Raw genomic sequence first — 45902 nt, forward strand, 5'->3', positions numbered from 1 at the left:
CGAGAATCAGGCGGCGCGGAAAAAAGGTCGTCTCAGCCATGCCTCGCTTGTAGGATGGGCGAGGGCGATCGCGCAAGCGGATCGCGGACGGGATTGATTGGGACAATGCAGGTTTCGGACGCGCAGGCCGTCGCGGCCACGAGCTACGCCTACAAGGCATCGCTGATCGGCTCGGCGCACCGCTTCGAGCTGAGGGAGGAGGGCCTCTCCTGGCACATCGCCGGCCGCTCCGGCCTGTGGCGCTATGACGAGATCAGCGCGATCCGCCTGTCGTTCCGACCGGTGTCGATGCAGCAGCACCGCTTTCGCGCCGACCTCAGCCACAGCGGCGGCGGCCACATCAGGATCCTGTCGACGAGCTGGCAGACCGCCGCCCTGATGGCGCCGCAGGACAATGGTTTTCGCGATTTCATCGTCGCATTGCATGCGCGGATGGCGAAAGCGGGCAGTCGCGCCGAGTTGACTGCGGGCCTCGGCCGCAAAACCTATGCGGCGGTGCTGGCGTTCCTGGCGGTGCTGACGGTGGCGATGACGGGCCTGTTGATCCGCGCGCTGCTGATCGGCGAGTTCGCCGGCGCGCTGTTCATCCTCGGCTTTGCCGCGCTGTTCGCCTGGCAGGTCGGTGGCTTCGTCCGGCGCAACCAGCCGCACGCTTACGACTTCGATCACGTGCCGAAGGCCCTGCTGCCTTAACGCTACTCCGTCGAGTCGAAATCTTCTTCCTTGGTGCCGAGCAGCGAGACGATCGTACGCAGGCCGGAATCGAGCTGCTCGAATGTGGGCGGGGCGAGGGCGAGGCGCACCGCATTCGGGGCGTGACCATGCGCGATCGCAAAGGTCGAGGACGGCGTCAGCGCGATGCCGCGACGTGCGGCTGCGGCGACGAAGGTCTGGGAGCGCCAGTGCGGCGGCAGCGTCAGCCAGAGATGATAGGAGCGTGGGTCGGCGGCATGCTGGTAGCCGGTCAGCAGCCTCGCCGCGGTTTGCTGGCGGCGCTGGGCGTCGATGCGTTTGAGCCGCGTCAGTTCGGCGACGGTGCCGTCGGCCATCAGCCGCTGTCCGGCGGCGAGCGCGTGGCCGGAGGCGATCCAGCCGCCGGTGCGCACCGCACTCATCACGCTCTCGCGCAAATGCGGCGGCGCGACCAGGATGCCGAGCGCAAGCCCCGGCGCGACCTTCTTGGATAGGCTGTCGAGCACGATGCAGCGATCCGGCCCGAGGGCTGCCAGCGGCGTGTCGTCGGCGAGGAAGCCGTAGACGGTGTCCTCGATGATGGTGAGATCGAGCTTCTCGGCGACGCGCATGATGTCGGCGCGCCGCGTCGCGTTCATGGTGACGCCGAGCGGGTTCTGGATGATGGGCTGCAGATACAGCGCCGACAGATGCGCTTCGCGATGCGCCTTCTGGATCGCGTCGGGACGCGCGCCGAACTCGTCCATCGGAATCGGCACCAGCGTGACGCCGAGCCGCGCCGCGATGCTCTTGACGTAGGGATAGGTCAGCGCCTCGACACCGCAGCGGCCGCCGGTGGGCACGAGTGCTGCGATCGCGGCCGCGAGCGATTGCTTGCCATTGGCGGTGAAGACGATCTGCTCCGCCTGCGGCGCAAAATCCTTGCGCGCGAGATAGGCCGCAGCCGCGTTGCGCGCGCTCTTGGTGCCGGTGCTGGTCGAGACGCGCAGCGCGGATTCGAGGGCGTCGACGCGCTCGAGGCCGGCAAGGCTCTTGGCGATCATCGCCCATTGCTGCGGCAATAACGGATAATTGACCTCGAAATCGATCCGAGCATCGCGCGGCTCGCTCAGCGCTTCGACCTCGCGTCTGATGTCGCCGGAGATGAAGGTGCCGCGGCCGACCTCGCCGATCACGAGGCCGCGACGAAGCAACTCCGTATAAACCCGGCTCGCAGTCGAGACTGCAATGCCGCGGTCATATGCAAAATTGCGTTGCGGGGGCAGCCGGTCGCCGGGCCTTAACGTGCCGTTAGAGATGTCTGCGGCAATGGCATCGGCAAGCTTCACGTACTCGAACTTGGACATTATTGCACCGAGAGCAATGTTTTACTTGCTCCGAGGAGTGTACTGGAGCATTTAAGTTCCATCAAGTTCCGCGATTGAGCCGAGGAAAGCGAGAGCAATCCGACGGCAGATGAGGTGCAGGCGCTGAGTGCGTCGGCGCCAACGGCACCTGCTTCGCCGCGCGGAACACACGCCGGAGAAGAACAATGACCACGATCTCACAAACTGCCGGGCGGAGTTTACGCCCCACCTCCTCGAGCGGATTTTTTGCCACGCTCGTCAACGCTGCCTACGCCCTGTTCGACCGCCTGGAGCGCCGCTCCGCCGTCAAGACGCTGAACGAACTCGACGACCGCGCCCTGCGTGACATCGGCATCAACCGCAGCCAGATCGAGGACGCCGTGTACGGCCAGTTCAAGGCCGAGCTGACGCGGTATCTGTAAGCGCACTTGTCCCGGACGCGCTGCAGCGCGCGAGCGCTGCTGCGCCGAGCCGGGGCGCGAGAGTGGAGTTTGGCGCACCGCTGCATCATCCTCGTCATTGCGAGTGAAGCGAAGCAATCCAGAATCCCTCCGCAGAGGGACTCTGGATTGCTTCGTCGCTTCGCTCCTCGCAATGACGGAGTACGTGGGTGGCAGCGCGTAGGATGGGTAGAGCGCAGCGAAACCCATCGACTTTTCCTCCGCTGACCCATGATGGGTTTCGCTGCGCTCTACCCATCCTACCCCCCGAGACACGCCTTCGCATCCTCGCGGCGCATCTCGCCCGAGCTTTGCTTCTGCACTTCACCCTCCATTGAAAGAGGGCGCAGGGAAGGCCGGGAGCCGGCTGGCTCCCATTGACCGCCATGCCCAAAGTAGGTTGCGCTACAATGCACAGCGGGAAACAGGGCAGCCGGAGCATCCCGGCCTTCCCTGCGCGATGGTTGGAACGGCTTATGTCGTGCGCTCCCCGGGGAGCGATGCACTATTGCCCCCGTCGCCTTGCCGATGGCTGATGCGCGTATCCGGTTGGACAGCACGCATCACCACAAGGCTTGACGCACAGACCCCGGGCGTCAGGACCACACGATTTTGCCGTACGCGAACCGCATCTGTCGTTGGCGCGAGTCTTCGCTCACGGTTGCCCGCCCTGCGAAGCTTTTTCGCGCCGATGTGGCCCACGTCCACCGCCGTCCGGCCCGCGTTCGTGACGATCGCGATACGCCCCTCTTCCTTGGGCCGGGTTGCGGCGATGGATACGCCGTTTCCGAATTTCGGTAAAGTGGAATATTTTTGGTGCGGAGCATTGACCGAGCGCTTGGGTGTTTTGCCCGTCGGGCAACGCAAGCTCTCGTAGCCCGGATGGAGCGAAGCGAAATCCGGGGTTCTATCCGAGCGGACACAGCGGCCCCGGATTGCGCTTCGCTTCATCCGGGCTACGGACTACCCGAGTGATGGGCGTGCAATGCGTCAACACCGTCATTGCGAGCGGAGCGAAGCAATCCAGAATCGTTCCGAGGCGGCAGTCTGAATTGCTTCGCTGCGCTCGCAATGACAGTGAGCACTCAGTGCCTCACCACCAGCACCGAGCACTTCGCGTAGCGCACGACGTGCCCGGCGTTGGAGCCGAGGAAATAGGTGCGCATCGCCGGCCGGTGCGAGGTCATCACGATCAGATCGGCCTTCATGTGCACGGCTTCCTCGAGGATCTCGTGATAGATGCCGCCCTGGCGGACCACGCTGGAGATGCGTCCGGCTTCGATGCCGGACTCGCGCGCGACGATGGCGAGGGCTTCCTCCGAGGTCTGGCGCTGCTGTTCGTCGAAATCGGCAGGGACGTATTCGGCCAGCATCACCGGCGTCATCGGCAGCACGTTGAGCAGCCGTATCGACCCGCTCCAGGTCTGCGACAGCGTTACCGCGGTCGCGAGCGCCGGTTTGGCGAGATCGGTGTCGGCGAGGTCGATGGGCACGAGGATGGACTTGAACATCTGCGCCTCCGGTCTTCCGGTCGGGAAGTCTAGAGCCATTTCCGTTCCGATGGAATCGGAACGGAGCTCGGGCTTCTTGTTTGGACGCGTTTTCTTTACGCGAACCGGTGTCCACTTCGCTTGAAAACGCTCTCGTGACCAGGCTGGATCAACCGGTCGAGACGGCGCCCGCGCGTCTCAATCCGATCGAAGCAGCCTGGGGCTGACGAACAGCGCCAGCTTGCCGCGGCGGTAGGCCACGTCCCCCCAATCCTTGACGTCAAAGTCGAAGATCGCAAGCCCCGCGGTGGGAAGGTTGTGGGCGAGCGCCTTGGCGCCGGCGGGATCGCCGCTGCCGATCAGCATCAGGGCGATCTCGTGCATGCCGGGATTATGCCCCACCAACAGCAACCGCTTCGGGTTGGCAGGGATCGTTGCGGTGCGAATCGACTCCAGGATCTGCGCGGGATCGGCGCCGTAGAGTTCCGGCAGCACTTCGAGCCGGGGCGCTTTGACGCGGTCCTTCATCGTATGCCACGCGATGTCCCAGGTCTGCCTGGCACGAACGGCATGCGACACCAGCACGGCGTCGGGGGCAGGGGGATGGGTGGCGATCCAGTCGCCCATCCGGGCGGCGTCCTTGTGGCCGCGGTCGTCGAGCCGACGGTCCTGGTCACGGCCGCTCGGCGCGTCAGTCTCGGTCTTGGCGTGACGCAGCAGCATCAAACGGCGCATGGCATTCTCGAATCGTTCCACGTCCAGGATAATCTACAGGGGGGCGTTGAGGACAAGGTGACAGGCGCCCGATGGGTCCTTTAAAGCGCGACGAGATCGGGGCAAAGCGTCATCGCGCTGTAAATTGTTGTTTTGAGCATGAACTGTTCGGAAAACCGCTGCACAGATTTCCGGATCATGCTCTAAGAAAACGACATGAGCGAGACTTTCACAAGCGTGTCCCAGGAAGAAGCCGGTTTTCGCGAGCGCGTGCGGCTGTCATTCGATCTCGATGCCGACATCTGCGTGATCGGGGCAGGCCTCGCCGGGCTCTCCATTGCGCTGGAGGCGGCCCGGCTCGGGGCCAGCGTCGCGGTGCTCGAGGGCCGTCATATCGGCTGGAATGCCTCCGGCAACCAGCTCGGCACCGTGATGCCGGGCTTTGCACTGCCGCTCACCGATCTGATCGAGCGCGTCGGTTTCGAGGACGCGCGCGAATTATGGGCGCTGTCGAAGGAGGGCGCCGAGTTCGTCCGCGCCAACGCCACCGAAGAGAACATGCCGGGGATCGGCCCGAGCGACGGCGTGCTGGAGGTCTCCAACGTCGATGCCGGCGACCGGCTGATCAGCCGGCTGCAGATGCTGAACGAGGATTTCGACACCGAGGTCGAGGGCTGGCAAGTTGATCGCGTCCGCGAGATGCTGAAGACCGATCGTTACTTCCACGGCGTCTATTATCCCAAAGCGTTCCAGGTCGACGGCCGAAAATATGTGCATGGTCTCGCGGCACTGGCGCGGCGGGCCGGCGCCCGCATCTTCGAGGATACGCCGGTCGTCAGCATCGATCATTCCGGCATCCGCAAGCGTATCGTCACGCCGTCGGCGCGGCTGCGTGCGACCCACATCGTGCTCGCCGGCAACATCCATCTCGGCGCGCCGTTGCGGCGGCTGTCGGAGACGCTGCTGCCGGTCTCGCGCTATGCCGGTATCACCGCGCGGCTCGGCGAGCGCCTGCACGAGATCATCGCCTTCAAGGGATCGGTGATGGATTCCGACGGCGTCGACCATTTCCGCATCGTCGATGGCGACCGTCTGATGTGGGAGAGCCCGGAGACCACCTGGGCCGCGCGTCCGCAGCGTTTTGCCGGCGGCGTCAAGCGGCGGATCCGGTCGATCTTCCCCGAGCTCGGCAATGTCGAGATCACCGACATGTTCGGCGGTGCCACCGGCCAGACCGTGCATGGCATGCCGCAGATCGGCCAGTTGCGCAAAGGCCTGTGGGTGGCGAGCGGGTTCGGCCGCCAGGGCATGAACATTTCGGCCATGGCCGGACAGCTCATCGCGCGCAGCATCTTGTGGGGCGACGACCGCTGGAAGCTGTTCTCGCCGTTCGAGCTGGTCTGGGCCGGTGGGGCGACGGGGCGCGTTGCGGGCCAGATGGTGGGAATGTGGGGCAGGGCGACTTCGGCCGCCGCGGGCACGCTTGCCCGCTACCGCGAGCGGGCCCGGGTCAAGGACCGGGAACGCGAGGCGCGGCTGGCCGAAGCCAACCGGGCCGCCGGCACCGGTCCGCGCCGTCCGCTGCCCGGCGGCGTGCGACCGCGGCCGGCCCCCGCACCGGAACCTGTCGCCCAAGATTCAGATCAAGGCCCGGATCGGACCCCGGAACCGGCGGCCTAGGACCAGCGCGTCGCGCAATAACCTCGCGAAAAATTCCGCCCGGAAGTGTAACGTCGGCCGTTAGAGCCCGTATCTCAGGGCGTGGACTCCCCGCGCACGGAGAATGAGATGTTTGACCGCCGCATCCTGTTGACGACTGTCGCCGGCCTGTTCGGCCTTTCGGCCTTCCGCTGGCTGAGAGGGACACCTGCCGAGGCTGGCGAGAAGGCCGCGGAGACTTTCGAGATCCAGAAGACGGAGGCCGAATGGCGTGCCCAGCTCACGCCGCAGCAATATGAGATCCTGCGCAATCACGGCACCGAACGGCCGGGCTCCAGCCCGCTGCTCAAGGAGCACCGCAAGGGCGTGTTCGCCTGCGCCGGCTGCGACCTGCCGCTGTTCGCCTCCGACACCAAGTTCGAGAGCGGCACGGGTTGGCCGAGCTTCTACCAGCCGATCGAGGGCAATGTCGGCAAGACCGAGGACCGCACCTACGGCATGCTGCGCACCGAGGTGCATTGCCGGCGCTGCGGCGGCCATCTCGGCCACGTCTTCGACGACGGTCCGAAGCCGACCGGATTGCGCTACTGCATCGACGGGTTCGGGCTGGTTTTCCACCCCGCGGCGGCGTCGGCAACGTAAGCTCTTTAGTTGACGCGTTTTCTTCACGCGAACCGGTGCCTGCTTCGCTCGAAAACGCTATTGGATCTCGGCAATTGTTGCCCGCCCGGCAATTGTGCCCCGGTCATCCGACCGGGGCCTTTCTATTTAAGTCATTGATTTTCTGAGAATACCCGCATTGGCATAGCCTTTGCGACTGTCTCCCCGACTGCGGCCATGTCTTGGCGCCGCCGAGATCGGATTTGGAGACAAAGTTATGGGTATCTTCGATGCAATGAACACCTCGGTGGGTGGCCTGCAGGCGCAGTCCTACGCGCTTCAGAACATTTCCGGCAACATCGCGAACTCGTCCACCACCGGTTACAAGGGCATCGGCACCAGCTTCGTCGACCTCATTCCCGACGCCTCGGTGCCGACCAAGCAGGTCGCGGGCGGCGTGACGGCCAACGCCAAGGCGACCATCACGACCCAGGGCACGATCTCGTCCTCCACCGTCGCCACCAACATGGCGATCACCGGCGACGGCTTCTTCTCGATCCAGAAGGCGACCGGCGTCGTCGACAATGTCCCGGTGTTCAACGGCGTCACCTACTACACCCGCCGCGGCGACTTCCAGCTCAATGCCAACGGCAATCTGGTCAACGGCGCCGGCTATTATCTGATGGGCACCACGGTCGACCCCAAGACCGGCAACCCGACCGGCAGCGTCGCCACCGTCCTGAAATTCCAGAACAACTTCATCCCGGCGCAGGCGACCACCTCGATCCAGTACGCCGCGAACCTGCCGAGCGTGCCGAATACGGCGGCGAGCTCGACCGCGTCGAGCGGCACGCTGCTGGCAGCGGGCGGTCTGAACCCGTCCGACTTCGCGGCCAACCCGCTGCCAGTCGGCACGCCGGCCGCGCCCTACACCAATGCAAAGGTCTCCGGCTCGGCGGCCACCGGCAATGTTCGCTCGGCCTATACTTCCACGACAGGGACGGGCTCCGTTGCCTTGCAGGACACCGCATCGGCGGCTGCTACCACGGCGACCGTGCTCGATTCTGCAACGACACCCCATCTCGCCACGAGCATCCTCAACGCGCTCGCCAACGGCACGACCGGTACGACCCTGACCATCACGGGTGTCGGCGGCGTCGCCCATACGATCACCTTCGATCCCAACGTCACCACCCTCACAACGGCCGGCGGCAACACCACGATCGGATTGGCTCCGGGTGCCGCCAATACCAATAAGGTGTCTGATATCCTGAATGCGATCGCGACCGCGGCCGGCATCCCCAACACCAGTGTGACTCTGAGCGCCACCGGCAATATCCAGATCGCGAGCGGCACCTCCGCTGACATTCAGGTTACGAGCGGTGCGGCGGCCACCGCGCTCGGTCTCAGCACCGTGACGCGCGGCGGCAATGTGCTGTCCTCGCCTGCCATCTCGGGCTCCACGGTCCTGAGCGGCACCGCGACAGCTGGTAATCCTCAGGTGCTCTCGTCCGGCTTTTCGGCAGGTCCGCCCGCCGACACGATCACCGTTAACGGTCAGACGCTGACCTTCGTGGCCTCGGGCGCGTTGTCGACCGATAACACCAAGATCAACATCACCGACAACATCACGATGCTGCTCCAAAAGATCGACGCGCTTGCCGGAGCGTCGGGATCGTCGGTCAGCAGCAGCGGCGTGATCACGCTGAACACCGGCACCGCGTCCAACCTGCAGGTGTCGAGCTCCAACACTGCGGCGTTCGCCGCGCTCGGCTTCACCTCAACCGTCGTCAAGAATCGCGACGGTGGCGGCACCGCCGGCACCGGCGGCGTGATCGGCAACGACATCGCGACCTTCACCAAGGAATCGATCAGCGGCGGTGCGGTGACCGCCTACAATGCCGCGGGCACGCCGGTGAACCTGCAGCTGCGTTGGGCCAAGACCGACAGCGCCTCGCTGGGCGGGGGGCATGCCGACACCTGGAACCTGTTCTACCAGGCCGATCCGAATGCGACCGGCACGACGGTCGGCTGGGTCAACACCGGGCAGGCCTTCACCTTTGCCGCCGACGGCTCGCTGACCTCGCCGAGCGGATCGGGCATCACCATCAACAATGTCAGCGTCGGCGGCCAGTCGCTCGGCTCGGTGGCCTTCAACATCTCCTCGGGCGGATTGACCCAATACGCCAGCACCAGCGGCGCGGTGACCATCAACACCATCACCCAGAACGGCTACGCGGCCGGTCAGCTCCGCTCGGTCGCCGTCAACAACAACGGCCTCGTGGTCGGCACCTTCTCCAACGGCCAGAACCTCGATCTCGCGCAGGTCTCGCTGTCGCACTTCAACGGCACCAACTACCTCAAGGCCCTCGACGGCGGCGCCTACGCCGCGACCGAGCAGTCGGGAAATGCCATCGACGGCGCTTCGGGCACCATCAGCGGCTCGTCGCTGGAAGGCTCCAACACCGACATAGCCGACGAGTTCACCAAGCTGATCGTGACCCAGCAGGCCTATTCGGCCAACACCAAGGTGATCACGACAGCGAATTCGATGGTGCAGGACCTCCTGAACGTGTTGCGCTGATCGGCGCGTGACGTAACCAAAGGCGGGTAAGTACAATGGGTTTGAGTTCAGCCCTTGCCAGCGCGATGAGCGGTCTGCGTGCCAACCAGGCCGCGCTCTCGATCGTCTCCTCGAACGTCGCCAACTCGCAGACGCCGGGTTACGTCGTCCAGACGGCGAACCAGATCGAGGTCTCCACCGGCGACTTCGGCTCGACGGCGATGACGACCGGCGTCAGCCGGGAGCTCGACACCTATGTGCTGAACCAGCTGCGCACCGAGACCGGCGGCAGCGGCTACGCCGACCAGATGGCCAACATCCTGAAGCAGCTTCAGAATGTCTATGGTACGCCCGGCAACAGCGGCACGCTAGAAAGCGCGTTGAACAAGTTCACCTCCTCGCTCCAGGCGCTGTCGACGAGCTCGGGCGCGTCCTCGGCGCAGACCGTCGCACTGGGCGCGGCGCAGGCGCTGGCGCAGCAGCTCAACGTGACCACCAAGGGCATCCAGTCGCTGCGTTCCAACGTCGAGCAGGATCTCGGCACTTCGGCACAGCAGGCCAATGCGGCGATGCAGAAGGTCGCCGACATCAACACCAAGCTTCAGGGCCTGTCACCAACCGATCCCTCGGCTGCGACGCTGATGGACCAGCGCGACCAGGCCATCAACACGCTGTCGAAATTTGTCGACGTCCGCGTCACCACCGACGGTTCGAACCAGGCCAACATCTACACCACCACCGGCTTCCAGCTGGTCGGCGCCGGGCTCGCCTCGCAATTCTCCTTTGCCTCCGCCGGCGCGCTGTCCGCGACCTCGCTCTACAACACCGATCCGAGCAAGTCCGGCGTCGGTGCGCTCACTCTCAAATTGCCGAACGGCTCGCAGATCGACGCCGTCGCCAACAACGTGGTCTCGTCCGGCCAGATCGCGGCCGACCTGAAGCTGCGCGACCAGACGCTGGTGCAGGCGCAGACCCAGATCGACCAGCTCGCCGCCACGATGTCGAGCGCACTGTCGGACAAGACCACGGCCGGCAGCACGGTCTCCGGTCCGCCGGCCGGCTTCGATCTCGACCTTGCCAGTTCGCAGGCAGGCAACACGGTCAACATCACCTACACGGACAAAACGACCAACACCCAGCGCCAGATCACGCTGGTCAACGTGACCGATCCGGCGGCGCTGCCGCTGCAGACCGCCACCAACGCCAATCCGATGCGGGTGGGCGTCAACTTCGCCGGCGGGATGAGCGCGATCGCTTCTGCGCTCAACACCGCTCTGTCGGGCTCGCACCTGTCGTTCTCCGCCGCACCGGCGCCGGCGAGCGCCACGACGCTGCGGGTGACCGACGACAACAGCGGCCTTGCCAAGATCAACTCGGCCTCGACCACCAAGACGATCTCGTCGCTGACCTCGGGCAATCCGCAGCTGGCGGTGTTCACCGACGGCGGGCAGGCGCTCTACACCGGTGCGATCACGGCGTCGGGCTCGCAGATGACCGGCCTTGCCGGGCGCATCGCCGTCAACACGCAGCTGGCCAGCGATCCGACCAAGCTGTCGGTCTACAACACCTCGCCGGTGACGCCCGCAGGCGACACCACGCGCTCGGACTTTCTCTACTCGCAGCTCACCACCTCGGTGTTCTCCTACTCGCCGACGACCGGCCTCGGCTCGTCGAGCCAGCCCTTCACCGGCAGCGTCTCGAACTATCTGCAGCAGTTCCTGAGCGTCCAGGGCAATGCCGCGACCCAGGCGACCCAGCTCCAGCAGGGCCAGAGCGTCGTGGTCTCGACGCTGCAGGCCAAGTTCAACTCGACCTCCAGCGTCAACCTGGACTCGGAGATGTCGAACCTGATCCAGCTCCAGAATGCCTATGCCGCCAACGCGCACGTGATGTCGGTGGTGCAGAGCATGATGAACACGCTGATCCAGGCTCAAGTGTAACCAGTACAGGGCTCTGAAACATGTCGATCAGCAGCATCAACTATTCCTCGTCGATCCTCGGCGCGCAGATCCGCAACATCAATCAGCAGCTCACCGACCTGTCGACGCAGCTCTCGACCGGCAAGCTGTCGCAGAATTATTCCGGCATGGGCACCAACGAGGGCTTTGCGATCGCCTCGCGCTCGCAGCTCTCCAACATCGCCGCCTATACCGACACGATCACCAACGTCAACGTCAACATCAACCTCGCCAATACCGCGCTGCAGTCGCTGACGACGATCCGCAACACGGTGCAGACCGGCTCGGCCAGCACCGCCCAGGACCTCAACGTCAACGGCCAGACCGTCGCGCAGAACACCGCCGCCGCGCAGTTCGGCTCGATGGTCGGCGTGCTCAACACGCAGTCCGGCAACCGCTACCTGTTCTCGGGAACGTCGGTGAACACGCAGTCGGTTGCGGACGCCGGCGACATCATCAACGGCACCACGACGCAGGCCGGCTTCAAGACCGTGATGGCGGAGCGCCAGGCCGCCGATCTCGGCGCCAACGGCATGGGACGGCTGGTGCAGACGCAGCCGACGGCGAGCTCGGTGAAGGTGTCGGAAGACGTCGCCGGATCGCCGTTCGGGCTCAAGATCAAGGCGGTGTCCTCGACGCTGACGGGCGCGACCGTCACCGGCCCGAGCGGCTCGCCGGTGTCGTTCTCGGTCGATCTCAACGGCGTCAATCCGAACAATGGCGACAAGCTGAGCGTCCAGTTCACGCTGCCTGATGGTTCGACCGAGCAGATCGACTTGACCGCGTCGAGCGCGACGCCGACGCCGCTCGGCAGCTTCGCGATCGACGCGAGCACGCCCGTCAACCCGAACAACACGGCGGCCAATCTCAACACCGCGCTGAACACCGCGATCACCAAGCTTGCCAACACCTCGCTGGTGGCGGCCTCCGCGATCACGGCCGGCGACAATTTCTTCAACACCGCAAGCTCCGCGATCGGCACGCCGGTCAACAACCAGGCCACGCCGCCGGCGCCGGTCACAGGCGCGACGGCGCTGTCGGGCGTGAGCCCCTCGGACTCGATCTCGCCGGGCTTCGTTGCCGGCGACACCATCACCGTCAACGGCACCACGCTCACCTTCGTCAACTCGGGCGCGACCGGCAACCAGCTCAATGTCGGCGAGAGCATCCAGACGCTGATGAGCAAGATCGACGCGATCACCGGCACATCGAAGCCCTCGACCGTGCATGGCGGCTCGATTACCATCAACACCGACGATGCGGCAAGCCTCAACATCACGACGACGAATACGGGCGCGCTCGGCGCGCTGGGCTTCGGCGCGACGCCCGTCACCGCGACCCAGCCGCCGCTGCGCGTCGGCTCTTCGCCGGCGAGCTCGGCGACGACGCTGGTCAACGGCTCGGCCACAACAGTGAAATGGTACACCGGAAATGACGGGCCCGGCTCGGCACGCTCCACCGCGATGGCGCGGGTCGACGATTCCGTCACGGTGCAATATGGCGCGCAGGCCAACGAGGATGCGATCCGCCAACAGTTGCAGGCCATCGCTGTGTTCGGGACGTTCTCGACGTCGCCGACCGGGCAATATGCGGGCGGGCAGGTCGCCGCGCTGAGCCTGCGGGTGACACAGTCGCTGACGAAGCAGCCCGGCCAGCAGCACCTCGAGGACATCCAAACCGACCTTGCGATGGCCCAGAACGCGATGAAGGATGCGGGAACGCGCCAGACCCAGGCCAAGGCGCAGCTCCAGAGCATCGTCGACCAGGCGGAATCGGCATCGCCCGACCAGGTCGCCAGCGAGATCCTGTCGCTGCAGAACGCGCTCCAGGCCTCCTACCAGGTTACCTCGAACCTCGCGCAGCTCTCGCTCGTCAAGTTCCTGTAAGGAAACGTTAAGGCGCCGTTAACCATGCCTCTTTACCTCTTGGTGAGGTTTTAAGCGCGGGCTGAGCCGTCAATGTCGGACAAGATGCAGCTGGTGGTGGCCACGCCGTGCTTCGGCGGGCAGGTGTCGAGCATTTATGCGAGCTCGATCTTCGCGCTCCAGCGCGCCGCGCACGGCATGTCCAATCTCGAGCTCAAGGTGCTGCTGCGCGACGGCGATGCGCTGATCACCCGGGCGCGGGCCAATCTCGCCGCGATGTTCCTGGATGATCCCAAGGCGACGCATTTCCTGTTCATCGACGCCGATATCGGCTTCAAGCCCGAGCAGGTGTTCCGCCTGATCGAGTGTGGCGCGGACGTCGTCGCCGGCTGCTATCCGATCAAGCGGGTGAACTGGGACAAGGCGAAGCGGGCGATCCAGTCCGGCCGCGCCGACGTACCGGCGGCCTCGCTCGACTACGTGCTCGAGATCGAGGACCCCGACCGCATTGTGATGGTCAACGGCTTCACCCGCGTGCGCTACGCCGGCACTGGCTTCCTGATGATCCGCCGCCACGTGCTGGAGGCGATGTGCCGCCATCCTGATTACGCCAACCTGCAGTTCTTCCGCGAGCATTCGCACGACACGCTGGCATCGAGCCCGAACCGGTTCGCGCTGTTCGAATGCATGATTGATCCCGCGACCGGGACCTATCTCTCCGAGGATTTCGCTTTCTGCAAGCGCTGGACCGATATCGGCGGCGAGATCTGGGCCGACATCCAGAGCTCGCTCGATCATGTCGGCCCGTCGGTGTTCCACGGCGACATCGCCTCGCAATTCGCGCCGGCGGCTGCGGCCGACGCGGCGTGAGCCTTTCGGGATGAGCAACGGCGCATCCCCTCTGCCAATCCCGGAGCGCGCACCCGACGGAGGCTTGCGCTACCGTCTGCGCGATCTCTTCACGCCGCTGGATACGCTGCTGGTCTCCGGCGGAGACCCGCGGCTGGCGCTTGATCCCCGGGATCGCGTCAACGCCTATGGCTGCGCGGCCTCGCCGGAGCCCGAGATCTGGAATTTCGCCTCTTCGACCGCGTCCACGATTTCGCAGGCGGCCTACGATCGCGCGGCGCTCGCGCGCGAAGAGCTGATGCACAAATGCCTGTTCGACGAGGTCGAAATCGCCTTCGATGCGCGCTGCGAGGCCATGCGCGATGAATTGCGCGGCCATCTCCAGCTCTCGCCGCGCGTCGACGTCGTGTTCTCGCCGTCCGGCACCGATTCCCAGCTTCACGCCTTGTTTCTGGCCGGCGCGGTGCTCGGCGCGCCGCCCGTCTCGATCGTGGTCGGCACGGACCAGACGGGCAGCGGCACGGTCCATACCGCGCGCGGGCACCATTTCAGCACGATGACGGCGAGTGGCCTTGCGGTGCGCAAGGACAGTGCGGTGGCGGGGCTTGCGAGCGACAGCATCGCAGTGCCGCTGCTCGATACAGTGCCCGGCATCGCGATGCGCTCCGATGCGGACGCCGCAGTCATGCGTGCAATCGAGATCAGCCTCGCGCAAGGCCGGTGCGTTCTGCTCCATATCATGGATTCGTCAAAGCTCGGCTGGCGCGCGCCGAGCGCTGCCTGCCTCGATGAGATCGCGCGGCGCTGGCCGCGCAAGGTTCAGGTGGTCGTCGATGCCTGCCAGGCGCGGCTCGGGCGCCGGCGGCTGCGTTCCTATCTCGATCGCGGTTACATGGTGCTGATGACGGGCTCCAAATTCTTTGGCGGGCCCGCCTTCAGCGGTGCGCTGCTGGTGCCGAAGGGCCTGTCGCGGTCGATCGACCGGATCGGCGCGATTGCGCCGGGCATCTTCGGCTATGCCGGCCGCTGCGACTGGCCGATGGCCTGGACGGCATTGCGCTCGCGCTTCGAGCGGCGGCCGAATTTCGGTCAATGGCTGCGCTGGGAGGCGGCGCTTGCGGAGATCGGCAGCTATTATGCCGTGCCCGGCGCGTTTCGCGCCAGGGCGCTGGCCGAGCTCTTCGCCGGCATCGACAGCATGATCGCCTTGTCACCGTCGCTTCGCGCCGTTCCGAATGCATCCGGGATCACCGGCGCGGACGACGAGGAATTCGCGGCCGCCACGATCCTTCCGTTCACACTGCTCCGCGACGGCAAGTCGGTCTCGGTCGCCGAGACCGCCGCCGTTCATCGCGCGCTCGCGCGCGACATGAACGAGGAGATCAGCGGCAGCACGGCGGACCGCCAGGTCGCCGCGCAGCGCTGTCTCGTCGGCCAGCCGGTCCGGCTGGAGCGGCAGGACGAGGCGCCGCAAGCCGTGCTGCGGCTCTGTGTCGGCGCCCGGCTCGTCACCGAAGCCTGGTCGGCGGATGCCGCGCAGGCGCAACGTAATTTGCAGCACATCCTCGATCGCATCGCCCATGTCGTGGCGAAGATCGAGCTGCTGCTTGACCGTGCCGCGGCTGCGCCGGGGAAGTCTGTGCTCGAGGGCTGATATGCTGAATCCTGTTTCCGTGCCGAACGGCGCCATCACGCCAAACTATTCCGACCGCATCGGCTTTGCGAAGTTGACGCGCCGGGCCTTCCAGGGCGGCGATCTGCATCCGTTGCGCGAGCATCTGCTGGCGCGGATCGCGGAAGGGACGGCGGAGGCCGGCGAGGGCCTGGATCTGTCGCTGGTTGCCCAGCTCCTCGGCGAGAAGGAAGCCGGCCTCGTGATCCAGACCGAGGTGCTCGCCTTCCACCAATTGTTTCGCTCGCCCTGCGCTGTTCCGAAGCCGCGCCTGCGCGTGCTCGCGCTCGCGGCCGATATCGACATGGGCGGCAACACGCCGATCGAATTCCTGCTCGAAGACTCCGATATCGAGCTGTTGACGCTTTATGTAGTCAAGGGCGTCGGCCTGCCGGAGACATTGCCGGATCATGACGTCGCCATCGTGGTCGCCTCCGATTCCGAGGAATGTCGCGAGACGCTCGCGGTCATCGAGGCGGCCGCGCCGAGCTGGCCGCGGCCGCTGCTCAATCGCCCCGAGCTGATCGGCAATCTCGATCGCGACAAGCTCTATCGGTTGCTGGCCGATATTCCCGGTCTCGATATTCCCGTCACCGCCAACGCGACCCGTGCGCAATTGACGGCCCTCTCGGAGGGGCGGATCGCCTGCACGGAGATTACGGGCGAATTGCACTTTCCAATGATCGTGCGGCCGCGCGGCACGCATGCCGGCGTCGGCCTTGCGAAGATCGACGATGTGGCCGCGCTCAAAGCCTATCTTGCCGAGCGGCAGGAGCAGGATTTCTTCGTCGCGCGTTTCGTCAACTATGCGAGCCCCGACGGGCTCTTTCGCAAGATGCGGCTCACCATGGTCGACGGCAAGCCTTACGCCTGCCACATGGCGATCGCCGATCGTTGGGACATCTGGTATCTCAACGCCTACATGGCGTTCAGCGAGGAGAAGCGCGCTGAAGAAGCCATCTTCATGCAAGACTTCGATCACGCCTTCGCGGCGCGCCACAAGACTGCGCTCGACGAGATGAGCCGGCGCGTCGGCCTCGACTATTTCATCGTCGATTGCGCCGAGAACCAGAACGGCGAGCTCTTGGTGTTCGAAGCCGACAACACCGCCGTCGTGCACAACATGGATCCGCCGTCGGTGTTTCCCTACAAGCCGCCGCAGATGCGCAAGATTTTCGCCGCATTCACCGCGATGCTGTCGCGGCACGCCAGGGCCGGCGAGGGGCGTGCGGCATGAACGAGATCATCCGCAACACGCAGCCCGCGGTCACGAACACGTCGCTCGATCCACAGGATTGGAGCGCGTTTCGCGCGCTCGCCCATCGCATGCTGGACGAGACCATCGACGGCATCGCCAATGTTCGTTCGCGTCCGGTATGGCAGCCGATCCCCGATGAGGTTCGTGCGGCTATCAAATCCGACGTGCCGCGCGAGGCCAGCGATCTCGCCGATGTCTACCGCGAATTCGCCGAACACGTTGCGCCCTATGCGACCGGCAACGTCCATCCCGGCTTCATGGGCTGGGTACACGGCGGCGGCACTGCGGTCGGTATGGTCGCGGAGATGCTCGCGGCGGGCCTCAACGCCAATCTCGGCGGGCGCGACCACATGCCGATCGAGGTCGAGCGCCAGATCGTCGACTGGATGCGCCGTCTCTTCGCTTTCCCGGAGAATGCGAGCGGCATCTTCGTCACCGGCACGTCGATGGCCAATCTGATGGCGGTGCTGGTGGCGCGCACGACTGCGCTCGGCAAGCTGGCGCGTCAGTATGGCATCGGCAATGACGGTGCACTGCTCACCGCCTACACGTCGCGGGCCGCGCATGGCTGCGTCTCGCGGGCCATGGACATCGCCGGGCTCGGCACCGATGCGCTGCGCAAGATCGATGTCGATACCGATCATCGCATCGACGTCGCCGCGCTGCGCGCGCAGATCGCGGTCGACCGCGAGGTCGGGTTCAAGCCGTTCCTCGTCGTCGCCTCCGCGGGCACGGTCGATATCGGTGCGATCGACGATCTCAAGGCCGTCGCAGCGCTGTGCCGCGAGGAAGGAATCTGGTTTCACGTCGACGGCGCTTTCGGTGCGCTCGCAATTCTCTCGCCCGAGCTCGCGCCGCTGCTCGGCGGCATCGAGCTTGCGGATTCCATTGCGCTCGATTTCCACAAATGGGGACAGGTGCCCTACGATGCCGGCTTCCTGCTGGTGCGCGACGGCGAGCAGCATCGGCAGGCTTTCGCCCAACCGGCGGCCTATCTGAGCCGCGAGGCGAGGGGGCTTGCGGCGGGCGCGGTCTGGCCCTGCGATCTCGGTCCCGATCTGTCGCGCGGCTTCCGTGCGCTGAAGACCTGGTTCACGCTGAAGACGTTCGGCACCGATCGCCTTGGCGCCGTGATCGCGCGAAGCTGCGCGCTCGCCAAATATCTGGAGGCGCGCGTTCTGGCCGAGCCGCGGCTGGAATTGCTGGCGCCGGTCAACCTCAACATCGTCTGCTTCCGCTACCGCGCGGGTGATGCAGTCAATCGCGAGATCGTCGCCGACATCCAGGAGTCCGGTATCGCGGCGCCATCGAGCACCACGTTCGATGGCAAGTTCGCGATCCGTGCCGCCATCGTCAATCACCGCACCGACGAGACGGATATCGACGCGCTGGTGGCGGCCGTGCTGGCGTTCGGCGACAAGCGAAGCGGCGGCGTGATCGACGTCGAGGCGCCACCGCTCGCGGCGCAGTGACGTCAATAACCTCCAAAACAAAACGCCCCGGACCTGATCCGGGGCGTTTTGCTTTCAGATGCTGGAAGGCTCAGGCGGCGGAGCTGACGTCGCCCTTGACCTCATCCTTGGGATGGGTCGCCTCGAACTGCTCACGCAGCTTGTCTTCATAGGCGATCAGCTTGCGGGCGTCCTTGAGGGCCCGATAGAGATCGCCGCTCATGATGTTGTTGTTGATGCTCTCGATGATCGGCCAGGCGCTCGGCACGGCGGTGACGATGTCGCGCACCAGGTTGAAGTAGGTGCCGTGCTGGCTCTGCGGATCCGGCGAGATGTACATGAGCTGGACCGCCAGATAGACGAGCTTGGCGGGCGTATCAGCGGTTTCCGGCGTGAGGATGTCGCGCTCGCGCAGGATCGGCACGTTGTCGCCGTCGATCAGAAGGCGGGCGCGCTGGTCGGTGTTGGTTATCACGCAGTTACCGACGATGATGCGTTCGTGAGGTCTCAGCTCGACCTTGAGGGCCATGCCTGTTCTCCATCAACTCTTTTGTAACGAGCGTCGCGCGCGCCCCCCGATGACGGCAGTCGGCTCTGATTGGGGGTAATCCTTGCCGAATGTGGTTAACGGCTCGTAAACGTCGGCCGAGGTGGCAAAAAACGAATGATAGTCAAGGGTTTACAGGCGAGAGAAACTGCCGCTGGAAGCTTTTGAGAAGCCAATTCGGGCACGGCGCCGACAAACCGGCGGTTTCATTTCACAGATTGTTAGCGGCTTGGACGCAACCGTCCGCGGGTCGTTTGATCAATCTTGGTCAAATAGGACGCGTAGCTACCAGAAAGGTAACAGTATGTCCGGTATCGTTCTCTCCGCTTCGGTTCGTCAGAACCTTCTCTCCCTCCAGTCCACCGCCGACCTCCTCGCCACCACCCAGTCGCATCTGTCGACCGGCAAGAAGGTGAACTCGGCCCTGGACAACCCCACCAACTTCTTCACCGCTCAGGGTCTCGACAACCGCGCTGGCGACATCAATAACCTGCTCGATGGTATCGGCAACGGCGTGCAGATCCTGCAGGCTGCCAACACCGGCATCACCTCCCTGCAGAAGTTGGTCGATTCCGCGAAGTCCATCGCCAACCAGGCGCTGCAGCAGCCGTCGGGTTACTCGTCGAAGTCGACCTTCACCTCGGCCGCGATCGCGGGCGCGAGCGCCACGAACCTGCTGGGGACGCCGGATACCGCCGCCACCCTGACGGGCACCGCGACCGGCACTCTTGCCGCGTCCTCGGACCTGACGACCGCGGCTGGCGGTAGCTTTGCTGCTGGCGACACGCTCATCGTCAACGGCACGACGATCAAGATCACGGCTGCCGGCGCTGGTACTGCCGCCTCTACCACGGCTGCGGACGGCACCATCAATCTGAACACCACCGCGGCCACGGCGGCGACCACCGACGACCTGACCGCTGCGATCAAGACGGCTCTCGGCGGCGGCAGCGCGGCGGCGGCCATCGCCGGCAATCAGCTGACGCTCACGGCCGGCAACACCAGCGACAGCATCACGCTTGGCGGTACGGCGCTGGCCAAGGTCGGCCTCACCGCCGGCACCACGGCGCCGACGTCGACCTTCAGCGGCCAGACGCTGACGATCGGTGCGATCGACGGCAGCGCTGCCCAGACCATCACGATCGGCACGGGTGCCAACCAGGTCAACACGCTCGACGCGCTCAACACCAAGCTCGCCTCAAGCAACCTGACCGCTTCGCTGAGCTCGACCGGCCAGCTGACCATCACCACCACGAACGATGAAGCCTCGCAGAACCTGACGAGCTCCATCATCGGCGGCACGGCGATCGGCTCCGGCAAGCTGTTCGGTGCGGGGGCCTTCGCTGCCGCGGTGAAAGACACCAACTCGCAGAACGCCCGCGCCAGCCTGATCGCTCAGTACAACAACGTGATTGATCAGATCAAAACCACCGCGCAGGACTCGTCTTTCAACGGCGTCAACCTGCTGAACGGTGACACGCTGAAGCTGACGTTCAACGAAACCGGCAAGTCGACGCTGAGCATCACCGGCGTCACCTTCGATCCGGCCGGCCTCGGCCTTGCGAAGCTGACATCTGGCACCGACTTCGTGGACAACGCTACGGTCAACAAGGTTCTGACCACGCTCAACGCGTCCAGCAGCACGCTGCGTTCGGAAGCGTCGACTCTCGGCTCAAACCTGTCGGTCGTGCAGATCCGTCAGGACTTCAACAAGAACCTGATCAACGTCCTGCAGACCGGTTCGTCCAACCTGACGCTGGCCGACACCAACGAGGAAGCGGCCAACAGCCAGGCGCTGTCGACCCGCCAGTCCATCGCGGTCTCGGCGCTGTCGCTGGCCAACCAGTCGCAGCAGAGCGTGCTGCAGCTTCTGCGCTGATACGCGACGAAAATCGCCACTCAAGGCATCGCGGCGGGGCTTTGGCCCCGCCGTTTCTTTTTGCCGTCCAGCCGGGCTCGCGCAGGGGGCCGGCACCGTGGCGGATTAACGCATTGTTAACCCTGCGGCTTAAGCCGCCATTAACCTTAATTTAAAGGACGCCCTCTAAAACTGGACAAAAGTAGATTCCCCGATCGGCGAGCCCCGATTCGTACAGCGTCGCGCTTCAAGAGGAAGATCCGCCAATGTCCAACATCGTTCTCTCGGCATCAGTTCGCCAGAACCTGTTGTCACTGCAGTCGACAGCCGACCTGCTCGCCACCACGCAGCAGCGCCTTGCGAGCGGCAAGAAAGTCAATACGGCACTGGACAACCCGACCAACTTCTTCACCGCCCAGGGGCTCGACAATCGCGCCGGCGACATCAGCAATCTCCTCGACGGCATCAACAACGGCGTGCAGGTGCTGCAGGCGGCCAATACCGGCATCACCTCGCTGCAGAAGCTGGTCGACAGCGCCAAGTCGATTGCCAGCCAGGTGCTGCAAAGCCCGACGGGCTATTCTCCCAAGTCCAACGTGACGTCGGCCGCGATCACCGGTGCAACCGCCAACAACCTGCTGGGCAGCGCATACACCAACGCCACGGTCACGGGCACTACCGTCACCGACAGCGGCAGCGCAAACATTACGCCGACGACCCAGCTGCTCAACCTCAACACCGCTGTCGTCAACGGCTCGGTCCTGACCGTCGACGGCCACACGATCACCTTCTCGAACGCGCAGACCACCTCGACCACCGACTCGTTCGGCAACGTCACGATCGGCATCGGCACCGGCAGCACCCTCACGGTGCAGAGCGTGCTGAGCGCGATCGACGGCATCACCGGAGCGGGGACGGCCTCGACCGTCAACGGTACCGGCCAGCTCGTGCTCAGCACGGGTACGAACCAGGACCTTGCGATCTCCGGCTCGGGCAACGTGCTCACTGCGCTCGGCCTCACCGCCGGCAGCACCGCCCGCGTCCCGCCCCCGCTCAGCGGCAAGACGTTGACGATCGGCGCGACCGGCACCGGCACAGCCACCAGCATCACCTTCGGCACCGGCACCGGGCAGATTTCCACGCTCAATCAGCTCAATGCGGTGCTGGCGTCGAACAATCTGCAGGCGACGATCGACCCAACGGGACACCTCAACATCGTGACTTCCAACGATGCGGCTTCCTTGACGATCGGCGCGATCGGCGGCACGGCCGCGGCGAGCGGTCAGCCCTTCTATGGTCTGATCGCGCAGCCGCCCGTCGCGGACGCGAACTCGCAGGCTACACGCGCCAATCTCGTCGCGCAGTACAACAACGTGCTCGCGCAGATCAACACCACCGCGCAAGACTCCTCCTTCAACGGCGTGAACCTTCTGAACGGCGATACGCTCAAGCTCGTGTTCAACGAAACCGGACGTTCGACGCTGACCATTCAAGGCGTGACTCTCAACGACGCCGGGCTCAGCCTCGCGCCCTTGAACCAGGGCACTGATTTCCTGGACTCGAATTCGGCGAACTCCGTTCTCACTACCCTCAACGCCGCCAGCACGACTCTGCGCGCGGAAGCGTCGTCGCTCGGTTCGAACCTGTCGATCGTGCAGATCCGTCAGGACTTCAGCAAGAACCTGATCAACGTGCTGCAGACAGGCTCCTCGAGCCTGACGCTTGCCGACACCAACGAGGAAGCAGCGAACAGCCAGGCTCTCTCGACGCGTCAATCGATCGCAGTCTCCGCGCTGTCGCTCGCCAACCAGTCGCAGCAGAGCGTGCTTCAGCTCCTCCGCTAAACGTGGCGCCGACGAATACGACGGCTGATGCAACGGCGAAGCTGAAGGCTTCGCCGTTGTTTTGAGCGAGATCGCTAACGCTCGATTAGTCGAGATCGGCGCATGCTTCCATGCATCGTTTTACAGCGCGCGCACAGGGACTTATGCTTGAAGCGAAGATGTGCTCCTGGCCCGTAATTGTCCGGAGACTGTCCGCACTCTCACGTAAGCAAATCTTAAACGCTGCTGCATAGTGTCGGGAAAGAATCCTTAAGCCTGCATAATGGGCAAGGAAACTTCCAGGGTGATGAATGTCGAGTTCTGCTGCTTCGGCTTATGCGCGCGTCGCAACGACCACTGCGTCCCCTCGCGATATCGAGGCGCAAACGCTGCTGAAGGCCGCCAACAAGCTGCAAGATGCGATCAACAGCGACGATCCGTTCGGCGAGCAGACAATGCAGGCCCTGATGTTCAACCGCAAGCTCTGGACCATCTTCCTGAGCGAGGCGATGCGCGATACCAATCCGCAACCGATCGATGTCCGACAGAAGATTGCAAATATCAGCGTGTTCGTGCTGAGCCAGACCGCTGCGCTCCAAGCCAGCCCTCAGCTTGATCATTTCCGTCCGTTGGTCGAGATCAACAGGAATATTGCCGCCGGTCTGTCCGGACGGCCGTAAACGGAGCTAAGCCGTGGCCGACGTCATGAGCATCCTGTCGAGCTCGTACAAGTCGGCCGGCATGTCGATTCCGAGCAAGACGAAATACGTGGCGGTCGACCCGGCATTGTACCAGGGTACCTGGACCGGAAAATATCCGGACGGCAAGACGTTCTCGCTCGCCGTCAGCAACGTCGACGGCTTTCGCGCCCAGGTCCACTATGAGAGCGCCGGCACGTCGCAGTACCAGCAGGTCCTGATCAAGGACTCGTCGTTCCGTTTCGGCAATACCAAGTTCTTGCTGACCGGTAACGGCAAGGCGCAGGTCAAGAATGTCGTCACCGATCCCGCGACCGGCTCGACCTATCTCGACAGCGCCGCCGCCACGCGCGACACCTGATCGTCAGGCGCTGAGGTCCGTATTGAGCGGACGCGAGGGCTGGGACTTCAGATCCTCTGCATGGAAATAGGCGCGCCGGCGCAGCATGGCTTCGTCCGGGAACTGGTTGACCACGGCGTCGGTCTTGTCGTTGACCACCTGAAACACGAAGGATGCCGCCGCCTGGTCGAACACGACCTGTCGCGAGATGTTCTCGTTGTTCTGCGGATCATTGCGGAGGGGAGCGCTGGTGTCGCTCGCGGCCACCGTCTGGCTCACCGGCAAATCAGTTTGCACGGCCTCGTTCGCCGCCGAATTCGACGTCGTGACAATCTGCGCGGGGGCCGGTATCCCCACCGGCCTGATGCTGAAATCTGTACTCATGGCAGCCTCCTGGTTGCCTCACGTGAGTCAAATCCCAACCCCTCTCAATGCGCAACCATGGAACACCAGGTTTGAAGACCCGGTAAGCAAACGTGCCTAATCGCGCAACGACATCGCCGCGCGGTTTTTCGTAAAATTGAAAGCTTGTTCTTGCGTGCGCTCAGAGCGAGCGGCTGACGGCGAGCGGCGTGATGTGGCGCGGGCCCGGCGTGGCGCGGCGGCCCGCAGCCGTATAGGTGTTCGGCACGTTGCGCTTCTGGATCTCGGCGTTGACGCCGCGCACGACGCTCTCGGAGACCGCGTGTGCGGTTGCGAGCACCGTGAGATTGACCTGGAGCATCGCGCGGAATGCATCGTGGTGCCGATGCAGGGTCGACAGCAGCTCGGGCGCGGTTTTCGCCAGCTGAGGCTGGTTCGTCTTCAACTCGCTGACGGCGAGGACATAGTTGCGCGACAGCTCCTGCTTCTTGCTCTCGAGAGTCATGGCTTCGCGGACCTTGCCGGCGCGAACCAGCTCGGTCTCCCGCTCGATCAGCGCGAGCAGGGCGTTCATTGCGTCCATCAGCTGCTCGGCGACCTTGCGCGCCTCGGCATGGCCGGGCGCGGTGTTCGGGCGCTGCGCTTGCATCGGCTGACGTGAGGCGTTGAACTGGTTCATCTCGTTTGACCTTATGCCGTGCGGATCGTTGTCGCCTGCTGCATGATGAGGGTGCGGTAGACTTCGGTGGCGACACCGACGCCGCCGGCCTTGGCGAAGTTCTTGGAATATTGCTCGGTCAGCATCGAGCGCCACACGCCGGTGCCGGGCGTGTCGCCGAACGGGCCTTCGCCCTTCAGGCCGGACGTCATCTGCGAGAACATGCTGTTGAGGAACATCGCCTCGAAATCGGTGGCGGTCTTCTGCGCCTTGGACTGCTGTTGCGGCGAGACCTTTTGCACCGCCGCAGCGAGCTCGAAATCGGGACGGCCGTTGCGGCTCTCCACCGAGAAGGCCGAGGAGGCGGCGGTGCGCGGGGTGTTGATGGCGCTGGCCTGCATCACATCACCTCGATGTCGGCTTCGATCGCGCCGGCGGCCTTGATCGCCTGGAGGATGCTGATCATGTCGCGAGGGCCGATGCCGAGGCCGTTGAGGCCGTCGACGAGCTGCTGCAGCGAGACACCGTCCTTGACGAGGGCCAGCTTCTTGCCGTCCTCGGTGACGCTGACGCTGGAGCGCGGTGCGACCACGGTGCGGCCGCGCGACAGCGGATTGGGCTGGCTCACCTGCGGGCTCTCGGAGATCGTGACGGTGAGGTTGCCCTGCGCGACGGCGACGGTGGCAACGCGAACGTCCCGTCCCATCACGATGATGCCACTGCGCTCGTCGATGATGATCTTGGCGGCGAGATCAGGATCGACCTGGAGCTGCTCGATCTCGGTGAGAAAGGCGACGACGTTGCCCTTGAACTCCGGCGGGACCGACAACTGAACTGTCGAGGGATCGATCGGCTCGGCGGTCTTGACGCCGAGATAGTCGTTGACCGCGGCCGCGATGCGCTTGGCGGTGGTGAAGTCGGCATTGCGCAGCGCCAGGCGCACGTTCGGGAGGCGATTGAGCGCGAATTCGATCTCGCGCTCGATGATGGCGCCATTGGCGATGCGGCCCACGGTCGGCACGCCGCGCACGATCTTGGCGGCCTCGCCCTCGGCCTGGAAGCCCGAGATCGCAAGCGAACCCTGCGCCACCGCATAGACGTTGCCGTCGGCACCGAGCAGGGGGGTGACGAGCAGGGTGCCGCCCTGAAGGTTCTTGGCATCGCCGAGCGCGGACACGGTGACGTCCATGCGCGTGCCCTGGGTGGCGAAGGCCGGCAGATTGCCGGTCACCATCACCGCGGCGACGTTGCCGGTGCGGATGGTGGCGCCGCGGATGTTGACGCCCATGCGCTCGAGCATCGCCTGCAGCGACTGCTTGGTGAAGGGGATGTTGTTGAGGGTGTCGCCGGTGCCGTTGAGGCCGACGACGAGGCCGTAGCCGATGAGCTGGTTCTGCCGAACGCCCTCGATATTGGCGAGGTCCTTGATGCGCGAGGTCGCGCTTGCGGACGCGACCGACAGCACCAGCGCTGATAGCGCGGCGCAGGCCACCCCAACAATCCTCACCCAACGAACGCCTGGCATCCCCAACTCCCCGAGGCTCCTCAAATCTCGGACCAATCCCAACACTCCCATGCCGAGCTGGTCCGGCGCTTTCCTTGCGAGCGCTGTGCCAACCCGGGGCGTGAGAGGCAGGTCGCTGAATAGGTTGACTAAATCTGTTTCAACCGGTGTCAGCGGACGTTGTCCCTGGGGAGCGAAACTGCCGCCTGTCGGCAGATTTTGCCGGGTCGTTTACGTGTCGTTAACCATAAAACGGCGAATGTGGCGCATCGATCACCCGGATTCTTCCGATGCGCATCTACGGACCGAACGGCACGACGCTTGGAACGCCGGCCAGTCAGGCCAGGCGGACGAGCTCCGGCACCTTCGTGCTGCCCGACACCTCGTCGGCGCAGGAGACACGGAGCGCCGCAGCGCCGAAGGCGGCGACCAACATCGACGGCCTGCTCGCGCTGCAAGGCATCGAGGAAGATCCGGTCGAGCGCCGCAAGCGCTCGGTCGCGCGCGGCAAGACCGCGCTCGACGTGCTCGACGACCTCAAGATGGGACTCTTGTCCGGCAATCTCGACGCCTCCACCGTGATGCGGCTGCGCGATGCGGCGGCGAATTTGAAATCGTCCTCGGGTGATCCCGGCCTGGACTCGGTGCTGTCCGAGATCGAGCTGCGCGTCGAGGTCGAGCTGGCCAAGGCCGGGCAGGCTTAGTCGTTATCCGTCACCCGAGGCGCCGGAGCGTAGCGGAGGCCTCGAAGGGCGACGGCCCCGCTGAAGCATCTCGGCCGTCCATCCTTCGAGGCTCCCGGCGCGATGCTTTGCATCGCGCCACTCGCACCTCCAGCGACGAGCGCTAGGCGCTCGCGCGGGGATGACGGGGCTCCCATAAGCGTCGCTTCGCGCGCGCTTACGCCGCTTCATCCTTCAACTGCGCATCATAGCGGCGCTGGGCGGCGAGCACGTCTTTCAAATTTTGCTCGGCCCAATCGCGCAGCGGATCGACCGCGGCCGCCAGCGTGACGCCGAGCTGCGTGATCGAATACTCGACGGTGACAGGCACGGTCGCGATGGCGCGGCGCTTGATGAGGCCGTCGCGTTCGAGCGATTTGAGAACCTGGCTCAGCATCTTCTGCGAAATGCCTTCAATCGTTCGACGCAACTGATTGAAGCGCATCGGCTCCTCGCGCAGCAGCAAGAGGATCAGCACCGCCCATTTGTCGCCGACCCGATCGAGGATCTGGCGGGTGGGGCAGTTCGCTGCATAGACATCGGGTTTCATCGTCGGGTCCTCAGGATGCGTTCCGGTCGTGCGCCGGTTACTCTTGCGTAATCAGGTAAGCACAAAGTGCTCTCTTAACACCAGCATCCTTTGCGATATCTAGTCACCGTTAGTTACTATAGAAGCAAAGGAGCCTTCCATGAAAATCGCAGTCGCCGGCGCCTCGGGCCGGGCCGGATCGGAAATCACCAAGGAACTGTCCCGCCGCGGCCATAGCGTCACCGCCATCGCCCGGAACCCGGAGAAGATTGCCGCACTGCCAAACGTCACGCCGACCAAGGGAGACGTGCTCGACCAGGCTGGTCTGGCGAAACTTTGGGCTGGGCATGACGTCGCGGTGAGTTCCGTGCACTTCCTGGCGAGCGACCCGCACAAGCTGATCGGCGCGGCCAAGGATTCGAAGGTCGGGCGCTACCTGGTCGTCGGCGGCGCCGGCAGCCTGGAGGTCGCTCCCGGCGTCAAACTGGTCACAACCCCTGGTTTTCCGGCCCAGTACAAGGCTGAGGCGGAGGCGGGCGGGGCGTTCCTCGACCTGCTGCGGCAGGAAAAGGACCTGAACTGGACCTTCATCTCGCCGTCGGCGCTGTTCGTCGAGGAGGCGCGGACAGGTAAGTTCCGGCTGGGAACGGACCAGCTTCTCGCAGATGCGAACGGCAAGAGCTGGATCAGCTTCGCCGATTACGCCATTGCGCTGGCCGATGAGATCGAGCGGCCGGCCCATCAGAAGCAGCGTTTCACGGTCGGATACTAGGCTTGCGGCCGCCCCCGGGCCCTCCAGGATAAACCTTCTTGTGCAAGGGCTTGGGGGCGGTAACCTCGGATTGAGGGAAATATTGTCTGTCACGGGACGTAGCTATATAAGGCCCCGCTCAACGGACCCCGTTCCGTTTGCGAGTCGTTGCTTAGACAGATAGGCCGCCCTTGGAAAAGTTGAAAAACTACCGACCGACCGAAAAAGAGCCTTTCATGAACGACCGGCAGAAGGAGTACTTCCGTTTGAAGCTCCTCGCCTGGAAGGATGAGATCCTCAAAGAGTCCAAGCTCACCCTGCAAGCCTTGCAGGAGGAGAATGTGAACCACCCCGATCTCGCCGATCGGGCATCGTCCGAAACCGACCGCGCCATCGAACTCCGCGCCCGCGACCGCCAGCGCAAGTTGATCGCCAAGATCGACGCCGCGCTCCAGCGTATCGAGGACAACACCTACGGGTATTGCGAGGACACCGGCGAGCCGATCTCTTTGAAGCGGCTCGAAGCCCGGCCCATCGCCACGCTCTCGGTGGAAGCGCAGGAGCGCCACGAGAAACGCGAGAAGGTCTATCGCGACGAATAGAGCCCGAGCCGCAGCGATGCGGCTCTTTGTTTTTTGGACGCAAGGTGCCATTTCGCGCCATGATCAGCATTGTGCCCGCCGCTAGCCGACGCGCGAGCACGATGGCGAAAAGTGAATCGCGATCAATGGGCTAGACTCGATTCCTCCAAGCTCACGTGAGTTCGGATGAGAATCGACCTTCACTTCATGTGCGGGAGGTTTTGCGAGTCGAATCAACGAGATCGACACGGATCTTGAGCGGCCGACCCAGCGGCATCAAGCAGCGCTGCAATCAGGCTTCATGCGACACCGCAAGGCGCGCGTCCCCATAAAGCCTCGACCAGCTCAATATTTCCTTAAATGCCGGCAACAGCCCGTAAGCCGCATCGGTCAGCTCGTACTCGACCTGCAACGGCTTCTCCGCCACGACGGTGCGCGACACGAGGCCATCCTGCTCGAGTTCGCGCAGTTGCGTGGTCAGCATGTGCTGGGTGATGCCGCCGATCGATCGCCGCAAGGCGCCGAAGCGGACCGCGCCGTTCATCAGCGCGAACAGGATCTCCAGTTTCCACTTGCCGCCGAGCGCGTGGATGGCGCGCTTGAAGTCGGTGAGCAGGGCAGGGTCCGGGCTGCAATCGCAGTCGCCATCGCAAACGCTGGTCAGGTTTTCCATACCGGTCTCGAAATCCATTCTACTTGTTCCCCTGGAGATAGTGACCAGATGCGGCCTTGAGCAGGGTGGCGGAACCAATTCGTGGACCTGCGCAACGAGGGAATTGGCAATGAGCACTGTTCTGGTCACCGGCGGGTCCGGCTTCGTCGGCATCCATGTGATCCTGCAACTCCTGGCCGCCGGGCATCAGGTGCGGACCACGGTGCGCCGGCCGGACCGGCAGGCCGATGTGCTCGCGATGCTGCGCGAGGGTGGGGCGGTAGTGCCAGAGAGCCTGCCCTTCTTTACGGCCGACCTCACCGCCGACGCCGGCTGGCGCGAGGCGGTCACGGGTTGCGACTACGTGCTCCATGTCGCCTCGCCGCTCTCGACGAGTGTTCCCAAGGACGAGAACGAGATGATCATTCCGGCCCGCGACGGCACGCTGCGGGTGCTGCGTGCCGCGCGCGAGGCCGGCGTCAGGCGGGTCGTCATCACCTCGTCGCTGGGCGCGATCGGCTATGGCCATCCGCCGCGCGAAAAGCCGTTCGACGAGACCGAGTGGACCAATCTCGCAGGCAGCGACGTGCAGCCCTACATCAAGTCCAAGACGCTGGCCGAGCGGGCGGCCTGGGATTTCATCGCCCGGGAGGGCGGCGGGCTCGAACTGTCGGTGGTCAATCCCGCCGGCGTTTTCGGTCCGGTGCTGGGGCCGGACTTCTCCGGCTCGATCGAGATCGTCAAATCGCTGCTCGACGGTGCCATGCCGGCGGTGCCGCGGGTCTATTTCGGCGTGGTCGACGTCCGCGACGTCGCCGATCTGCATTTGCGGGCGATGATCGCGCCCGGAGCGAAAGGCGAACGCTTCATCGCGGTCTCCGGCGAGACCATGTCGATCCTCAATATCGGCAAGGTGTTGCGGCGGGAACTGGGACCGCAGGCGCGCCGGGTTCCGCGGCTCCAGGCGCCGGACTGGCTGGTGCGGCTTGCCGCCAGCCGGATTCCCCTGCTGCAGGCCGTGGTGCCGATGCTCGGGAGGGTCAGGCATTCCACCAGCGCCAAGGCGAGGTCGGTACTGGGCTGGCAGCCCCGCTCCAACGACGAGGCGATCCTTTCCACGGCCGAGAGCCTGATCCGGCTTGGCCTGGTCAAGGGCTGAGGGCAGACCGCCCGCGCTTGTCAGGCCCCCGCAGTGATGCTGAACTGCTGCCCCTGATTGTGCAGCATGGGAGGCGGCGCCGATGGACAAAATTCTCGAAGCCGCAAAGGCGATCGCGCTGGCGCGCCGCAACCGTGCGCCGCTCGCGGCGCTGGAGGTTCCGCCCGCCGATGAGGCCGAGGGCTATCAGGTCCAGCGTGCGCTGCATGATCTCCTGCTGCCGCATGCCGGACCGCTGATCGGCTACAAGATCGGCTGCACCAGCCAGGTGATGCAGGATTATATCGGCATCCCGCACCCCTGCGGCGGCGGCGTGTTCCAGAAGGGAGTGCACAAGAGCGGGGTGAAGCTCGCGGCCTCCAAATATGTCCGCGTCGGCGTCGAATGCGAGATCGCCGTACGGCTCCAGCGCAACCTCGCCGCCGGCGAGGCGCCGTTCACGGCCGAATGGGTTGGTGAGGCCGTCGATGCCTATCATCCCGCCATCGAGATCGTCGACGACCGCTACGTGAAGTGGGAGACGATGGGCGCGCCGACGCTGATCGCCGACGATTTCTTCGCCGCCGGCTGCGTGCTGGGTGAGGCGGTGCCGCGCTCGTCCGTGCCGGACCTGAAGGCGATCAAGGGCCGCGCCATCGTCAACGGCGAGGAAGTCAGCCACGGCACCGGCGCCGACGTGCTCGGCCATCCCCACAACGCACTCGCCTGGCTCGCCAACCATCTCGCCGCCGAAGGCAAGGGTTTGCATGCGGGGCAGCTCGTGCTCACCGGCAGCCTGGTGAAGACGCTGTGGCTGAAAGCCGGCGACAAGGTGCGGATGGAGCTGGACGGGCTCGGCGTGGTGGAGGCGGAGTTTACGTAAACTCTCTCCGCGCGTCATTGCGAGGAGCGAAGCGACGAAGCAATCCAGACTGCTGCCGCCGAAAGATTCTAGATTACTTCGCTTCCGCCTTCGCGTGCCGACGCCGTCGCGGTCACTACATTTCATTGCGTGTCTTGTGATGATCTTCACGCGCGAGCGGCGATGTTTGGTTTGCGGTCTACTTTTGAATTTTCCTTTGCTATCCGAACTGAGCATCGACGATCGAGCGGTCAACAATCGCGCGAATGGCCCGATACGCTTCGGATTTCGACAGTATCTCGGACCATTCAGGAGGTTTTTTCCATCCCTTGCCCCAATTGCTGTCGAGTAGATCATCTAGGGCTTCACACGCGCCGAGTTCGTGATCGCTCAGCGCATAGAGATTATTCTCGGATAGCATCAATTTCATTGTTAGCGGGTATGCAAAGGCGGCTACGATCAGGTGCTGCCACGCGAGCCAATTCTGACTGAAGGTGCGTTGAACTCCTCTGTGAGCGACGGCGCTTCGCGCTTCATACAATTCCTTGATCCATTTTCGATGTAGCGGCCAATCCGCTTGCTCGGTTGCGTATTTTGCATCGGGTTTCACGCGTTTCGCGTTAGAGATTCTTACTTTGGCGAATGGAGACCAATGCGACGCGAAAGTAGCTGCGGTTGCCTGAGCAGAACTCTGCGCAGGTGAGAGCAGCCTCTCAAACGCCATCGCTGAAAGCATCACGCACCGATCCCAATCCAACTCCGGCGTCTCCGAATGACCGAGAAGGAACAATTCAAGAGACGAGTCGATGGCGTCAGCTACTGGAAGCTTAAGACGGCGAGCAGTTCCGATAGCCTTGATCAGGGCTGCGTTGATCAAGTTGCAAGCAGTGCCCTCGATCTGAGGAGGTCGTTGAAATACGATATCTTTAAAGCGCATGCCTCCAATTTGTAAGCCGCCACCACGGCGGGCGAAAAAGGGAGAGATCTGGTCAGACCCGGCAGAAACGCCCTGACCAATTATGTGAAACATCGTTGCGTTAAGGTGAGGACTAAAATGCCCTTCAAGGAAGCGCTGTTCTGAAAGGCAGGCAATTGCAAGCGTCTTAGCTGCTTCACTGGCATAGTCCCAATGGGCCCGCGGAATATTCCACGGTTCACGATTGGTGTCACTCTCAAGAGGATGGTGCAACTTTGGATCGGTTGCCCGTTCTTCTGTACGTAGCACCCAAGAGCGTTTTGTACTGTCGAGACCATGGAAGGGTCTATCACCGCTCCGACATCTGCAAGGAGAATGGGGCTGAATCGAAACCGGCCGACCCGTATTTGGGTAGGAACAGTCAGCCATGGCATGAAGATAATGAACCCAGACGACGAGGCCAAGCTATGCAGACTCCGTGGCTAAGCAGCTCCTACACTCGATGGAGATAGCACTCTTATGTGGTCTCTTGAAGCTTCTCCGCTGCTGTCGACATCAATCGCGGCGGCAGTCTGGATTGCTTCGCTCGCAATGACGGAGGTTGGTGCGACGCTTGAGTGCGCCAACTGACCGCGAAGCGCTCGGGCCGCCGCATTTCCGCAAAATACATGCGGCCCTCGCCAGGGGAGCTAGCGAGGGCCGCGTAGTACACCGTCGTTCGCGCCTAGGTTCGCGAACACGGTGTGGGAGCTCGGGAGAGGCTTAGAAGGGCAGCAGCACGTCCATGACTTGCTGGCCGTAACGCGGCTGCTGTACGTCCGTGATCTGGCCGCGGCCGCCATAGGCGATGCGGGCCTGCGCGATCTTGCTGGAATCGATGGTGTTGTCGCTCTGGATGTCTTCAGGGCGGACGATGCCGGCGACCACGAGCTCGCGGATCTCGTAGTTGACGCGGATCTCCTGCTTGCCTTCGACAACGAGGTTGCCGTTCGGCAGCACCTGGGTGACGACCGCGGCGACGTTGGTCTGCAGGGCTTCCTGGCGTTGGACCGAGCCCTTGCCGTCGGCGGAGGACGTGGAGTCCGTGGTCAGGATGCGGCCGGGCAGGATCTTCAGTGGTTGCGTGACCGTCTGGCTGCCGATGAAATCAGTAATCCCTGAATCTTCCTTTGCGGTTCGGCTGCGCTGGGTCTCGTTGGCGATGTTCGCCTTGTCCGTGAAGTTGACGGTCACCGTGAGGAGATCGCCGACCTGGTGGGCGCGCTGATCCTTGAAGAAGGCGCGGCTGCCGTTGCGCCACAGCGAGTTCGGATTGTAGGAGGCGACTTCCGGCTTCGGCATCGGCATCTGCACCGGCTTGTAGCCGGGCTGCGTCGTCGGGTTGTCGATCGCCGACAGTTTCGGTTGCTCGCCGATCTGCGACAGGCGGTCGATCGAGGAGCAGCCGCCCAGCGCGCAAGAGGCGAGCAGCAGGGCGGAGATCGCAATGCGACGAAGACGGGAAGCCGAACTGAACAAGGACATGACTTACTCTGACTTGGCTGGAGCTTGCGAGGCGCGAGTTTGCGGGATCTGGGCTTGTGCAACTTGAGCCGGCGACGCGGGGGCCTGGACCAGGCTCCGGACGATGGCTGCGGTGTCGACGGGGGCGGGCGCCTCGTCGCGCTTCAGCGAGGAGGTCTGCTCGACGGCCGGCGCCATCGGTGCGGACTGGCTCGCGCCCTGCACGGTGATCTGGCCGCGGCCGGTGACGACGCCGGTCAGCGTGCGCTTGGATTGCAGATTGAGCACCGAGACGGTGTCGCCCTCGGCGCCGCTCTCGATCGCCTTGCCGCGCGTGGTGAGGTAGAGGCCCGGCACCTGGTAGATGATGGTTACGCTCTGGTCGCGCTGCACGAAGTCGGGCTTGACGATGTCGGCGACGCGGATCGGCATGCCCGCCCGCATCGGCCGGCGCAGCTGCATGCCGACCGTGCGGTCGCGCGAGGCGGCTTCGCCAGTGACCTCGGCCTTCGGCCGGCGCTCCACGGAGATGTCGGAGGATTTCAGCGTCTCGGTGCGGTCGATGTCGCGCGTCAGCACGGCCACTTCCACCGTCTCGATCGCGGTGCCGGTAAAGCGCAGCTTGGTCGGCGCCGGGTTGCTGTCGTTGTTGATCTCGAAGGCGATGTCGAAACGGCCGCTGCGTGCGTCGTAGCGGGTTGCGACCGGCTGCAGCGCGCCGGTGTTCGAGGCGTCCAGCCGCATGTCGGAGGCGCCGCGGTCGAAGGTGACGGTGATGTTGGCGGCATCGCCGAGGCCGAACCGGCGCTCGAGCGCGGAGGCGACGGCGTTCTCGATATCCTTGTTGGCGAAGGTGCGGGCGAGCCGCGTGACCTGGACTTCCCTGATGTCGCCGGTCATCACGCCGATCACCTGCTTGGCGCGGAGCACGCCCAGGACCTGCGCAACCGGCAGCGCGCCGGTGGTGCCGAGATCGGGCGAGCGGTAGACCGGGATCAGCGCGGCCGAGCCGGCATTGTCGATGAGATCGCCGACCCGAACCACGTCCGAGGTCACGGTGACGTTGGCGCGGAGGGTCGGCGTCGCGATGATGTCGTCGGCGGCCTCTGCCGGCAGGGCCAGCAGCAGCAGCGCGGAGATCGTGGCGAGTGTGGTGCGGATCATCGTCATCACCTCAGCGGAACAGCGCCGTGGTCGATTGCATCATCTGGTCGGCGGCGCTGATGACCTTGGCGTTCATCTCGTAGGCGCGCTGGGCGGCGATCAGGTCGCTCATCTCCGAGACGACGTCGACATTGGCCTGCTCCAGGCTGCCCTGCGTGATCTTGCCGTAGCCTTCGGAGTTCGCGGTGCCGTCCTGCGGCGCGCCGGAGGAGGGGGTTTCGGTGAACAGATTGCTGCCGACCGGCTGCAGGCCGGCCTTGTTGATGAAACGGGTCACGCCGATCTGGCCGATGATCGAGGAGGTCGACGAGCCCGGCAGCGTCACCGAGACCTGGCCCTGCTCGCTCACCGAGATCCCCGACGCGTTTTGCGGGATGGTGATGGTCGGCTGCACCGGGTTGCCCTGGGCGGTGACGACGCGGCCCTGATTGTCCATCTGGAAGGTGCCGTCGCGGGTGTATTGGTAGGTGCCGTCAGGCATCAGGATCTTGAAGAAGCCCTCGCCCGAGATAGCCAGGTCGAGGTCGTTGCCGGTCTGCGACAGCGTGCCCTGGGTCATGCTGCGCGGCGTGCCGACGGTCTTGACGCCGCCGCCGATGTCGACGCCGACGGGCAGGATGGTGCCCTGGTCCGAAGCCTGCGCGCCGACGCGGCGCACGTGCTCGTAGATCAGGTCCTGGAACGACGCGGTCTGCTTCTTGAAGCCGGTGGTGCGCAGGTTGGCGATGTTGTTGGAGATCACCTGAACGTTGAGTTCCTGTGCCGCCATTCCGGTCGCTGCGGTGTGAAGCGCCTGCATGTCAGTTCTCTCCCAATCAGGCCGGAACGTCGGCGAGCTTCTCGATCGCCGATTTGTGGAGGTCGCTCTGCTGCTGCAGCAGATTGGCGATGGCGGTGTAGCTGCGCATGACCTCGACCATGCGGCTCATCTCGCCGACCGAATTCACGTTCGACTTCTCGATGTAGCCCTGGCGCACGCTCGACTTGGTGTCGGCCTGCGCCGTCGCGGAGCCGGTGTCATAGAGGTTGGCGCCGAGCTTGGTCAGCTTGGCCGGATCGTCGAACGAGGCCATGCGGATCTTGCCGCGGATCGAGTCGGTCCGGGCCGTGCCCTCGAGCACCGTGATGGTGCCGTCGGGAGCGACATTGATGTCGTGGTCGGTCGGCTGGAAGGTGATCGGGCCGCCGGTGCCGAGCACGAGGTTGCCGTCGGAGGTGACGAGCTGGCCGGTGCTGTTGAGCGAGAATTTGCCGTCGCGGGTGTAGCGCTCGCCGCCATTGGCCTGCACGGCGAAGAACGCGTTGCCGTCGATCGCCATGTCGAGCGGGTTGTTGGTCGGCTCCATCGGCCCCTGGCCGACGTCGCGATAGGTGCCGCGGTCCTGCACATAGGAGACCCGGCGGTCGGACGCGATGAAATTGTCCTCACGCGCGTTCGAGTTGAGGAACTCCTCGAACAGCGAATGGTCGGCCTTGAAGCCGTTGGTGTTGGCATTGGCGACGTTGTTGGCGATGACATCCATCTGCCGTTCCAACGTCATCTGCCGTGACAAGCCGATCAGAAGCGCGTTCTGCATCGGAAATCTCCCCTGAGTGAGATCTGCCATTTCGCTCTCCCAAGCGCCTTGGCGGACCCCGTGAACGAGACTGTCCAGGTTCTCCCAAACCCTTCGGTCTCCGTCCTTTCTCAGCGAAAGCCGTGCCAACTTAAAAAGATATGTGATTTCAATTCGTTATCGATTTTTCGACGGCGCGGGAGGGCGGCAGAAAGGTTCTGTTAGCCATGTTTGCCCGGCAGAATTTTCCTAGCTGAGGCCCAATGGAAAGGAACCGTTAACCATTATTACCGTAGCGTTTGCATGTAAGAGGAGCGCATTGCGCTGGGGCATTTGTATCGCGTCACTGTCTGCCAGGAGGCTTCGCTCTTTCGACCCTTTATGAGATGAGCGAGCCCGGACGATCATGGCAGATGAAGCGGAAGGTGGCGCAGCCGCCGAAGGCGCGGAAGCCGCTGCCCCAAAGAGTAAGTTCAAGCTGATCCTGATCGTTGTCGCCGCGCTGGTCCTGCTCGGCGGCGGTGCCGCGACCTGGTTCCTGTTCTTCCGCCATGGCGACGACGAGCATCATGCCGAGGTGGCGACGCCGCCGAAGCCGCCGGCCTTCGTCGAGGTGCCCGACATGATGGTCAACCTCGCCGGCGCGCCCGGCGAACGCGTGCAGTATCTGAAGCTGAAGATCGTGCTGGAACTGAAGGAAGAGAAGCAGATCGAGGCGATCAAGCCGGCGATGCCGCGCGTCACCGATATCTTCCAGACCTATGTGCGCGAGCTGCGCTCCTCCGACCTCAACGGCTCCGCCGGCATCTTCCGCCTCAAGGAGGAGCTGACCAAGCGCGTCAACGCGGCGGTCGCCCCGATCCAGGTCGGCGCGGTGCTGTTCAAGGAAGTCGTGATCCAGTGACGATGCTGCGGAAGGGGACGGGCTAGCGTCATGGCCGGCAACGAGCAAATGGACCAGGATGCGATTGCCGCCCAATGGGAGGCGTCGCTCGATTCGGAGGATCCCGCGGAGGCCGCGAAGGCCGCCGCCGAGAACGAATTATCGGAGACCATGGCCCTGCAATGGGCGGCCATGGTCGAGGACGGCAGCCGCGATCTCGGCGCCGGCAAGAACTCCGGCGAGCGGGTGCTGTCGCAGGAGGAGATCGATAACCTCCTCGGCTTCACGGTCGGCGACGTTACGCTCGACGACCACAGCGGCATTCGCGCGATCATCGATTCGGCGATGGTCTCCTATGAGCGTCTGCCGATGCTCGAAATCGTCTTCGACCGCCTGGTGCGGTTGTTGACGACCTCCCTGCGCAATTTCACCTCCGACAACGTCGAAGTCTCGCTTGACCGCATCACCTCGGTGCGCTTCGGCGATTACATGAACTCGATCCCGCTGCCGGCCGTGCTCTCGGTGTTCAAGGCCGAGGAGTGGGATAATTTCGGCATGGCGACGGTCGATTCCAGCCTGATCTATTCGATGATCGATGTGCTGCTCGGCGGCCGCCGCGGCACCAGCCAGCTGCGCATCGAGGGCCGGCCCTACACCACGATCGAGACCGAGCTGGTCAAGCGGCTGGTCGAGGTGGTGCTGGCCGACGCCCAGCAGGCGTTCCGGCCGTTGTCGCCGGTGACCTTCACGATCGACCGGCTCGAGACCAATCCGCGTTTCGCCGCGATCAGCCGTCCCGCCAACGCCGCCATCCTAGTGCGCCTGCGCATCGACATGGAGGACCGCGGCGGCAATATCGAGCTGCTGCTGCCTTACGCGACCATCGAGCCGATCCGGGGCGTGCTGCTCCAGATGTTCATGGGCGAAAAGTTCGGCCGCGACCCGATCTGGGAGGGCCATTTCGCCACCGAGATCGTGCAGGCCGAGATCTCCGTCGATGCCGTGCTCTACGAGGCCGACATCCCGCTCAAGCAGCTGATGCGGCTGAAGGTCGGTGACACGTTACCGCTGGACATGCGCGCGGATGCCAACGTTACCGTGCGCTGCGGCGACGTCACGATCACCGAAGGACGCATGGGCCGGGTCGGAGAACGCGTTGCTATCAGGGTGACGAAACCCTTGCGCAAGCCAAGTACGACACTTGCGATGTTCGAGAAGGTCGACGAGCAGAACAAGATGATGGAGGCCCCATGAACCACTCCCTTGGAATGGCAATCGAAACGCTGGTGGCTATCCTGCTGATGCTCACCATCGTCTACTGTGTCATGCTGAACAAGCGACTCACCCGGCTGAAGGCGGACGAGCATTCGCTGAAGGCGGTCATCGGCGAGCTGATCACCGCGACCGAGATCGCCGAGCGCGCGATCGGGGGGCTGAAGCTTGCGGTGCGCGACGTCAACGAGAACCTCGGCAGCCAGCTCGCCGCGGCGACCCAGATGTCGGACCAGCTCTACAAGCAGCTCGGCGAGGCCGACAACGTGGTGCGGCGCCTGTCCAAGATCGCGATCGCCGCGCGCCCCGTCACCAGCCCGGAAACAGCCGCCGCGCCCGCAGCGAAGCCTTCGTCGGCGAAGGCGGTGGCGGCTGCGGCTGAAGCCTTCTCCGAGCGCCGGCGGTCCAACGGCCTTGCCGCATAAAGCCATGGTATGAAGTCGTTCCGTAACATCCGCGTCATTCCGGTCGTCCTGGTCGCCGTCGCAGGTCTTGCCACGCTCAAGGTCGCCGGCCTCGTGGTCAACGGCGGCTATGTGTTCGACTACCAGCCGAACCAGGTGAAGAAATCCTGGGCGCAGGAAAATCTGAACTTCCCGACCGGCCGCGAGGATCCGGATATCACCGGCTCGACCCATGGCGCGCCGAAGGAGCCGCCGAAGCCTGCAGCTCCCGAGACCAAGCCCGAGGGCACCGTGGTCAAGGTGGAGGAGGCCCAGCCGCAGGTCTCGGCCTCGGAACGCGCGATCCTCGAGCGCCTGCAGGCCCGCCGTCAGGAGATCGAGTCCCGCCAGCGCGAGATCGACATCCGCGAGAGCCTGCTCAAATCGGCCGAGAAGCGCATCGAGAACAAGGTCGAGGAGATGAAGGCGGTGGAATCCCGCATCTCCGCGACCCAGGCCGAGCAGAAGGCCGCCGAGGCCCAGCGCATGAAGGGCCTCGTCACCATGTATGAAGGCATGAAGCCGAAGGACGCCGCGCGGGTGTTCGACCGGCTCGAGATGGGCGTGCTGATCGAGATCGCCTCGGCGATCGCTCCGCGCAAGATGTCGGACATCCTCGGCCTGATGTCGCCGGAGGCTGCCGAGCGGCTGACGGTCGAGATGGCCCGCAGGGCCAATGGCGGCGGCGATCAATCGGCTTCGGCGGGCGATCTGCCCAAGATCGACGGCAAGCCGACGCAAAAGCCGAATTGAGGGCTCATACTTAAGAAGTCCTTAATTGGCAAAACCTACATTCGAAGGCATCGGCCGGCACCAGTGCCGGCGTGGACCGCCGAACCGGAAGATACGCCGCCAATGGCGCAGAAGGCTGCCGCTGGATTTGTGTCGCGAGCCCGCGCCCTGGCGCTGGGGCTGTCGCGTCATGTCCGGACAGTCGCCCTGCTGGCGGTCTACCTGCCGATCGGTCTCAACGCGTCTACCCACGCCGCCGATGTGGTCCGGGGCGAGGCGAGCTTTTCCGCGGGCGGCGGCTTTGCCCGCCTGGTGATCAAGCTCGGCGAGGACGTTCCGTCCGAGGTGACGACGGCCGGCTCCATCCTCATCGTCCGCTTCGACCGGGCAGTCGATGTTCCCGTGGACCGCGTGCCGGAAGGCGCGCCCGATTACGTCAACTCCGCCCGCCGCGACCCTGACGGCAGCGCGATCCGGCTGTCGCTGGCGCGACGCGTCACCGTCAACACCATGAATGCGGGCGAGCGCACCTTCATCGACCTCCTGCCGGAGGGCTGGAAGGGGCCGCCGCCCAGCCTGCCGATCGAGGTGGTGAAGGAACTCGCCGAGCGCGCCCGCGTCGCCGAGCGGGCCCTGCGCGCCCAGCGAGCCGCGGCCGAGAGCAAGAAGCGCCCGCCGATCCGCGTGCGCGCCTCGATCCAGCCGACCTTCGTGCGCTTCGTGTTCGAGATGCCCGACGGCGTCGGCGTCTCCTCGGTGCTCAACGAGCAGAAACTCACGCTCGCCTTCAACGCCAATCTCAGCTTCGACCTCGCCGACGCGGTCGTCGCCGCGCCGCCCAACGTCGCTTCGATCAAGCAGAAGGCCGACATCGACCAGACCAGTGTCGAGATCGCGCTGATCGGCGATTCCGACGTGCACTCTTTCCGCGACGACAAGAACTACGTCGTCGACGTCTCTTTCCAGCCGGACAAGGGCAAGATGGCCGCAACGGCCGAATCCGTGATCGCGCAGGCCAAGCCCGCCGCTCAGAGTCACGCGCCGGCGCCTGCGGCTGAAAAGCCTGCGGCCGAGAAGCCGAAGGAGGCCCATCGCGAGATCGCGCCGCCGACCTCGGAGGCGATCGCGCGCGAGGCCAAGATCGACATCAAGCCCGAGTCGAAGTCCGAAGCTCCCGCCGCGATGCCGGCTGCCGAAGCCGCGAAGCCCGCGCCGCCTGTTGCCGAAGCTCCAGCCGCACCTGCCAAGCCTCCGGTTGTCGAAGCGCCCAAGGAAGCGCCCAAGGAAGCGCCCAAGGAAGCGGTGAAGGAAGTCGTGCAGGAAGCTGCGAAGGAGCCCGTCAAGGAAGCTCCCAAGGAGTCCGTCAAGGCTGCGCCCGCCGAGGCGCCGGCTGCGCCGCAGCCAGCCATTGCCAGCGTCGATGCGCGTCGCGACAGCGACGGCCTGCGCGTCATGTTCCCGCTTCAGGCCTCGACGCCCGCGGCGGCGTTCCGTCGCGGCGACACCGTCTGGCTGGTGTTCGATACGCCGCAGCCGATCGACGTCGAGGCGATCCGCACCAAGGGCGGCGCGATGATCGGCGAGGTCAGCCGCATGCCGCTCGACAAGGGGCAAGCGGTGCGCATCCGTCTCACCCGGCCGCTGGTCTACTCGCTGACCAGCGAGGAGGTCGGCAAGGAGACCAACTGGCTGCTGACGCTCGCCGACAAGATCCAGGCGACGCCGCTGCCGCTGATGATGTCGCGCAACATCACCGATCCCGCGCTCGCCAACATCGCGATCCCCTTCGCCAATCCGGGCGTCCTGCACAAGCTCACCGACCCTGATGCCGGCGACATGCTCTATGTCGTCACCGGGCAGCGGCCGGTGCGCGGCTTCATCAAGCGGCAGGACCTCGTCGATCTGTCGCTGCTGGAATCCGCGCACGGCATCGCGATCCGGCCGAACTCCGACGAGGTCGGCGTCGAGGTCGGGGCCGACAAGGTCATTCTCGGCAAGAAGGGTGGGCTGACATTGTCGCCGGTCGACATCTCCGCCGAGCGCGCCCCGACCGCGGTACGTCCGATCTTCAGCCCCGAAGCCTGGCGCAAGGGCCAGTCGGAGGACTTCTGGACGCGCCAGAGCGATCTCATCACGGCGATCTCCGCCGTTGACCCGGCGCAGCGTTCGCTGCCCCGGCTCGACCTCGCCCAGTTCTACATGTCGCGGGCGATGTATCATGAGGCCAAGTCCGTCACCGAATTGATGCTGGCCGATCCGCTCAACAAGGAGGAGAGCGGGGCGCTGATCATGCATGCGATCGCCTGCATCCTGATCGGCCGGCCGGCGCAGGGCCTGAAGGATCTAGCCAACCCCGTGATCGGCAACAGCCACGACTCCCAGCTCTGGAAGGCGCTCGCCTATGCGCGCCAGGGCAAATGGGTGGACGCACGCGAGAAATTCAAGAACGTCGAATTCGCCATCGCCTCGCTGCCGCTCGACATCCAGCGCATCGTGACGATGGACGCGATGCGGGCTTCGCTCGAGGTGAAGGACTATCCCGGCGCCTCCAAGCGGCGCGGCGAGCTCGAGGTGGTCGGCCTTTCGCCCGAGGCCGCGCCCGGCTTTGCGGTGCTGCGCGGCCGGCTCGCCGAGGCGCTCGGCCACGACAAGGACGCGCTCGACGATTACAAGTTCGCGGTTGCCTCGAACGACCGGCTGGCGGCGGCGGAAGCCAAGCAGCTCGAAGTCGCGCTGCGGCAGAAACGCGACGAGATCAGCAAGGAAGACGCGCTGCGCGATCTCGAGACGCTGTCGATGACCTGGCGCGGCGACTCAATCGAGGTCAAGACGCTGCAGATGCTCTCGCAGATGTATGCCGAGAACGGGCGCTACCGCGACGCGCTCACCGCGGCGCGCACGGCGACCCGGCTCCAGCCGAACGCCGAAGCCTCGCGTCAGGCGCAGGACCTTGCCTCCGACCTGTTCACGCAGATCTTCCTCGGGCCGAAGGGTGACGACCTGCCGGTGGTCGAGTCGCTCGGGATGTTCTACGAGTTTCGCGAGTTGACGCCGATCGGCCGGCGCGGTGACGAGCTGATCCGTCGTCTTGCCGAGCGTCTCGCCTCGATCGACCTGCTCGACCAGGCCGCTGAGCTGCTGCAGTACCAAGTCGACCACCGCCTTGAAGGCGCCGCCCGTGCCCAGGTCGCCGCGCGCCTGTCGATGATCTATCTGGCCAATCGCAGGCCCGACAAGGCGATCACGGCGCTGCGCGCGAGCCGCATCAGCGATCTCTCCGGCGAGCTCAGGCAGCAGCGCCTGCTGCTGGAAGCGCGGGCGCAGAGCGACGTCGGCCGTCACGACCTCGCGCTCGACATCGTCTCCAACGTCTCCGGGCGCGAGGTGCTCCGCCTGCGCTCCGACATCTTCTGGGCGGCGCGGCGCTGGCGCGAGTCCGCCGAGCAGATCGAGCTTTATTACGGCGACCGCTTCCGCGACTTCAAGCCGCTCAATGCGGTTGAGAAGAGCGACATCATCCGCGCCGCCGTCGGCTATGCGCTCGCCGACGACTCGATCGGCCTGTCGCGCTTCCGCGAGAAATACGCGCCGTTGATGAGCGAAAGTGCCGACCGGGTCGCGTTCGACATCGCCAGCAAGCCGGCCGCCGCCTCCAGCGCCGAGTTCGCCGAGATCGCCAAGCTCGCCGCCAGCGTCGACACGCTCGACGGCTTCCTGCGCGAGATGAAGCAGCGCTTCCCCGACGCCACCGCCCGTGCGCCGGCCAGTCCGCAGGCCAAGGACGAGACCGACCACACCGGCTCGCTGCCCACGATCCCGGTCGTGCGGCAGATCAAGATGACGCGCTAGGAACCCTGCTACCTCTGGACCTCTCGACAGGTGCCGCGCCAGGCGGCAACCTGAGGTATCTTCATGCCGGGAGAGGAATATGAGCAAGCCTGCCAAGACCGAAGCCGAACTCATCGCCATGGCGCGAGCGGAACTGAAAGCCCATGTCGATGGCCCGGACGGCCTTGCCATCTCGATCGTCCGCAACGGCGACAGCTGGGAGTTCCGCGCCGACGCCGACCAGCCCACCCGAGACCGCCCCGGCTTCCCCGAAAGCGTCGCCATGCTGGTCCAGATCGGCGATCACCTCAGCAAGCAGTATGACGTGAAGGGGTAGGGGGCGAGGCTTCTGCCTGCGTCCCTCCGCGCGAAGCGCGGTCCGCGACGTCGCCCCATCCTCCGTCAATGCGAGCGCAGCGAACCAATCCAGACTCTTTCCGCAGAGGCAGTCTGGATTGCTTCGTCGCGAGGGCTCCTCGCAATGACGGGGAGGGGCCGGGGGCTATCGCTGGGGGCGGAGAGGATGCGCGGGTCAAGCCGGGGCATGACAGCGGAGTCGCGGCCGCTACCCCCCGTAACTCTGCACCAGGCTTCCCGCCACCAGCGACCAGCCGTCGACCAGCACGAAGAAGATCAGCTTGAACGGCAGCGAGATCGTTGCCGGCGGCAGCATCATCATGCCCATCGACATCAGCACCGACGCGACGACGAGGTCGATGATCAGGAAGGGGAGGAACAGGAGGAAGCCGATCTCGAAGGCACGCTTGAGCTCGGAGATCATGAAGGCGGGGACGAGGATGCGCAGGGCGAGCTCGTCGGGCGTGGCGGGCGGCGGCTCGCCGGAGAGGTCCAGGAACAGCTTCAGGTCCTTCTCCCGCACGTTCTTCTGCATGAAGCCGCGCAAGGGGACGGAGGCGCGCTGCAGCGCGTCCGCGACGCTGATCTGGTTGGCGACGAGCGGGCGGATGCCCTCGTCGTAGGACTTTTGCAGCACCGGTCCCATCACGAAGAAGGTGAGGAACATTGCCAGTGCAATGATCACCGAGTTCGGCGGCGCGGTTGCCGTGCCCATCGCGGTACGGAGCAGCGACAGCACGACCACGATGCGCGTGAACGACGTCATCATGATCAGGATCGACGGCGCGATCGACAGCACCGTGAGCAGCGCGATGAGCTGGATCGCGCGCTCGGTGACGCCGCCGCCAGCACCGCCGCCGCCGAGATTGATGCTGATGTCCTGCGCATGCGCAAGGCTCGCGAGCGAAGCCGCGCCGATCAGGACAGAAAGAAAAAGAACTCTACGCGGGAGGGCCGGCAGCCTCACGAAGACGGCTTCGGACGGCCGAGCAGGGAGGCCATCTCGTCTTCGAGATTTTCAAAGCTGGTCTTCTCCGCGGCAGGCTTCGGCGGCGGGGCCGGTGGTGCCGGCGGTTCGCTGCGTGCCGCGCGCGGGGGCGCGGAGGGCGGTTCCGGCGCAACCGGCGGCGCGACCGTTTCACCGGCCGGGCGGCGCAGCGCAGCTTCGAGCCGCTGCGCCATTTCGGCGAGGTTCTGCTCGGCGCTCGAAGGCGTTGCGGCAGCAGGGGCCGGCGGGGCCGGAGCAGCCTGCACCACGGGCGGCGCCTGCGGCATGGGCGGAGGCGGCGGCGGGGCCGCGCGCTCGGCGCGAACCGGCGGCGGCATCTTCGGCGGCGGTACCCCGGACGTCTATGTGTCGAACAGCTTCTCCAATACAGGCGTGCTGTCCAATTCCTTCTCGTCCAACCGGATAACGACGGGCATCGGGTGCACCAACCTGCCATCGGCGGCGGTGTGCAATGACGCCCTGAACAATGTGACGGGCACGAGCATCCCGAGCTCGGTGAACAACTATCTCGCCGGCACCACCGCCTCGACGGCATCGACGGTCAACGCGCTCGATCCGAACTTCAAGATACCATCGCAGTGGCGCGCCACCCTGTCGGGCGAATATACCGCCAACCTCGGCCCGCTCGGCGACAACTGGGTATTCGGCGCGGATG

At 64.7% G+C, this 45902-nt stretch carries 44 protein-coding genes and 1 pseudogene (1 of these 45 cut by a window edge); 27 read left to right on the plus strand and 18 right to left on the minus strand.

Going from position 1 to position 45902, the window contains the following annotated elements; translation table 11 throughout:
- Positions 1 to 40, minus strand: partial view of a hypothetical protein gene (locus tag RAD16_RS37695; RefSeq protein WP_458162934.1) — the 5' portion only. It extends 395 nt beyond the left edge of the window; the window shows 40 of its 435 coding nt (coding positions 1-40); it begins with the start codon at positions 38 to 40; the stop codon falls past the left edge of the window.
- Positions 41 to 105: 65 nt separating this feature from the next.
- Here RAD16_RS37695 and RAD16_RS37700 point away from each other — a divergent pair, with 65 nt between their 5' ends.
- A complete protein-coding gene (locus RAD16_RS37700; RefSeq protein WP_458162935.1) occupies positions 106 to 693 on the plus strand; it encodes a hypothetical protein in 588 nt (195 codons plus the stop codon).
- A 2-nt stretch (positions 694 to 695) separates the two neighbouring features.
- Here RAD16_RS37700 and RAD16_RS37705 read toward each other — a convergent pair whose 3' ends face one another.
- Positions 696 to 2039 (minus strand): aminotransferase-like domain-containing protein, encoded by a 1344-nt coding sequence (locus RAD16_RS37705; protein WP_458162936.1) that lies wholly within the window; start codon positions 2037 to 2039, stop codon positions 696 to 698.
- Positions 2040 to 2224: 185 nt separating this feature from the next.
- Between RAD16_RS37705 and RAD16_RS37710 the strand changes: the two genes are divergently transcribed.
- The gene (locus RAD16_RS37710; protein ID WP_458162937.1) at positions 2225 to 2461 is read left to right on the plus strand and encodes a DUF1127 domain-containing protein; all 237 of its coding nucleotides are present in this window, start codon (positions 2225 to 2227) and stop codon (positions 2459 to 2461) included.
- 1103 nt (positions 2462 to 3564) lie between these two features.
- Here RAD16_RS37710 and RAD16_RS37715 read toward each other — a convergent pair.
- Positions 3565 to 3990: a universal stress protein gene (locus RAD16_RS37715; RefSeq protein WP_014493977.1), complete on the minus strand. Its 426-nt coding sequence runs from the start codon at positions 3988 to 3990 to the stop codon at positions 3565 to 3567.
- Positions 3991 to 4167: 177 nt separating this feature from the next.
- Positions 4168 to 4704, minus strand: a complete 537-nt coding sequence (locus tag RAD16_RS37720; protein ID WP_458162938.1) for a SixA phosphatase family protein — start codon at positions 4702 to 4704, stop codon at positions 4168 to 4170.
- 195 nt (positions 4705 to 4899) lie between these two features.
- Between RAD16_RS37720 and RAD16_RS37725 the strand changes: the two genes are divergently transcribed.
- The 9 genes from RAD16_RS37725 (at position 4900) to RAD16_RS37765 (ending at position 18579) form a co-directional block, all read left to right on the plus strand.
- Positions 4900 to 6363, plus strand: a complete 1464-nt coding sequence (locus tag RAD16_RS37725; protein WP_458162939.1) for an NAD(P)/FAD-dependent oxidoreductase — start codon at positions 4900 to 4902, stop codon at positions 6361 to 6363.
- 108 nt (positions 6364 to 6471) lie between these two features.
- Positions 6472 to 6984 carry a peptide-methionine (R)-S-oxide reductase MsrB gene (gene msrB, locus RAD16_RS37730; protein WP_458162940.1) on the plus strand — a complete coding sequence of 171 codons (513 nt, stop codon included), beginning with the start codon at positions 6472 to 6474 and terminating at the stop codon, positions 6982 to 6984.
- Positions 6985 to 7219: 235 nt separating this feature from the next.
- Entirely contained in the window at positions 7220 to 9526 is a 2307-nt protein-coding gene (locus tag RAD16_RS37735; protein ID WP_458162941.1) for a flagellar hook-basal body complex protein, read from the plus strand.
- A gap of 35 nt (positions 9527 to 9561) precedes the next feature.
- Positions 9562 to 11445: a flagellar hook-associated protein FlgK gene (flgK, locus tag RAD16_RS37740; protein ID WP_458162942.1), complete on the plus strand. Its 1884-nt coding sequence runs from the start codon at positions 9562 to 9564 to the stop codon at positions 11443 to 11445.
- A 20-nt stretch (positions 11446 to 11465) separates the two neighbouring features.
- Positions 11466 to 13349: a flagellar protein gene (locus tag RAD16_RS37745; protein WP_458162943.1), complete on the plus strand. Its 1884-nt coding sequence runs from the start codon at positions 11466 to 11468 to the stop codon at positions 13347 to 13349.
- A 72-nt stretch (positions 13350 to 13421) separates the two neighbouring features.
- Positions 13422 to 14198, plus strand: a complete 777-nt coding sequence (locus tag RAD16_RS37750) for a hypothetical protein (RefSeq protein WP_458162944.1) — start codon at positions 13422 to 13424, stop codon at positions 14196 to 14198.
- 10 nt (positions 14199 to 14208) lie between these two features.
- Entirely contained in the window at positions 14209 to 15831 is a 1623-nt protein-coding gene (locus RAD16_RS37755; protein ID WP_458162945.1) for a hypothetical protein, read from the plus strand.
- Position 15832: 1 nt separating this feature from the next.
- Positions 15833 to 17086 carry an ATP-grasp domain-containing protein gene (locus tag RAD16_RS37760; protein WP_458162946.1) on the plus strand — a complete coding sequence of 418 codons (1254 nt, stop codon included), beginning with the start codon at positions 15833 to 15835 and terminating at the stop codon, positions 17084 to 17086.
- Entirely contained in the window at positions 17083 to 18579 is a 1497-nt protein-coding gene (locus RAD16_RS37765; protein WP_458162947.1) for a pyridoxal phosphate-dependent decarboxylase family protein, read from the plus strand. Before RAD16_RS37760 ends, RAD16_RS37765 begins: the two co-directional genes overlap by 4 nt.
- Before the next feature lie 70 nt (positions 18580 to 18649).
- On the opposite strand, the gene flbT is transcribed toward RAD16_RS37765, so the two are convergent.
- The gene (gene flbT, locus RAD16_RS37770; RefSeq protein WP_458162948.1) at positions 18650 to 19087 is read right to left on the minus strand and encodes a flagellar biosynthesis repressor FlbT; all 438 of its coding nucleotides are present in this window, start codon (positions 19085 to 19087) and stop codon (positions 18650 to 18652) included.
- A gap of 322 nt (positions 19088 to 19409) precedes the next feature.
- Between flbT and RAD16_RS37775 the strand changes: the two genes are divergently transcribed.
- The 4 genes from RAD16_RS37775 to RAD16_RS37790 all read left to right on the plus strand — a co-directional run bounded on the left by RAD16_RS37775 (position 19410) and on the right by RAD16_RS37790 (position 23845).
- Positions 19410 to 20984, plus strand: coding sequence for a flagellin N-terminal helical domain-containing protein (locus RAD16_RS37775; RefSeq protein WP_458162949.1), 1575 nt, complete (start codon positions 19410 to 19412; stop codon positions 20982 to 20984).
- 245 nt (positions 20985 to 21229) lie between these two features.
- Entirely contained in the window at positions 21230 to 22807 is a 1578-nt protein-coding gene (locus tag RAD16_RS37780) for a flagellin N-terminal helical domain-containing protein (RefSeq protein ID WP_458162950.1), read from the plus strand.
- A 290-nt stretch (positions 22808 to 23097) separates the two neighbouring features.
- Positions 23098 to 23466, plus strand: a complete 369-nt coding sequence (flaF, locus tag RAD16_RS37785; RefSeq protein WP_458162951.1) for a flagellar biosynthesis regulator FlaF — start codon at positions 23098 to 23100, stop codon at positions 23464 to 23466.
- Between the two features lie 13 nt (positions 23467 to 23479).
- On the plus strand, positions 23480 to 23845 hold the full coding sequence (locus RAD16_RS37790) for a hypothetical protein (protein WP_458162952.1): 366 nt from the start codon (positions 23480 to 23482) through the stop codon (positions 23843 to 23845).
- A gap of 3 nt (positions 23846 to 23848) precedes the next feature.
- On the opposite strand, the gene RAD16_RS37795 is transcribed toward RAD16_RS37790, so the two are convergent.
- The 4 genes from RAD16_RS37795 to RAD16_RS37810 all read right to left on the minus strand — a co-directional run bounded on the left by RAD16_RS37795 (position 23849) and on the right by RAD16_RS37810 (position 26370).
- A complete protein-coding gene (locus tag RAD16_RS37795; RefSeq protein ID WP_458162953.1) occupies positions 23849 to 24208 on the minus strand; it encodes a hypothetical protein in 360 nt (119 codons plus the stop codon).
- A gap of 160 nt (positions 24209 to 24368) precedes the next feature.
- Positions 24369 to 24866, minus strand: coding sequence for a hypothetical protein (locus tag RAD16_RS37800; RefSeq protein ID WP_458162954.1), 498 nt, complete (start codon positions 24864 to 24866; stop codon positions 24369 to 24371).
- Between the two features lie 11 nt (positions 24867 to 24877).
- Positions 24878 to 25246 carry a flagellar assembly peptidoglycan hydrolase FlgJ gene (gene flgJ, locus RAD16_RS37805; RefSeq protein WP_458162955.1) on the minus strand — a complete coding sequence of 123 codons (369 nt, stop codon included), beginning with the start codon at positions 25244 to 25246 and terminating at the stop codon, positions 24878 to 24880.
- Positions 25246 to 26370 (minus strand): flagellar basal body P-ring protein FlgI, encoded by a 1125-nt coding sequence (locus tag RAD16_RS37810; RefSeq protein ID WP_458162956.1) that lies wholly within the window; start codon positions 26368 to 26370, stop codon positions 25246 to 25248. Before RAD16_RS37810 ends, flgJ begins: the two co-directional genes overlap by 1 nt.
- A 269-nt stretch (positions 26371 to 26639) precedes the next feature.
- On the opposite strand from RAD16_RS37810, the gene RAD16_RS37815 reads away from it, so the two are divergent.
- Complete coding sequence (locus RAD16_RS37815) at positions 26640 to 27053, plus strand: flagellar assembly protein FliX (RefSeq protein ID WP_458162957.1); 414 nt, start codon at positions 26640 to 26642, stop codon at positions 27051 to 27053.
- Between the two features lie 196 nt (positions 27054 to 27249).
- On the opposite strand, the gene RAD16_RS37820 is transcribed toward RAD16_RS37815, so the two are convergent.
- Positions 27250 to 27621, minus strand: a complete 372-nt coding sequence (locus tag RAD16_RS37820) for a winged helix-turn-helix transcriptional regulator (protein ID WP_458162958.1) — start codon at positions 27619 to 27621, stop codon at positions 27250 to 27252.
- A 139-nt stretch (positions 27622 to 27760) separates the two neighbouring features.
- Here RAD16_RS37820 and RAD16_RS37825 point away from each other — a divergent pair, with 139 nt between their 5' ends.
- Together RAD16_RS37825 and dksA are read left to right on the plus strand one after the other, a co-directional pair.
- Positions 27761 to 28372 carry an NAD(P)-dependent oxidoreductase gene (locus tag RAD16_RS37825; protein WP_458162959.1) on the plus strand — a complete coding sequence of 204 codons (612 nt, stop codon included), beginning with the start codon at positions 27761 to 27763 and terminating at the stop codon, positions 28370 to 28372.
- 215 nt (positions 28373 to 28587) lie between these two features.
- A complete protein-coding gene (dksA, locus tag RAD16_RS37830) occupies positions 28588 to 28953 on the plus strand; it encodes an RNA polymerase-binding protein DksA (RefSeq protein WP_008554760.1) in 366 nt (121 codons plus the stop codon).
- Positions 28954 to 29224: 271 nt separating this feature from the next.
- Here the strand turns inward: dksA and RAD16_RS37835 are convergent, their stop codons facing one another.
- Positions 29225 to 29623 carry a winged helix-turn-helix transcriptional regulator gene (locus tag RAD16_RS37835; RefSeq protein WP_458162960.1) on the minus strand — a complete coding sequence of 133 codons (399 nt, stop codon included), beginning with the start codon at positions 29621 to 29623 and terminating at the stop codon, positions 29225 to 29227.
- Between the two features lie 91 nt (positions 29624 to 29714).
- Between RAD16_RS37835 and RAD16_RS37840 the strand changes: the two genes are divergently transcribed.
- Positions 29715 to 30743: an SDR family oxidoreductase gene (locus tag RAD16_RS37840; RefSeq protein ID WP_458162961.1), complete on the plus strand. Its 1029-nt coding sequence runs from the start codon at positions 29715 to 29717 to the stop codon at positions 30741 to 30743.
- 82 nt (positions 30744 to 30825) lie between these two features.
- Positions 30826 to 31605, plus strand: coding sequence for a 2-keto-4-pentenoate hydratase (locus RAD16_RS37845; RefSeq protein ID WP_458162962.1), 780 nt, complete (start codon positions 30826 to 30828; stop codon positions 31603 to 31605).
- Positions 31606 to 31804: 199 nt separating this feature from the next.
- Here RAD16_RS37845 and RAD16_RS37850 read toward each other — a convergent pair whose 3' ends face one another.
- The 5 genes from RAD16_RS37850 to flgF form a co-directional block, all read right to left on the minus strand.
- A complete protein-coding gene (locus tag RAD16_RS37850) occupies positions 31805 to 32773 on the minus strand; it encodes a hypothetical protein (RefSeq protein WP_458162963.1) in 969 nt (322 codons plus the stop codon).
- A 489-nt stretch (positions 32774 to 33262) separates the two neighbouring features.
- The gene (flgH, locus tag RAD16_RS37855) at positions 33263 to 34024 is read right to left on the minus strand and encodes a flagellar basal body L-ring protein FlgH (RefSeq protein WP_458162964.1); all 762 of its coding nucleotides are present in this window, start codon (positions 34022 to 34024) and stop codon (positions 33263 to 33265) included.
- Between the two features lie 3 nt (positions 34025 to 34027).
- The gene (flgA, locus tag RAD16_RS37860; RefSeq protein WP_458162965.1) at positions 34028 to 35167 is read right to left on the minus strand and encodes a flagellar basal body P-ring formation chaperone FlgA; all 1140 of its coding nucleotides are present in this window, start codon (positions 35165 to 35167) and stop codon (positions 34028 to 34030) included.
- A gap of 10 nt (positions 35168 to 35177) precedes the next feature.
- Complete coding sequence (flgG, locus tag RAD16_RS37865; RefSeq protein WP_326901395.1) at positions 35178 to 35966, minus strand: flagellar basal-body rod protein FlgG; 789 nt, start codon at positions 35964 to 35966, stop codon at positions 35178 to 35180.
- A 16-nt stretch (positions 35967 to 35982) separates the two neighbouring features.
- Complete coding sequence (flgF, locus tag RAD16_RS37870) at positions 35983 to 36744, minus strand: flagellar basal-body rod protein FlgF (protein WP_458162974.1); 762 nt, start codon at positions 36742 to 36744, stop codon at positions 35983 to 35985.
- Positions 36745 to 37129: 385 nt separating this feature from the next.
- Here flgF and fliL point away from each other — a divergent pair, with 385 nt between their 5' ends.
- From fliL to RAD16_RS37900, 6 genes are all read left to right on the plus strand, one after another.
- A complete protein-coding gene (gene fliL / locus RAD16_RS37875; protein ID WP_458162966.1) occupies positions 37130 to 37627 on the plus strand; it encodes a flagellar basal body-associated protein FliL in 498 nt (165 codons plus the stop codon).
- 30 nt (positions 37628 to 37657) lie between these two features.
- Positions 37658 to 38860 (plus strand): flagellar motor switch protein FliM, encoded by a 1203-nt coding sequence (gene fliM, locus RAD16_RS37880; RefSeq protein ID WP_458162967.1) that lies wholly within the window; start codon positions 37658 to 37660, stop codon positions 38858 to 38860.
- A complete protein-coding gene (locus RAD16_RS37885; protein WP_458162968.1) occupies positions 38857 to 39303 on the plus strand; it encodes a DUF6468 domain-containing protein in 447 nt (148 codons plus the stop codon). The genes fliM and RAD16_RS37885 overlap by 4 nt, the downstream gene beginning before the upstream one ends.
- Positions 39304 to 39312: 9 nt before the next feature.
- Entirely contained in the window at positions 39313 to 40074 is a 762-nt protein-coding gene (locus tag RAD16_RS37890; protein ID WP_458162969.1) for a MotE family protein, read from the plus strand.
- A gap of 102 nt (positions 40075 to 40176) precedes the next feature.
- Positions 40177 to 43902, plus strand: coding sequence for a tetratricopeptide repeat protein (locus RAD16_RS37895; RefSeq protein ID WP_458162970.1), 3726 nt, complete (start codon positions 40177 to 40179; stop codon positions 43900 to 43902).
- A 79-nt stretch (positions 43903 to 43981) separates the two neighbouring features.
- Positions 43982 to 44218: a hypothetical protein gene (locus RAD16_RS37900; protein WP_458162971.1), complete on the plus strand. Its 237-nt coding sequence runs from the start codon at positions 43982 to 43984 to the stop codon at positions 44216 to 44218.
- A gap of 228 nt (positions 44219 to 44446) precedes the next feature.
- Here RAD16_RS37900 and fliP read toward each other — a convergent pair whose 3' ends face one another.
- Both fliP and RAD16_RS37910 read right to left on the minus strand, forming a co-directional pair.
- Positions 44447 to 45205 (minus strand): flagellar type III secretion system pore protein FliP, encoded by a 759-nt coding sequence (fliP, locus tag RAD16_RS37905; protein ID WP_458162972.1) that lies wholly within the window; start codon positions 45203 to 45205, stop codon positions 44447 to 44449.
- Positions 45202 to 45570 (minus strand): annotated as a pseudogene (locus RAD16_RS37910) (flagellar biosynthetic protein FliO); the annotation flags it as partial. The pseudogene RAD16_RS37910 and the gene fliP, both read right to left, overlap by 4 nt.
- Here RAD16_RS37910 and RAD16_RS37915 point away from each other — a divergent pair.
- Positions 45512 to 45902: hypothetical protein (locus RAD16_RS37915; RefSeq protein WP_458162973.1), on the plus strand; the 391-nt coding region annotated here is incomplete at its 3' end. The pseudogene RAD16_RS37910 and the gene RAD16_RS37915 sit on opposite strands and share 59 nt — an antisense overlap.

The organism is Bradyrhizobium sp. 18BD, assembly GCF_054185225.1.

What these genes read in the sequence shown, in the direction of transcription:
- RAD16_RS37700 (WP_458162935.1), top strand. Translation starts at nt 106, where the DNA reads ATGCAGGTTTCGGACGCGCAGGCCGTCGCGGCCACGAGCTACGCCTAC.
- RAD16_RS37705 (WP_458162936.1), bottom strand. Translation starts at nt 2,039, where the DNA reads ATGTCCAAGTTCGAGTACGTGAAGCTTGCCGATGCCATTGCCGCAGAC.
- RAD16_RS37710 (WP_458162937.1), top strand. Translation starts at nt 2,225, where the DNA reads ATGACCACGATCTCACAAACTGCCGGGCGGAGTTTACGCCCCACCTCC.
- RAD16_RS37715 (WP_014493977.1), bottom strand. Translation starts at nt 3,990, where the DNA reads ATGTTCAAGTCCATCCTCGTGCCCATCGACCTCGCCGACACCGATCTC.
- RAD16_RS37720 (WP_458162938.1), bottom strand. Translation starts at nt 4,704, where the DNA reads ATGCGCCGTTTGATGCTGCTGCGTCACGCCAAGACCGAGACTGACGCG.
- RAD16_RS37725 (WP_458162939.1), top strand. Translation starts at nt 4,900, where the DNA reads ATGAGCGAGACTTTCACAAGCGTGTCCCAGGAAGAAGCCGGTTTTCGC.
- msrB (WP_458162940.1), top strand. Translation starts at nt 6,472, where the DNA reads ATGTTTGACCGCCGCATCCTGTTGACGACTGTCGCCGGCCTGTTCGGC.
- RAD16_RS37735 (WP_458162941.1), top strand. Translation starts at nt 7,220, where the DNA reads ATGGGTATCTTCGATGCAATGAACACCTCGGTGGGTGGCCTGCAGGCG.
- flgK (WP_458162942.1), top strand. Translation starts at nt 9,562, where the DNA reads ATGGGTTTGAGTTCAGCCCTTGCCAGCGCGATGAGCGGTCTGCGTGCC.
- RAD16_RS37745 (WP_458162943.1), top strand. Translation starts at nt 11,466, where the DNA reads ATGTCGATCAGCAGCATCAACTATTCCTCGTCGATCCTCGGCGCGCAG.
- RAD16_RS37750 (WP_458162944.1), top strand. Translation starts at nt 13,422, where the DNA reads ATGTCGGACAAGATGCAGCTGGTGGTGGCCACGCCGTGCTTCGGCGGG.
- RAD16_RS37755 (WP_458162945.1), top strand. Translation starts at nt 14,209, where the DNA reads ATGAGCAACGGCGCATCCCCTCTGCCAATCCCGGAGCGCGCACCCGAC.
- RAD16_RS37760 (WP_458162946.1), top strand. Translation starts at nt 15,833, where the DNA reads ATGCTGAATCCTGTTTCCGTGCCGAACGGCGCCATCACGCCAAACTAT.
- RAD16_RS37765 (WP_458162947.1), top strand. Translation starts at nt 17,083, where the DNA reads ATGAACGAGATCATCCGCAACACGCAGCCCGCGGTCACGAACACGTCG.
- flbT (WP_458162948.1), bottom strand. Translation starts at nt 19,087, where the DNA reads ATGGCCCTCAAGGTCGAGCTGAGACCTCACGAACGCATCATCGTCGGT.
- RAD16_RS37775 (WP_458162949.1), top strand. Translation starts at nt 19,410, where the DNA reads ATGTCCGGTATCGTTCTCTCCGCTTCGGTTCGTCAGAACCTTCTCTCC.
- RAD16_RS37780 (WP_458162950.1), top strand. Translation starts at nt 21,230, where the DNA reads ATGTCCAACATCGTTCTCTCGGCATCAGTTCGCCAGAACCTGTTGTCA.
- flaF (WP_458162951.1), top strand. Translation starts at nt 23,098, where the DNA reads ATGTCGAGTTCTGCTGCTTCGGCTTATGCGCGCGTCGCAACGACCACT.
- RAD16_RS37795 (WP_458162953.1), bottom strand. Translation starts at nt 24,208, where the DNA reads ATGAGTACAGATTTCAGCATCAGGCCGGTGGGGATACCGGCCCCCGCG.
- RAD16_RS37800 (WP_458162954.1), bottom strand. Translation starts at nt 24,866, where the DNA reads ATGAACCAGTTCAACGCCTCACGTCAGCCGATGCAAGCGCAGCGCCCG.
- flgJ (WP_458162955.1), bottom strand. Translation starts at nt 25,246, where the DNA reads ATGCAGGCCAGCGCCATCAACACCCCGCGCACCGCCGCCTCCTCGGCC.
- RAD16_RS37810 (WP_458162956.1), bottom strand. Translation starts at nt 26,370, where the DNA reads ATGCCAGGCGTTCGTTGGGTGAGGATTGTTGGGGTGGCCTGCGCCGCG.
- RAD16_RS37815 (WP_458162957.1), top strand. Translation starts at nt 26,640, where the DNA reads ATGCGCATCTACGGACCGAACGGCACGACGCTTGGAACGCCGGCCAGT.
- RAD16_RS37820 (WP_458162958.1), bottom strand. Translation starts at nt 27,621, where the DNA reads ATGAAACCCGATGTCTATGCAGCGAACTGCCCCACCCGCCAGATCCTC.
- RAD16_RS37825 (WP_458162959.1), top strand. Translation starts at nt 27,761, where the DNA reads ATGAAAATCGCAGTCGCCGGCGCCTCGGGCCGGGCCGGATCGGAAATC.
- dksA (WP_008554760.1), top strand. Translation starts at nt 28,588, where the DNA reads ATGAACGACCGGCAGAAGGAGTACTTCCGTTTGAAGCTCCTCGCCTGG.
- RAD16_RS37835 (WP_458162960.1), bottom strand. Translation starts at nt 29,623, where the DNA reads ATGGATTTCGAGACCGGTATGGAAAACCTGACCAGCGTTTGCGATGGC.
- RAD16_RS37840 (WP_458162961.1), top strand. Translation starts at nt 29,715, where the DNA reads ATGAGCACTGTTCTGGTCACCGGCGGGTCCGGCTTCGTCGGCATCCAT.
- RAD16_RS37845 (WP_458162962.1), top strand. Translation starts at nt 30,826, where the DNA reads ATGGACAAAATTCTCGAAGCCGCAAAGGCGATCGCGCTGGCGCGCCGC.
- flgH (WP_458162964.1), bottom strand. Translation starts at nt 34,024, where the DNA reads ATGTCCTTGTTCAGTTCGGCTTCCCGTCTTCGTCGCATTGCGATCTCC.
- flgA (WP_458162965.1), bottom strand. Translation starts at nt 35,167, where the DNA reads ATGATCCGCACCACACTCGCCACGATCTCCGCGCTGCTGCTGCTGGCC.
- flgG (WP_326901395.1), bottom strand. Translation starts at nt 35,966, where the DNA reads ATGCAGGCGCTTCACACCGCAGCGACCGGAATGGCGGCACAGGAACTC.
- flgF (WP_458162974.1), bottom strand. Translation starts at nt 36,744, where the DNA reads ATGCAGAACGCGCTTCTGATCGGCTTGTCACGGCAGATGACGTTGGAA.
- fliL (WP_458162966.1), top strand. Translation starts at nt 37,130, where the DNA reads ATGGCAGATGAAGCGGAAGGTGGCGCAGCCGCCGAAGGCGCGGAAGCC.
- fliM (WP_458162967.1), top strand. Translation starts at nt 37,658, where the DNA reads ATGGCCGGCAACGAGCAAATGGACCAGGATGCGATTGCCGCCCAATGG.
- RAD16_RS37885 (WP_458162968.1), top strand. Translation starts at nt 38,857, where the DNA reads ATGAACCACTCCCTTGGAATGGCAATCGAAACGCTGGTGGCTATCCTG.
- RAD16_RS37890 (WP_458162969.1), top strand. Translation starts at nt 39,313, where the DNA reads ATGAAGTCGTTCCGTAACATCCGCGTCATTCCGGTCGTCCTGGTCGCC.
- RAD16_RS37895 (WP_458162970.1), top strand. Translation starts at nt 40,177, where the DNA reads ATGGCGCAGAAGGCTGCCGCTGGATTTGTGTCGCGAGCCCGCGCCCTG.
- RAD16_RS37900 (WP_458162971.1), top strand. Translation starts at nt 43,982, where the DNA reads ATGAGCAAGCCTGCCAAGACCGAAGCCGAACTCATCGCCATGGCGCGA.